At 64.9% G+C, this 55702-nt stretch carries 53 protein-coding genes and 1 tRNA gene (1 of these 54 cut by a window edge); 20 read left to right on the plus strand and 34 right to left on the minus strand.

The genetic code is table 11. The features are described 5' to 3' along the window. Nucleotides 1–37: 37 nt before the first annotated feature. The 4 genes from LG661_RS10280 to cysS all read right to left on the minus strand — a co-directional run bounded on the left by LG661_RS10280 (nucleotide 38) and on the right by cysS (nucleotide 4716). Nucleotides 38–805, minus strand: coding sequence for a hypothetical protein (locus LG661_RS10280; RefSeq protein WP_230531792.1), 768 nt, complete (start codon nucleotides 803–805; stop codon nucleotides 38–40). Nucleotides 806–905: 100 nt separating this feature from the next. Then, a complete protein-coding gene (gene cimA / locus LG661_RS10285) occupies nucleotides 906–2501 on the minus strand; it encodes a citramalate synthase (RefSeq protein WP_230531793.1) in 1596 nt (531 codons plus the stop codon). Next, nucleotides 2498–3007 (minus strand): GNAT family N-acetyltransferase, encoded by a 510-nt coding sequence (locus LG661_RS10290; RefSeq protein WP_230531794.1) that lies wholly within the window; start codon nucleotides 3005–3007, stop codon nucleotides 2498–2500. Before LG661_RS10290 ends, cimA begins: the two co-directional genes overlap by 4 nt. After that, entirely contained in the window at nucleotides 3007–4716 is a 1710-nt protein-coding gene (gene cysS, locus LG661_RS10295; RefSeq protein ID WP_230531795.1) for a cysteine--tRNA ligase, read from the minus strand. Before cysS ends, LG661_RS10290 begins: the two co-directional genes overlap by 1 nt. A 292-nt stretch (nucleotides 4717–5008) precedes the next feature. Between cysS and LG661_RS10300 the strand changes: the two genes are divergently transcribed. Then, entirely contained in the window at nucleotides 5009–5332 is a 324-nt protein-coding gene (locus LG661_RS10300) for a hypothetical protein (RefSeq protein ID WP_230531796.1), read from the plus strand. Nucleotides 5333–5384: 52 nt separating this feature from the next. On the opposite strand, the gene LG661_RS10305 is transcribed toward LG661_RS10300, so the two are convergent. Beyond that, a complete protein-coding gene (locus LG661_RS10305) occupies nucleotides 5385–5891 on the minus strand; it encodes a CreA family protein (RefSeq protein WP_230531797.1) in 507 nt (168 codons plus the stop codon). Nucleotides 5892–5954: 63 nt separating this feature from the next. Then, nucleotides 5955–6338 (minus strand): VOC family protein, encoded by a 384-nt coding sequence (locus LG661_RS10310; RefSeq protein ID WP_230531798.1) that lies wholly within the window; start codon nucleotides 6336–6338, stop codon nucleotides 5955–5957. A gap of 155 nt (nucleotides 6339–6493) precedes the next feature. Here LG661_RS10310 and LG661_RS10315 point away from each other — a divergent pair, with 155 nt between their 5' ends. From LG661_RS10315 to LG661_RS10325, 3 genes are all read left to right on the plus strand, one after another. Further along, nucleotides 6494–7609 (plus strand): DUF2865 domain-containing protein, encoded by a 1116-nt coding sequence (locus tag LG661_RS10315; RefSeq protein WP_230531799.1) that lies wholly within the window; start codon nucleotides 6494–6496, stop codon nucleotides 7607–7609. Nucleotides 7610–7707: 98 nt separating this feature from the next. Next, on the plus strand, nucleotides 7708–8679 hold the full coding sequence (locus tag LG661_RS10320; protein ID WP_230531800.1) for an ABC transporter ATP-binding protein: 972 nt from the start codon (nucleotides 7708–7710) through the stop codon (nucleotides 8677–8679). After that, nucleotides 8676–9437, plus strand: a complete 762-nt coding sequence (locus tag LG661_RS10325) for an ABC transporter permease (protein ID WP_230531801.1) — start codon at nucleotides 8676–8678, stop codon at nucleotides 9435–9437. Before LG661_RS10320 ends, LG661_RS10325 begins: the two co-directional genes overlap by 4 nt. Before the next feature lie 131 nt (nucleotides 9438–9568). On the opposite strand, the gene gltX is transcribed toward LG661_RS10325, so the two are convergent. After that, entirely contained in the window at nucleotides 9569–10909 is a 1341-nt protein-coding gene (gene gltX, locus LG661_RS10330) for a glutamate--tRNA ligase (protein ID WP_230531802.1), read from the minus strand. Nucleotides 10910–11066: 157 nt separating this feature from the next. Beyond that, entirely contained in the window at nucleotides 11067–12800 is a 1734-nt protein-coding gene (locus LG661_RS10335) for an NAD+ synthase (RefSeq protein WP_230531803.1), read from the minus strand. 379 nt (nucleotides 12801–13179) lie between these two features. Between LG661_RS10335 and LG661_RS10340 the strand changes: the two genes are divergently transcribed. Beyond that, nucleotides 13180–13752, plus strand: coding sequence for a DUF1440 domain-containing protein (locus tag LG661_RS10340; RefSeq protein WP_230531804.1), 573 nt, complete (start codon nucleotides 13180–13182; stop codon nucleotides 13750–13752). Between the two features lie 90 nt (nucleotides 13753–13842). On the opposite strand, the gene LG661_RS10345 is transcribed toward LG661_RS10340, so the two are convergent. The 4 genes from LG661_RS10345 to LG661_RS10360 all read right to left on the minus strand — a co-directional run bounded on the left by LG661_RS10345 (nucleotide 13843) and on the right by LG661_RS10360 (nucleotide 19385). Continuing rightward, on the minus strand, nucleotides 13843–15228 hold the full coding sequence (locus LG661_RS10345) for a class II 3-deoxy-7-phosphoheptulonate synthase (RefSeq protein ID WP_230531805.1): 1386 nt from the start codon (nucleotides 15226–15228) through the stop codon (nucleotides 13843–13845). Between the two features lie 134 nt (nucleotides 15229–15362). After that, a complete protein-coding gene (locus LG661_RS10350) occupies nucleotides 15363–16469 on the minus strand; it encodes a GSU2403 family nucleotidyltransferase fold protein (protein ID WP_230531806.1) in 1107 nt (368 codons plus the stop codon). Nucleotides 16470–16749: 280 nt separating this feature from the next. Then, nucleotides 16750–18135: a glutathione-disulfide reductase gene (gene gor / locus LG661_RS10355; RefSeq protein WP_230531807.1), complete on the minus strand. Its 1386-nt coding sequence runs from the start codon at nucleotides 18133–18135 to the stop codon at nucleotides 16750–16752. Continuing rightward, complete coding sequence (locus LG661_RS10360; protein ID WP_230531808.1) at nucleotides 18132–19385, minus strand: O-antigen ligase family protein; 1254 nt, start codon at nucleotides 19383–19385, stop codon at nucleotides 18132–18134. The genes gor and LG661_RS10360 overlap by 4 nt, the downstream gene beginning before the upstream one ends. 128 nt (nucleotides 19386–19513) lie before the next feature. Here LG661_RS10360 and LG661_RS10365 point away from each other — a divergent pair, with 128 nt between their 5' ends. The 3 genes from LG661_RS10365 to LG661_RS10375 all read left to right on the plus strand — a co-directional run bounded on the left by LG661_RS10365 (nucleotide 19514) and on the right by LG661_RS10375 (nucleotide 22538). After that, nucleotides 19514–20485: a Bug family tripartite tricarboxylate transporter substrate binding protein gene (locus tag LG661_RS10365; RefSeq protein WP_230531809.1), complete on the plus strand. Its 972-nt coding sequence runs from the start codon at nucleotides 19514–19516 to the stop codon at nucleotides 20483–20485. Between the two features lie 69 nt (nucleotides 20486–20554). Further along, entirely contained in the window at nucleotides 20555–21031 is a 477-nt protein-coding gene (locus LG661_RS10370; protein ID WP_230531810.1) for a tripartite tricarboxylate transporter TctB family protein, read from the plus strand. Nucleotides 21032–21038: 7 nt separating this feature from the next. Beyond that, nucleotides 21039–22538, plus strand: a complete 1500-nt coding sequence (locus LG661_RS10375; protein WP_230531811.1) for a tripartite tricarboxylate transporter permease — start codon at nucleotides 21039–21041, stop codon at nucleotides 22536–22538. Nucleotides 22539–22632: 94 nt separating this feature from the next. Here LG661_RS10375 and LG661_RS10380 read toward each other — a convergent pair whose 3' ends face one another. From LG661_RS10380 to LG661_RS10390, 3 genes are all read right to left on the minus strand, one after another. After that, nucleotides 22633–23133 (minus strand): DUF2059 domain-containing protein, encoded by a 501-nt coding sequence (locus LG661_RS10380; protein ID WP_230531812.1) that lies wholly within the window; start codon nucleotides 23131–23133, stop codon nucleotides 22633–22635. A gap of 31 nt (nucleotides 23134–23164) precedes the next feature. Continuing rightward, complete coding sequence (rpiA, locus tag LG661_RS10385) at nucleotides 23165–23860, minus strand: ribose-5-phosphate isomerase RpiA (RefSeq protein WP_268995448.1); 696 nt, start codon at nucleotides 23858–23860, stop codon at nucleotides 23165–23167. Between the two features lie 122 nt (nucleotides 23861–23982). Continuing rightward, nucleotides 23983–24438 (minus strand): hypothetical protein, encoded by a 456-nt coding sequence (locus LG661_RS10390; RefSeq protein WP_230531813.1) that lies wholly within the window; start codon nucleotides 24436–24438, stop codon nucleotides 23983–23985. A 91-nt stretch (nucleotides 24439–24529) separates the two neighbouring features. Between LG661_RS10390 and LG661_RS10395 the strand changes: the two genes are divergently transcribed. Then, nucleotides 24530–25231, plus strand: coding sequence for an HAD family hydrolase (locus LG661_RS10395; RefSeq protein WP_230531814.1), 702 nt, complete (start codon nucleotides 24530–24532; stop codon nucleotides 25229–25231). A 60-nt stretch (nucleotides 25232–25291) separates the two neighbouring features. On the opposite strand, the gene LG661_RS10400 is transcribed toward LG661_RS10395, so the two are convergent. Next, nucleotides 25292–25366, minus strand: a tRNA-Val gene (locus LG661_RS10400). 257 nt (nucleotides 25367–25623) lie between these two features. On the opposite strand from LG661_RS10400, the gene LG661_RS10405 reads away from it, so the two are divergent. Beyond that, on the plus strand, nucleotides 25624–26223 hold the full coding sequence (locus LG661_RS10405) for a L,D-transpeptidase (RefSeq protein WP_230531815.1): 600 nt from the start codon (nucleotides 25624–25626) through the stop codon (nucleotides 26221–26223). 36 nt (nucleotides 26224–26259) lie between these two features. On the opposite strand, the gene LG661_RS10410 is transcribed toward LG661_RS10405, so the two are convergent. Further along, complete coding sequence (locus tag LG661_RS10410) at nucleotides 26260–26631, minus strand: gamma-butyrobetaine hydroxylase-like domain-containing protein (protein WP_230531816.1); 372 nt, start codon at nucleotides 26629–26631, stop codon at nucleotides 26260–26262. Between the two features lie 100 nt (nucleotides 26632–26731). Between LG661_RS10410 and moaA the strand changes: the two genes are divergently transcribed. The 4 genes from moaA to LG661_RS10430 all read left to right on the plus strand — a co-directional run bounded on the left by moaA (nucleotide 26732) and on the right by LG661_RS10430 (nucleotide 30266). Then, nucleotides 26732–27769: a GTP 3',8-cyclase MoaA gene (moaA, locus tag LG661_RS10415; protein WP_230531817.1), complete on the plus strand. Its 1038-nt coding sequence runs from the start codon at nucleotides 26732–26734 to the stop codon at nucleotides 27767–27769. Nucleotides 27770–27904: 135 nt separating this feature from the next. After that, complete coding sequence (locus LG661_RS10420; protein WP_230531818.1) at nucleotides 27905–28672, plus strand: transporter substrate-binding domain-containing protein; 768 nt, start codon at nucleotides 27905–27907, stop codon at nucleotides 28670–28672. 28 nt (nucleotides 28673–28700) lie between these two features. Beyond that, nucleotides 28701–29603 (plus strand): NAD(P)-dependent oxidoreductase, encoded by a 903-nt coding sequence (locus LG661_RS10425; protein ID WP_268995449.1) that lies wholly within the window; start codon nucleotides 28701–28703, stop codon nucleotides 29601–29603. 87 nt (nucleotides 29604–29690) lie between these two features. Then, nucleotides 29691–30266: an AAA family ATPase gene (locus LG661_RS10430; protein ID WP_230531820.1), complete on the plus strand. Its 576-nt coding sequence runs from the start codon at nucleotides 29691–29693 to the stop codon at nucleotides 30264–30266. Here the strand turns inward: LG661_RS10430 and LG661_RS10435 are convergent. From LG661_RS10435 to cobT, 5 genes are all read right to left on the minus strand, one after another. Then, nucleotides 30235–30441: a hypothetical protein gene (locus LG661_RS10435; RefSeq protein ID WP_230531821.1), complete on the minus strand. Its 207-nt coding sequence runs from the start codon at nucleotides 30439–30441 to the stop codon at nucleotides 30235–30237. The two genes, LG661_RS10430 and LG661_RS10435, sit on opposite strands and share 32 nt — an antisense overlap. 12 nt (nucleotides 30442–30453) lie before the next feature. Beyond that, nucleotides 30454–31245 (minus strand): enoyl-CoA hydratase-related protein, encoded by a 792-nt coding sequence (locus LG661_RS10440; protein WP_230531822.1) that lies wholly within the window; start codon nucleotides 31243–31245, stop codon nucleotides 30454–30456. Then, a complete protein-coding gene (locus LG661_RS10445) occupies nucleotides 31242–31892 on the minus strand; it encodes a uracil-DNA glycosylase family protein (RefSeq protein ID WP_230531823.1) in 651 nt (216 codons plus the stop codon). Before LG661_RS10445 ends, LG661_RS10440 begins: the two co-directional genes overlap by 4 nt. 82 nt (nucleotides 31893–31974) lie before the next feature. Next, nucleotides 31975–32493: a thermonuclease family protein gene (locus LG661_RS10450; RefSeq protein ID WP_230531824.1), complete on the minus strand. Its 519-nt coding sequence runs from the start codon at nucleotides 32491–32493 to the stop codon at nucleotides 31975–31977. Nucleotides 32494–32495: 2 nt separating this feature from the next. After that, nucleotides 32496–33521 (minus strand): nicotinate-nucleotide--dimethylbenzimidazole phosphoribosyltransferase, encoded by a 1026-nt coding sequence (gene cobT / locus LG661_RS10455; RefSeq protein WP_230531825.1) that lies wholly within the window; start codon nucleotides 33519–33521, stop codon nucleotides 32496–32498. 78 nt (nucleotides 33522–33599) lie between these two features. Between cobT and cobS the strand changes: the two genes are divergently transcribed. From cobS to LG661_RS10470, 3 genes are read left to right on the plus strand one after another with little or no spacing between them, the layout of a single operon-like run. Beyond that, nucleotides 33600–34436 carry an adenosylcobinamide-GDP ribazoletransferase gene (gene cobS / locus LG661_RS10460; RefSeq protein WP_230531826.1) on the plus strand — a complete coding sequence of 279 codons (837 nt, stop codon included), beginning with the start codon at nucleotides 33600–33602 and terminating at the stop codon, nucleotides 34434–34436. A 15-nt stretch (nucleotides 34437–34451) separates the two neighbouring features. Continuing rightward, a complete protein-coding gene (locus tag LG661_RS10465) occupies nucleotides 34452–34649 on the plus strand; it encodes a DUF1289 domain-containing protein (RefSeq protein WP_230531827.1) in 198 nt (65 codons plus the stop codon). Next, on the plus strand, nucleotides 34649–35356 hold the full coding sequence (locus LG661_RS10470) for a TIGR02281 family clan AA aspartic protease (RefSeq protein WP_230531828.1): 708 nt from the start codon (nucleotides 34649–34651) through the stop codon (nucleotides 35354–35356). Before LG661_RS10465 ends, LG661_RS10470 begins: the two co-directional genes overlap by 1 nt. A gap of 3 nt (nucleotides 35357–35359) precedes the next feature. Here the strand turns inward: LG661_RS10470 and dusA are convergent, their stop codons facing one another. After that, the gene (dusA, locus tag LG661_RS10475; protein ID WP_230531829.1) at nucleotides 35360–36352 is read right to left on the minus strand and encodes a tRNA dihydrouridine(20/20a) synthase DusA; all 993 of its coding nucleotides are present in this window, start codon (nucleotides 36350–36352) and stop codon (nucleotides 35360–35362) included. 351 nt (nucleotides 36353–36703) lie between these two features. On the opposite strand from dusA, the gene LG661_RS10480 reads away from it, so the two are divergent. Continuing rightward, entirely contained in the window at nucleotides 36704–37417 is a 714-nt protein-coding gene (locus LG661_RS10480) for a DNA helicase (RefSeq protein WP_230531830.1), read from the plus strand. A gap of 116 nt (nucleotides 37418–37533) precedes the next feature. On the opposite strand, the gene ybaK is transcribed toward LG661_RS10480, so the two are convergent. From ybaK to LG661_RS10515, 7 genes are all read right to left on the minus strand, one after another. Beyond that, complete coding sequence (gene ybaK, locus LG661_RS10485) at nucleotides 37534–38004, minus strand: Cys-tRNA(Pro) deacylase (protein WP_230531831.1); 471 nt, start codon at nucleotides 38002–38004, stop codon at nucleotides 37534–37536. A gap of 34 nt (nucleotides 38005–38038) precedes the next feature. Then, on the minus strand, nucleotides 38039–38653 hold the full coding sequence (locus LG661_RS10490) for an urease accessory protein UreE (RefSeq protein ID WP_230531832.1): 615 nt from the start codon (nucleotides 38651–38653) through the stop codon (nucleotides 38039–38041). A 74-nt stretch (nucleotides 38654–38727) separates the two neighbouring features. Further along, the gene (locus LG661_RS10495) at nucleotides 38728–39213 is read right to left on the minus strand and encodes a nucleoside deaminase (protein ID WP_322098856.1); all 486 of its coding nucleotides are present in this window, start codon (nucleotides 39211–39213) and stop codon (nucleotides 38728–38730) included. Between the two features lie 5 nt (nucleotides 39214–39218). Continuing rightward, complete coding sequence (gene xdhC / locus LG661_RS10500) at nucleotides 39219–40184, minus strand: xanthine dehydrogenase accessory protein XdhC (protein WP_230531833.1); 966 nt, start codon at nucleotides 40182–40184, stop codon at nucleotides 39219–39221. Further along, nucleotides 40181–42508: a xanthine dehydrogenase molybdopterin binding subunit gene (gene xdhB / locus LG661_RS10505; RefSeq protein WP_230531834.1), complete on the minus strand. Its 2328-nt coding sequence runs from the start codon at nucleotides 42506–42508 to the stop codon at nucleotides 40181–40183. The genes xdhC and xdhB overlap by 4 nt, the downstream gene beginning before the upstream one ends. A gap of 4 nt (nucleotides 42509–42512) precedes the next feature. After that, nucleotides 42513–43994, minus strand: a complete 1482-nt coding sequence (xdhA, locus tag LG661_RS10510) for a xanthine dehydrogenase small subunit (protein WP_230531835.1) — start codon at nucleotides 43992–43994, stop codon at nucleotides 42513–42515. 113 nt (nucleotides 43995–44107) lie between these two features. Further along, nucleotides 44108–44548, minus strand: coding sequence for a VOC family protein (locus LG661_RS10515; RefSeq protein WP_230531836.1), 441 nt, complete (start codon nucleotides 44546–44548; stop codon nucleotides 44108–44110). 210 nt (nucleotides 44549–44758) lie between these two features. On the opposite strand from LG661_RS10515, the gene pepN reads away from it, so the two are divergent. Together pepN and LG661_RS10525 are read left to right on the plus strand one after the other, a co-directional pair. Beyond that, nucleotides 44759–47410 carry an aminopeptidase N gene (pepN, locus tag LG661_RS10520; protein ID WP_230531837.1) on the plus strand — a complete coding sequence of 884 codons (2652 nt, stop codon included), beginning with the start codon at nucleotides 44759–44761 and terminating at the stop codon, nucleotides 47408–47410. 247 nt (nucleotides 47411–47657) lie between these two features. Continuing rightward, nucleotides 47658–49931, plus strand: a complete 2274-nt coding sequence (locus LG661_RS10525) for a sensor histidine kinase (RefSeq protein WP_322098857.1) — start codon at nucleotides 47658–47660, stop codon at nucleotides 49929–49931. A gap of 125 nt (nucleotides 49932–50056) precedes the next feature. On the opposite strand, the gene LG661_RS10530 is transcribed toward LG661_RS10525, so the two are convergent. From LG661_RS10530 to LG661_RS10545, 4 genes are all read right to left on the minus strand, one after another. Next, a complete protein-coding gene (locus LG661_RS10530) occupies nucleotides 50057–53008 on the minus strand; it encodes a bifunctional [glutamine synthetase] adenylyltransferase/[glutamine synthetase]-adenylyl-L-tyrosine phosphorylase (RefSeq protein ID WP_230531839.1) in 2952 nt (983 codons plus the stop codon). A 130-nt stretch (nucleotides 53009–53138) separates the two neighbouring features. Beyond that, the gene (locus LG661_RS10535) at nucleotides 53139–54533 is read right to left on the minus strand and encodes a HAMP domain-containing sensor histidine kinase (protein WP_230531840.1); all 1395 of its coding nucleotides are present in this window, start codon (nucleotides 54531–54533) and stop codon (nucleotides 53139–53141) included. Nucleotides 54534–54543: 10 nt separating this feature from the next. Beyond that, complete coding sequence (locus LG661_RS10540) at nucleotides 54544–55242, minus strand: winged helix-turn-helix domain-containing protein (protein WP_230531841.1); 699 nt, start codon at nucleotides 55240–55242, stop codon at nucleotides 54544–54546. 134 nt (nucleotides 55243–55376) lie between these two features. Continuing rightward, nucleotides 55377–55702: the final stretch of a S1C family serine protease gene (locus LG661_RS10545; RefSeq protein WP_230531842.1), read on the minus strand. It continues 904 nt past the right edge of the window; 326 of the gene's 1230 nt are visible here — the last part of the coding sequence; the start codon falls outside the window, past its right edge — the gene reads right to left on this strand; the stop codon is at nucleotides 55377–55379.

Below are 55702 nucleotides of genomic sequence, written 5' to 3' on the forward strand. Positions count from 1 at the left end.
TCACCCTCGGCTCACTGATGAAAGTGCCAAAGTAGTGCTAAGGCCTGTTCTCGATCATCTCGGCGGCCACTTCGGCGCCGGAGACCAGGACAAGGCTGCCGTCCCGAAGCTCGTAGACGACGGTTCCATCGACCGGGCTCCCGTCGCCGCGCGTGCCGGTGTAGTGGACGATCAGCCGGTCGCCATCCACGCGCCACCGCCCTTCGACCTCCCTGCAGGGCAACTCGTCATCGACGACCGCGCCACAATTGCTGTCTCCACCCGGGATGCCGCCATCGGGACCGACGGCCAGCATCTGCCCATCCTGGATCAGGAATGGGACCATGACGCTCGAGCTATAGCCCTGGAAAGTCCCGCCGCCCTCGACCATGAGGCCGTGCTGAGCGCCAAGGCGGAATGGCTCGATTGAGGCGAGATCGCCGAAGGTCCCGATTTGGACGAAGCTATCATGCCGGCTGACGGGCGTGAGCGTGCTTCCGTCCCGCTTGAGAAAGACCGCACTCACGTCGGCGGCACATCCATGGCAGGCCGTGCCGGGCACCTGCGCCAGCGTGATCAAGACAACGGCATCGTCATAGGGGATGGCGCGGTAAGGATAGATGCACGGCTGGTTGAGAGACCGCCGCGTACGCCCCCTGCGCTCTCGGGTCTCCGGATAGGCGGCCCTGACGGCGCTTCGAAGCAGGGGATCGGCCGCAAGGATCTCTGACGCGCCGGGACAGAGCGGCAGCGCCTCTTCTGCAGAAAGCGCAACTTGCGGGGCCGCCAGAGCGATGATTGCTGCGAGTATCAACCTCTTGTGCATCGGGCGCCCCTCCCCGCTGATCTTATCGGATGCCGACAGATGCCCGGTATAACATTATTCCGGCATTTCGGCGGCATCGGCCATGAGGGCGCAAGGCTGCTTACAGGGACGCCCCGCTCTTCAGAAGCTTGTAGATCATGGAATCCGTGAGCGCCTGGAACGAGGCGTCGATGATGTTGGAGGAGACGCCGATGGTGGTCCAGCGCTCGCCCGAACCGTCGGCGAACTCGATCAGAACGCGCGTCACCGCATCCGAGCCGCCCTGGTAGATGCGGACTTTGTAGTCCACCAGCTCCAGATCCTGGATCAAGTGCTGGTACTTGCCGAGGTCCTTGCGCAGCGCAACGTCGAGCGCGTTGACCGGGCCGTTTCCTTCGGCGGCGGAGATGTGCACGTCGTCGCCCACCCGCACCTTCACGATGGCTTCCGAGGCCGTCACGAGTTCGCCGACCGCATTGAAGCGGCGCTCCACGTTGACCGAAAAGCGCTCCACGTCGAAGAAGGCGGGAACCTCGCCGAGCATGCGCTTGATCAGCACATAGAAGGAGGCGTCGGCTCCTTCGAAGGCGAATCCCTCCGCCTCCTTGCGCTTCACCTCGTCGAGCACGCGGGCGATGCGCGGATCGCCCTTTTCCAGCTCGAAGCCGCAGCGCTTCAGCTCCGCCCAGATGTTCGATTGCCCGCCCTGGTCGGACACCAGAACCTTGCGCGCATTGCCGACGACTTCCGGCTCCACATGCTCATACGTGCGCGGATCCTTGAGCACGGCGGAGGCGTGAATGCCGGCCTTCGTGGCGAAGGCGCTCGAGCCCACGAAGGGCGCGTGGCGGTTCGGCTGGCGGTTGAGGATCTCGTCCACCTGCCGCGAGACGTGGGTGAGCTGGGAAAGCGTTTCGTCCGTCACGCCCAGATCGAAGCGGGAGGCATAGCCGTCCTTCAGCTTCAGTGCACCGATGAGGGTGACGAGATTGGCGTTGCCGCAGCGCTCACCGAGACCGTTCAGCGTACCCTGGATGTGGCGTGCGCCCGCCTCGACGGCGGCGAGCGAATTGGCGACCGCGCAGCCGCAATCGTCATGGGCGTGGATGCCGAGATGGGCTCCCGGCACCACCGTCGTGACGGTCGTCACGATTTCGGTCACCTCGTGGGGGAGCGTGCCGCCATTGGTGTCGCAGAGCACCACACAGCGCGCACCGGATTCGTAAGCCGCCTTCGCGCAGGCGAGCGCATACTCGGGATTGGCTTTGTAGCCGTCGAAGAAGTGCTCGCAATCGATGATGACCTCGCGGCCCTTTGCGCGCGCCGCCTCGACGCTGTCGCGGATCCCGGCGAGGTTTTCCTCCGGCGTCGTCTCCAGGGCCACACGGACATGGTAGTCCCAGGACTTGGCGACGAAACAGATGGCATCGGCCTGCGCCTCCAGCAGCGCCGCGACGCCGGGATCGTTCGAGACGGAGCGGCCTGCCCGTTTCGTCATGCCGAAGGCGGTGAACTTGGCGTTCTTCGTCCGCTTCTCGGCAAAGAAGGTCGTGTCGAGCGGGTTCGCGCCCGGATAGCCGCCCTCGACATAGTCGATGCCGAGCTTGTCGAGGAGCGCCGCGATGGCGCGCTTGTCCTCGAGCGAGAAATCCACACCCGTAGTCTGCGCGCCGTCGCGCAGGGTCGTATCGAAGAGATAGATGCGCTCGCGGGTCATGACGACATCGTCCTGTCTGCGGGCGGGGGCAGGCGCTTTTCCATCGTGGTGGTGCCGAGCCACTCATCGCCGAGCGGCATGGTGTTGCGGCGCTGCGGCTGGAAACCGTGCCTCTGGAAGAAGGGCTGGGCGTTATCGCTCACCTCGGCGACAAGGCGCTTGGCGCCGCGCGCGCGCGCAAGCTTCTCGATGGCGTCGTAGAGCATCGTGCCGATCCCCTGCCCTGCCGCTGCGGGATGAACGTAGAAGAGCTCGATCAGCTCGTTGTCCTTCAGCGCGATGAAGCCGACGGGGGAGCCCTCGACGGTTGCGATCAGCGTGAGGCCCTCCGTCAGCTTTCCGGCGAAGGACTCGTCCTCGGCCATGGCGATCCAGGCCTCCTGCTGGCTCTCGCTGTAGTCCTCGCCGGTCAGCTCCGCGATGCTCTCCTCGAAGATGTCGACGAGCAGCGGCAAGTCGGAGGGCAGGAAGGGCCGAAGCCCCGGTTTGGGCATTGCCTGTTCCATCAGCGTGCAACCTCCCAGGTGGTGGTGCCGTCCTTGTTGTCCTTCACCACAACGCTCATCGCCGCAAGCTCGTCGCGGATCCGGTCGGACTCGGCCCAGTTCTTGGCGGCACGGGCCTCCTTGCGACTCTTGTCTAGGCGCAACAGATCGGAGGGGAGTTTGCCCTGCTTCGCAAGCTTTTGAGCAACTTCCTTTAGGTCTCGAACGGTTGTACCGGCCGAGAATTTTTTGAGGAATACGACTGTATCCTTTGCGAGATCGGGCTCTCGTGTCTCGAGATGCTCAGCAATTTGATTGAGTTCAAAGTCGCCGCTCAACCCGAGTACGTTGGGAACCATGCTATCTGGTGACAGACCTTCAGGGCTGATCATGTATGAAAGCTGGATGCGCACCCCAAACGCATTCTGGAAGAATCCCATCATTCTTAATGAGGCGGTTAGAGCTCGCCCACTTTCTTGGTCTCCCTTTACAGCAGCGTCACGTAGTTCAAACAAACGTGCAAAAGCGGCAGGTGTATTGAGATCATCAGCAAGAGCAGCCAAGAAGGCATCATCCGGTGTCGTCGCATTCATGTGCTCACGAACGACATTGCCGAACGAAATCCAAGCTTTGAAGCTCTCCTGAAGGCCTTGGACCGTCCAGTCGATCGGTTGTCTGTAGTGAGTACGCAGCATTGCTATTCGCAGGACTTCGCCCGACCAAGAGCGGCCGCCAAACGTATCTGTTTCCAGCAGCTCATGAATCGTGAAGAAGTTGCCCAGCGACTTGGACATCTTCTCACCTTCCACCTGCAGGAAGCCGTTGTGCATCCAGACATTCGCCATGCGGGGCAAGCCGAAAGCGCAGCAGCTCTGGGCGATCTCGTTCTCGTGGTGCGGGAAGACGAGGTCGATGCCGCCGCCGTGGATGTCGAAGATCTCCCGGGCCGTCGGGTCGGTGCAGGTCAGCCTTGTCTCGAAGGCCTGGACCAGATGCTTCCAGGACATGGCGGAGCATTCGATGTGCCAGCCGGGACGGCCCGGAGTCTCGATGCCGGCAGGCGACGGCCAGGCCGGGTCCTGCGGACCGGACGGCTTCCAGAGCACGAAATCCATCGGGTCGCGTTTGTAGGGTGCGACATCCACCCGTGCCCCGGAGAGCAACTCGTCGAGGGAGCGCTTCGAGAAGGCGCCGTATTGCGGCACCCCGCTGAGCTTCTGCATGGCCGCGACGGAAAAGAGCACATGCTCTTCGGCCACATAGGCCGCACCGCGCTCGATCAGCCGCTCGATGATCATGCGCATCTCGTCGATATGCTCGGTCGCCCGGGGCTCGACGAAGCACGGGTGTTGGCCTTCCTTGTTCACGTCCTCCGGCATGAGGACGCCGAGAGCCCGGATATCGGCGTGGAACTGTTCTTCCGTCTTCTGCGTGACGAGGCGGATCGCCTCGTTGTGCGGCAGATCGGGGAAGTCCCGGACGGCGCGGGCATTAATCTTGTCGTCCACATCCGTGATATTGCGCACATACGTCACGGCTTCCTCACCATAAACATGCCTGAGCAGACGGAAGAGAAGGTCGAAGACGATGATCGGGCGGGCGTTGCCGATATGGGCGTAGTCGTAGACGGTGGGTCCGCAGACGTAGAGGCGCACGTTCTTAGGGTCGATCGGGACGAAAACGTCCTTCGACCGGGTCAACGTGTTGTGGAGCCGAATCTGGACCGCCATGAAACCAAATCCCTGTCAGGCCGCAGGCCGGAGGGTGGTTTCGATCTTGGAATGAGAACGAGACGGCTCCAGCCAGCGAAGTGCGCTAGCCGCAAATAATCCCGGAAACTAGGATTGCTGCCGTGTTCATGACAAAATCAATGCCTCTTCGGCCAGAGCGCGTCAAGTTCCTTCCTTAGGAACTACCTCCAATTTGCAATTGTGCATGAAACGCCAATTAAGCCACAGCGTTAGAGCTTTGTTCACGCCCCAGCGTGACAATGAGGCAAGAGTTCAAACTGTGAGGTCTTCCATGCACCGCGCATTCACCATGCTCGGGTTGGGCACTGCTATCTTCGTCGCGGCCGCATCCCTGGCGCTGCTACCCAACGGCACCCAGGCCTCACCCACCCAGGCGACCTTCCTCGTTCCTGCCGCGGACGGCTATGGCGTCGCGGAATGCCTTATCTCAAACCAGGCATGTGGCCAAGTTGTGGCGGATACCTGGTGCGGGGCTCAAGGCTATGCGCGGGCGATCTCCTTCCGGCAGACCACGCCCGACGAGGTGACCGGTTCGATCCAGAAGGCCTCCTTGGGCCCGAAAGAACCGCCCGTCGCGATCACCTGCGTCAACTGAGGCGGCAACGACTTCTCTGCCCGACAGGGAGGAGAGCCGAAGCGTCCTGAACCTATTCCTTCAGCCACTCCCCGCATTTCGGCGGCGCCTCCGTGCCCCAGGGCATGAGGGGGACCGTGGAGGTCGAGTTCTTGGGCGAGCCCTCGATCGGGCGGTCGGAATAGACCATATAGACCAGGGTATTGCGCTTGGCGTCACAGCCGCGGACGATCTGCATCTTCTTGAAGATGAGCGACCGGCGCTCACTGAACACCACGTCGCCCTGGCCGAACTTCTGCTTGAACCGCACCGGCCCGACCTGACGGCAGGCGAGCGAGATGTCCGAAACCTCCTCGGCCACTCCAAAGGTGCCGGAGAGGCCTCCCCGCTCCGGCGTCGTGTAGTGGCAGGCCACCCCCTCCACGAGCGGATCGTCGATCCCATAGATCGCGAGCTTGTCGTCCGGCGTCAGGGCGCGCCAGACTGTCGACTTCTTGAAGATCAGGTCCGGCTCCTGGGCCGCAACGCCGGAGGCGGCGGCCAGGGTAACTGTCAGGGCCAAGGCGATTCTTGAAAGCATCTTTGGGCTCGTCTCACACTGTTACGCTGTCATGTGGGGATGGTTTCTGCCTTTGACGAGGGTCTACTCAGGCTCGTGGCAGACGATGCAGATTTTGTTGCCGTCGAGATCCCGGAAATAAGCGCCGTAGAAGTTTGGATGATAATGCGGGCGGAGGCCCGGCCCGCCCTCATCCGCCCCGCCCTGCTCCAGCGCTGCCGCATGGCAGGCATCGACGATGCTCCGCCTCGAAGCGAGCAGCGCCACCATGGACCCGTTGCCGGCGCTTGGCGCCTCCCCGTTGACGGGTCGCACCACAAAAAACCGGGGTGGTTGACCGGGTGCTCCCCAGCCGAGATAGGTCTCGTCCGAGTACCTCACCTCGAGCCCGAGCGGCGCGAAAACCGCCTGATAGAAGCCTCGGGCCCGGGCGAGATCATTGGCTCCAAGGGTCGTATGAGAGTACATGCAGGACCTCTCCGCCGGACTTGCTGTGACAAAGAAGCTAGACAGCTTCCCCTGGAGCGGGCAAGGCGCTAATCACATTAGGGACAAATTCGGGCGTCACATGACGGGCCAGCTTGGCACACGGCGCCCAACGAACCGGTTCTGCGATCAGCTTTATGACAAAGACATTCTTCCTCCGCTCCCTCCTGGCCATGACGGCCTTTCTGGCCGCAGGCCAGGCGGCTCTGGCCCAGTCGCCCGAGTGCCAGCGCTTCCGCGCCGAGCTGGCCTCCCTCGACAGGAGCGGCGGCGGAGCGCCGACGGCGGCGATGCAGGCCCAGCGCGCCGAGATCAACCGCCTGATCGGCTATTACCGCTCCATCGGCTGCGAGCGCGGCCCTCTCGGCTTCCTGGCCGGCCCTCCTCCGGCCGAATGTCCCACCATCGCCCGGCAGATCCGTCAGCTTGAGGCGGGCTACGGGCGCCTGGCCGCACAGGGCATCGATCCCGCCCAGGTCGAGTTCCGCCGCCGGCAGCTCATTGCCGCCGTCCAGCAGACCTGCGCGGCCGAGCAGCCGCGCGGCTTCTTCGAATCGCTCTTCGGACCTCCGCGCGGCCAGCCGCAGGAGATCATGCCCGAGGGCCAGCCGATCATTGACGAGCAGCAGGCTCTCGGCGGCGGCCGCCTGATCTGCGTGAGGACCTGCGACGGGTCTTTCTTCCCGCTGAGCAACGCACCCGGCGGGCGTCAGGGCGCTGACGAGATGTGCCAGTCCCTCTGCCCGGGTACGGAGACCCGAGCCTTCGCCTATCCGGGCGGAGACGACGGCCTCAGCCGGGCGATTTCGGTCTCCAGCAACCAGCCCTACACGTCGCTCCAGAACGCCTTCAAGTTCCGCAAGACCTTCGACGAGAGCTGCGCCTGCAAGAAGCCGAACGAAAGCTGGGCCGTGGTGCTGCGCCGGGCCGAGAGCATGCTCGACCAGCGCAAGGGCGATATCCTCGTAACCGCCGAGAAGGCCGAGGAGCTGTCGCGCCCCAAGGCCCAGCAGGCGCGCAAGGCCGTCGACAAGAAGGCCGAGGAAGAGGCCAAGGAAGCCGCCGAGGCCGGAGCCTCCGCGCCCACGGCAAGCCAGGAATCGGCTGGCATCGGCCCGCAATCCATCGAGAACGGGGCGGTCGTGACCCTGGACGAAGGACCGAAGCAGGAGGTCGTGACCGGCGACGGCCAGAAACGAGCCGTCCGCGTGATCGCGCCCAACCTGATTCCGGTGCCGGTTCCACAGAACTGAGCGTTCGACACGCTACCGGTGTCGCGGGCCCTCAGGGGCCCGCAGCCACTTTGAAGGGGTGATTTCAGCCCGCGCCCCGTCGTGCTATCACCCCCGGCATGAAGCTGCTCGATTCTCTAGAGACGCCCCGCCGCTCAAGCGCTTCGGACCCGATCATTTCGGTCTCGGGCCTGTCCAAGACCTATGCCTCGGGCTTCCAGGCCCTTGGGAATGTGGACCTCGACATCCGCCGCGGCGAGATCTTCGCCCTCCTGGGTCCCAACGGGGCCGGTAAGACGAGCCTGATCAGCATCATCTGCGGGATCGTCAACCCCAGCACGGGGCGTGTCCTCGCCGACGGCCACGACATCGTCCGGGACTACCGCGCCGCCCGCACCATCATCGGCCTCGTCCCGCAGGAGCTGACGACGGACGCCTTCGAGACCGTATGGGCTACCGTGAACTTCAGCCGCGGTCTCTTCGGCAAGCCGCGCAATCCGGCCTATATCGAAAAAATCCTGAAGGACCTCTCCCTCTGGGAGAAGAAGGACAGCAAGATCATGACCCTGTCGGGGGGCATGAAGCGCCGGGTGATGATCGCCAAGGCCCTGTCTCACGAGCCCAAGATCCTGTTCCTCGACGAGCCCACAGCTGGCGTCGACGTGGAGCTCAGGCGGGACATGTGGGAGATGGTCCGCCGCTTGCGAGAAAGCGGTGTCACGATCATCCTGACGACCCATTACATCGAGGAGGCCGAGGAGATGGCCGACCGGATCGGGGTGATCAGCAAGGGTGAGATCATTCTGGTCGAAGACAAGGATGTGCTGATGCAGAAGCTCGGCAAGAAACAATTGACCCTGCATCTGCAAAGCCCGCTCCGGGCGCTGCCGCCGGACCTTCGATCCGACAACCTCCTCCTTTCGGAAGACGGCTCGGAGTTGGTCTACACCTTCGACACGCAGAGCGACGAGACCGGCATTGCTGGCCTCCTGCGCGCCTTGAGCAAGCACGGCATCGACTTCAAGGACCTCCAGACCAAGGAGAGTTCGCTCGAGGAGATCTTCGTCAGTCTCGTCCGGGGGCGGCCATGAACGTCTACGCCATCAAGGCCATCTACCTTTTCGAGATGGCGCGCACCTGGCGTACGCTGATGCAGAGCATCGCCTCGCCCGTGCTCTCGACCTCGCTCTATTTCATTGTCTTTGGCGCCGCTATCGGTTCGCGCATGGCGAGCATCGAAGGGGTGAGCTACGGCGCCTTCATCGTGCCGGGCCTGATCATGCTCTCGATCCTGACGGAGAGCATTTCCAATGCCTCCTTCGGCATCTACATGCCGAAATTCACCGGCACCATCTACGAACTCCTCTCCGCTCCGATCTCCGCGCTGGAGACCGTGATCGGCTATGTGGGGGCGGCCGCCACCAAGTCGATCATCATCGGCACGATCATCCTGATCACGGCGCGGCTCTTCGTCGATTTCTCCATCGAGCATCCGTTCTGGATGATCACCTTCCTGATCCTGACCTCGATCACCTTCAGCCTTTTCGGCTTCATCATCGGCATATGGGCGGACAGCTTCCAGAAGCTGCAGGTCGTACCGCTGATGATCGTGACCCCGCTGGCCTTCCTCGGCGGGAGCTTCTACTCGATCAGCATGCTCCCGCCCTTCTGGCAGAAGGTCGCCCTGTTCAACCCGGTGGTCTATCTCGTCAGCGGCTTCCGCTGGAGCTTCTATGGGGTCGCCGATGTGGATGTGGGCGTCAGCCTCGGCATGACCTTCCTGTTCCTGCTGGCGTGCCTCGCAGGCGTCTGGTGGATCTTCCGGACGGGCTACAGGATCAAGGCGTAAGCAACCTGCTCGCCTATCCTGAGGGGGCCGCGAAAGCGGCGTCTCGAAGGATGCTCCCGTGCGCTCTGGAAGCGCCCTCGTCCTTCGAGACGGACCTGATGGCTCTCCGCAGGATGAGGGCTTACGTTTTTCTACGCCGCCTGTCCCGACAGTCTCGCCCGCGCCCGCTCCGGCCCGATCAGCGGCAGGAGCGCGCCGAGTTCCGGCCCGTGGCCAAGACCGGTAAGCGCGAGGCGCAGCGGCATGAAGAGGGCCTTGCCCTTCACGCCCGTCGCGCCTTTCACGGCTTCGGTCCAGGCTTTCCAGGTGGTCGCGTCCCAGGGTGCCGGCGGCAGAAGACCCGCGGCCGTCTCGACGAAGTCCTTGTCCTCGATGACCGGCGTCACCGGCCCGCGCACGACCTTGGCCCATTCCGCCCCGTCGCGCACCTTGGTGAGGTTGCCCCGAATGGCGTTCCAGAAGGCCTCGCCCGCATCGGCATCGAGTTCGGCGAGCCGCTCGCGAACGGCCTCATAGGGCATCTCGTGGATGAGCCGGGCGTTGAGGTGCTCCAGTTCGCTCTCGTCGAACTTCGCGGGCGCGCGGGAGATATGCGAGAACTCGATGAGCTTCGCGAGTTCGTTCAGATCGGCGATGGGCCGCACGGCCTCCGCCGAGCCCACGAGAACGGCGAGCGAGGCTACCGCCTGCGGTTCGAGCCCCGCTTCCCGCAGGCCCCTGACCGAGAGATGCCCGAGGCGCTTGGAGAGGCCCTCGCCGCTCGCCGTGATCAGCAGGCTGTGATGGGCGAAGGTCGGGGCGTGAGCGCCGAGCGCCTCGAAGATCTGGATCTGCACCGCCGTGTTGGTGACATGGTCCTCGCCCCGGATCACATGGGTGATCCTGAGGTCGATGTCGTCCACCACTGACGGCAGTGTGTAGAGATAGGTCCCGTCCTCGCGCACCAGCACCGGATCGGACAGCGAGCCGCAATCCACATGGCACTCGCCACGCACGAGGTCGTTCCATGCGACGTTCGTGTGGTCGAGGCGGAAGCGCCAATGGGGCCTGCGCCCCTCGGATTCGAGCTTCTGCCTCTCCTCGTCGGAAAGCTTCAGCGCCGCCCGGTCATAGGTCGGCGGCAGGCCGCGAGCGAGCTGCCGCTTGCGGCGAAACTCCAGCTCCTCAGGCGTTTCGTAGCAGGGATAGAGCCTGCCCAGGGCCTTCAGCCGCTCGGCGGCTTCGTCGTACAGATCGAAACGCTCCGACTGGCGAACGATGACATCGGGCGGAATGCCGAGCCAGCGCAGGTCCGCCTCGATGGACTCCGCGTATTCCCGCTTGGACCGCGCCAGATCCGTATCGTCGAGGCGAAGGACGAAGGTGCCCCCCTCCCGCCGCGCAAAAAGCGCGTTCAGCAGGGCGACGCGGGTATTGCCGATGTGGATGTGCCCGGTCGGGGACGGGGCGAAGCGGACGATGGGCTTGGACATGGGCCAACCCTATGACGAAGGGAGCGAAGGCGCGCAAGGGGTGATGGGTCTTGCGGTGTCATTCCCGGCCGGAGCGAAGCAGAGGGGAAGGGAATCTGCGGTGCGTGTGAATGGATCCCCTTCCCGGTCCTACGGACCGCCGGGGATGACAGGTTGCTCAAACATCCATTGACCCGACCCGCGGCTTGCCGGTGGCGCGCTCCAGAGCCTCGTCCTTCTGGTGCGCCACAAGCCCCTGGTCGCGGAAGCGGTTGATGATGGGATAGCGGCGGTCGCGGCCGAAATTCTTGCGCGTGACCTTTACCCCCGGAGCCGACTGGCGGCGCTTGTATTCGGCAATATAGAGCAGGCGCTCCACCTTTTTGACCGTCTCGAGATCGTAGCCCTTGGCGACGATCTCGGAAACACGCAGCTCCTCCTCCACGAGACCCCGCAGGATCTCATCCAGATCCTCGTAAGGCGGCAGCGAATCCTGATCCCTCTGGTTTTCCCGCAACTCGGCGGTGGGGGCCTTGGTCAGGATGTTTTCCGGGATCACGACGCCGTCCGGGCCGCGTGCGCCTTTCGGCTTCCAGCGATTGCGCAACGCCGAGAGGCGGTAGACCTCCATTTTGTAGAGGTCCTTGATGGGGTTGAAGCCTCCGTTCATGTCGCCGTAGATCGTGGCATAGCCCACCGACATCTCCGACTTGTTGCCGGTCGTCACCACCATGGCCCCGAACTTGTTCGAGATCGCCATGAGGATGGTGCCGCGGGCGCGGCTCTGGAGGTTCTCCTCCGTAATGTCGCGTTTCGTGCCGGCGAAAATGTGCTCCAGAGCCGCCTCGAATCCCTCCACCGGCTCCGCGATGGGCAGGATATCGTAGCGCATGCCGAGCGCTCTGGCGCAATCCTCCGCATCCCTCAAGGACTCGCCCGAGGTGTAGCGGTAGGGCAGCATCACGCAATGCACCCTCTGCGCCCCCAGCGCATCCACCGCCATGGCGGCACAGATGGCGGAGTCGATGCCGCCCGAGAGGCCGAGCACCACGCCAGGGAAGCGGTTCTTCTCCACATAGTCGCGAAGGCCCAGAACGCAGGCGGCGTAGTCGGCCTCCTCCCCCTCCTCCACCGTCGCCATGGGAGCCCCGCGGCAGACCCAACCCTCCTCCCCCTTCTCCCAGGTGGTGAGGGCAACAGCCTCCTCGTAGGCGGGCAGCTGGCAGGCGAGCGAGCAATCGGCATTGAGCGCGAAGGAAGCGCCATCGAAGACCAGTTCGTCCTGGCCGCCGACCTGGTTGAGATAGACCAGCGGCAGACCCGTCTCGGTCACGCGGGCGGCGGCGATGTTGAAGCGCTCCTCCGTCTTGCCGCGCCAATAGGGCGAGCCGTTCGGGACGAGCAGCATCTCGGCCCCGGTCTCCGCGAGGCATTCGACCACGTCGCCGGTCCAGATATCCTCGCAGATCGGAATGCCGAGCCGGATGCCGCGGAAATTGACCGGGCCCGGCAGGGGGCCGGGCTCGAAATTCCGCTTCTCGTCGAAGACGCCGTAATTGGGCAGATCCACCTTGTAGCGCACGGAGATCGTGCCGCCATCGAGCAGCGCATAGGCGTTGTAGAGCTCGTTCTCCTCGCGCCAGGGCAGGCCGATCAGCACGCCCGGCCCGCCATCCGCCGTCTCGCGGGCGAGCCGCTCGAGCGCTGCGCGGCAGACATCCTGAAAGGCCGGCTTCAGCACGAGGTCCTCGGCAGGGTATCCTGCGAGGAACTGTTCGGGGAACATCACGAGATCAGCCCCGAGCCTCGCGGCCTCCGCGCGGGCGGTCCGCGCCTTCTCTTCGTTGCCGGCCACATCGCCGACGACGGGGTTGAGCTGCGCGAGGGCGATCTTGAGCGTGTTCTGAGCCATAGCAAGCCGGATTTAGCGCGCCCCCGAGGGCGCAGCAATGCAGAGTACCAGCTTTCCTCCGGCACTTAACGTCAAAAGAGCCAGGAGGATCAGCTCGCGGTTAACGGGTCCGAGCGAGGAACCCGAAACAGCTCAGCTCGTTGTTCCCGCACTTTGAAACGGGAGACGATCATGTTGAAGGGTGGCCTGCTCTGGCTCATTGGCATTCCCCTGCCGATCATCCTCATTCTGTTCTTCCTCGGCTAGCTGAGCTGAGGAAAGCCCGCCCGAGCGGGAGGCTTTGACGAGCCATCACCGTACAGGCTTTCTGGCGCGGCTCGCCGGAACCGACGGAGCGCTGCTTTCTTGATAAGGCAGGCAATGGCTCCGGAGGCTCCTTATGCAGGCTACCGCCACTCTTACATCGGACCTGGCGAAGGGCGCGCTGGCAGGCGCGGCCAGTACCTGGGTTCTGGACCGGGTCGACTGGATGATGGTCGATTATGAGGATCCGAAGGCCTGGCGCAGGACGAGGGACGTCCGCCCGAACCACAAGGATCCTGCGCACAACCTGGTCGATAAAGCGGCGGAGGCGGTCGGCAGCGAGCCCATCCCCCAGCCCAATCCTGCCGGCATCGCCGTCCACTATGCCTTGGGAATAGGCCCTGCCGCCTTCTACGCCACCGTGCGGGACCACATCCCCGGCGGGCCGCTCGGCCGCGGCATCCTGCTGGGACTCGGCATGACCCTGATCGAGGACGAGACCCTCAACCCCGCCATGGGCCTTGCCGCGAAGCCCCAGCGCTATCCCTGGCAGGCCCACGCCCGCAGCGTCGTCGCCCACCTCGTCTATGGGCTTGCGACGGAGGCCATCCTGAGCGTGCTGGATTATCCGCGCGGCCGGGGCAGGAGACGGAGTCACTCTGAGCAGGAAGCCGGCGGACGCGTATCACGGGACCCGAGACGCACGTAGTCTCCACCCGTGTGCGGCAGGCATTTACGCTATGGCTGGAGCTTCGCCGGAAAAGGAAGGGGCGCCCGAAGCGCCCCTTTTTCTCGAACCTTATTCTGCCGCCTCGGCCGTGGGCTGTTCCCGTGACTGGCGCTCGCGCTTGATGAGCTCCGAGGTCAGGAAGGCCATTTCCAGGGCCTGCTCTGCATTGAGGCGCGGGTCGCAATAGGTGTGATAGCGGTCGGAGAGGTCGGCATCCGTGAGCGCCCGGGCGCCGCCGGTGCATTCGGTCACGTTCTTGCCCGTCATCTCCAGGTGGATGCCGCCCGCATGGGTGCCTTCCGCCTGGTGGATGGCGAAGAAGTCCCGGACCTCGCCCATCACCCGCTCGAAGGGCCGGGTCTTGTAGCCCGAGCCCGCCTTGATGGTGTTGCCGTGCATGGGATCGCAGGACCACACCACCGTGCGCCCCTCCTTCTCCACCGCCCGGATCAGGCCCGGCAGATGGTCTCCCACCTTCTCAGCGCCGAAGCGGCAGATCAGGGTGAGGCGGCCCGGCTCGTTTTCCGGGTTGAGCGCATCGATGAGCCGGAGCAGGCCGTCGGGAGCCAGCGACGGGCCGCACTTGAGGCCGATCGGGTTCTTGATGCCGCGCATGTACTCGATATGGGCATGGTCGGGCTGGCGGGTGCGGTCGCCTATCCAGAGCATGTGGCCGGAGGTGGCGTACCAGTCGCCGGTCGTGGAATCGACGCGGGTCATGGCCTCCTCGAAGCCGAGAAGCAGGGCCTCGTGGCTGGTGTAGAAGTCCGTCGTGCGCATCTCGGGATGCGTCTCGGGATCGATCCCGATGGCCCGCAGGAAGTTCAGGCTTTCCGTGATGCGCTCGGCGAGCTCGCTGTAGCGGGAGGATTGCGGGGAATCCTTCACGAAGCCGAGCATCCAGCGGTGGGCGTTCTCGAGATTCGCATAGCCGCCGGTGGCGAAGGCGCGGATCAGGTTCAGCGTCGCGGCCGACTGGCGGTAGGCCATGAGCTGGCGGCGCGGATCGGGAATGCGCGACTCCGGCGTGAAGGCGATATCGTTGATGATGTCGCCGCGGTAGCTCGGCAACTCCACGCCGTCAATGATCTCCGTGCCCGACGAGCGGGGCTTGGCGAACTGCCCGGCCACGCGGCCGACCTTTACCACAGGCGAGCCGCCCGCATAGGTGAGCACCACGGCCATCTGCAGGAAGAGGCGGAAGAAATCGCGGATGTTGTCTGCCGAATGCTCGGCGAAGCTCTCAGCGCAGTCGCCACCCTGGAGCAGGAAAGCCTCGCCCTTGGCGACCTTGGCAAGCGCACGCTTCAGCTTGCGGGCCTCGCCTGCAAAAACCAGCGGGGGAAAGCCGGCGAGCTGCTGCTCGACGCCCTCAAGCGCCTCCAAGTCCGGATAGGCCGGCACCTGCTGGATCGGCTTATTCCGCCAGCTGTCCGGCGTCCACCGCTCGGTCATGACACTGTCCCCCGTGTCTCAAGAAACCTCATCGTGCACCGCAACAAGCGGCACGAAAAGGCACCTATACACGACATATTCAAAAAGGCGAGTGCGGAGAAGGTCGCGACCCGAAAGCGCCTGTCTTCAGAGAATTACGCGTTCTCACCCTCATCCCCATCGAACAACGGCTTTGCCACTTCAAAGACGTCTCGCGGAAGCATGCGCATATCGCTGCTGTCGAACGGCAGATATTGCAGGTAACGGGAAACAATCTTAGCCACAGCGCTCGCCTGAGCAGTATCGCGGCGCCTTTTCGTGGGATCCCGGTCGCTCTGCCGGGACATCCAAAGTTTATGCGCTGCGAACACTCGCGGGTCGCTGGTCACGATCCGAACAGGCGCTCCCTTTTCATCAATCGCAATTGCCTCGAAGGGCGGAGCGTTTTCAAGCCACACCAACCCGTTGATCGGCACGGCAGCAAGCTCGTCCTCTGCGTCTCCAATCTGCACCCGCTCGTTCTGCCAAGGGGGATTGCGCTGCGGCTTGATCAGGTCGACGAGATATCCTTCGCTATTGACCGCACGGAACGTTTGACTTGCTCGTTCAAAGGTTTTGTCGACTTTTCGCAACAGTTCGATCAAGGCCCGCTCAGGGACGTCTTCGCTTGCCACCATCCTAAGCGATACCCTCGCATCGAGCAGCAGATCGATGTCGAGCGTCGTCGTGATGTCCGGATCGACCATGACGCCGGCGACTGCTTCATAAGCATAGATCGCATTCGTGCCGACGATACGGATGCCATTTCCGAGCAGACCGGCCTCATCGAGGCTCCGGATTATCCTTGCTCCGACAAGCGGCACACGTCCCAGCTTGACGGCTCGATTGATAGCCGCTTGCCGAATCATGACCTCACGCATGGATTTGAAGCGATCCTTGGCTTCTACGCGGGCTCTCTCCCAATCGGCCTTTTTCCTTTCCATCTCAGGACTGCGTCGGCCTTCGGACTTTTGGCGGCGGTTTCCCGAGGCATCATAGTGGCTACGAACGAGATACTGCTCGCCCTTAACCTCCTGCCACACGAGCGAGCCTCGGTAGCTCTCAGCCCGCGCCTTGGCGTCACGCCAAGCGGCGAACCGTTGGTCCGAGTTTACCTTCTCCCGCCTTTGATCGTTGTTAAGCTCTTGAAACATGGGCGTTTCAACAATTTTATCGGAATTTAACTTTTCTGTTGAAACAACCGGTAAGCCATGAAAGGCCAAGTTTCAACAAATTTCACATAATACGCAAAAAGTGTTGAAACCGAATTTTCAAACTAGGCGTATTCAGGTCAGCCAACCGCCGCCGGCTTCTTGACGGACGGGCATTCGGGCAGCTCCTTACACCCGCCCTTCGTCCGTCTCGTCCCGGATAGACCTGCTCCTGACCAGATCGCGCAGGCTCAGCTTTCCAGGCAAGATCGATCAGAAAAGTCGAGACGACAAGCGGAATCCACCAGAGCGCGGTCAGAACTTCCCAGGTGAATATGACAACGTCAGCCACTTACCCCACCGCCTGCGGCTGCTTCACCACCACGGGCGTGCGCATGGTCACCAGCTCCTCGGCGGCGGTCGGGTGGACGGCGACAGTGCGGTCGAAATCGGCCTTGGTGGCGCCCATGGTGACGGCGACGCCGGCGAGCTGGATCATCTCTCCCGCATCGTGCCCGACGACGTGGACGCCCACCACCTTGTCGGTGGCCTTGTCGACGATGAGCTTCATGAGGACCCGGTCCTTGCCCCCAGAGAGCGTCGCCTTCATGGGGTGGAAGGCGGTCCGGTAGACGTCGATCTCCCCGAAACGGGCCTTCCCTGCCGTCTCGCTGCAGCCGATCACGCCGATTTCCGGAGTCGAGAAGACCGCCGTCGGGATCAGGTCGTGATCCACGATGGTGGGCTTGTCTCCGAAGACAGTATCCGCAAAGGCATGCCCCTCGCGGATGGCGATGGGGGTGAGATTGGCCCGGTTGGTCACGTCGCCCACGGCATAGATCGAGGGCATGATCGTCTGGGAATAGGCGTCCACCGGGATCGCGCCGACCTCGTCCAACACGATGCCCGCCTTTTCCAGGCCGAGCCCAGCCGTATTGGGCCGTCGCCCGGTGGCGACGAGAACCTGGTCGACCGTGATAACCGACCCGTCGGACAAGGTCGCCGCGATACCGTCATCGGTCCGGTCGAGGCGCGTGAGCGTCTTCTTCAGCGCGAGATTGATTCCGCGCTGGGCATAGGCCTCACCGAGCGCATCCCGCACATCCTCGTCGAAGCCGCGCAGGAGCTTGTCGCCCCGGTGGAGGAGCGTGACCTCGCTGCCGAGGCCGGCGAAGACGCCGGCGAACTCCACCGCGATATAGCCGCCGCCGACGATCATGATACGCTTAGGGAATCTTTCGAGGTGGAAGACCTCGTTAGAGGTGATGCCGAGCTCGCCGCCGGGAATGGCGGGCTCCATGGTCGGGTGGGCGCCGACCGCCACCAGGATATAGCGGGCGCGGATCCGGGCTCCGGTCTCGAGGATGTGGACCGTGTGGGTGTCCTCGATCACGGCGCGGCTGTCGACGATCTCGACGCCGGCCTTTTCGAGGTTGCTCCGGTAGATACCCTCCAGCCGGTCGATCTCCTTGTCCTTGTTGCGGATGAGGGTCGCCCAGTCGAAGCTAGGCTCTCCCACGTTCCAGCCGAAGCCTGCGGCATCGTGGAAATCGTCCGCGAAACGGCTGGCATAGACCATCAGCTTCTTGGGAACGCAGCCACGGATGACACAGGTCCCACCGACCCGGTACTCCTCCGCCACCATGACCCTCGCGCCGTGATTGGCGGCGATACGGGCGGCGCGGACGCCCCCCGATCCTCCACCGATGACGAAGAGGTCTACATCGAACTGGCTCATGATCGGGTCTCCGGTCGGTTTCCTGCGGCTATCATCCATATAGTGGCGCTTCCGAGCGCTGCCGCCCACCAGCCCTGCCAGGCTCCGTGCCCGACGAAGGCGACAGCCGCTGCCCCAGCGATCAGGGCAAGCGCCGCGCTTCTGACCGGCTCGGGCAGCCGGACGACATTGCGCAGCACCAGAAGCAGGACGGCCAGGGCGAGGACGACGCCCACCGCTCCGAGCTCGGCCCAGATCTGGAGCGCCGCATTGTGGGGATGGCCGATGGCCAGCATCGTCTGACGGTCGCTGGGCACCTGCCTGGCAATGGCCGTCCGGTGCATCCGAGGGCTGATCCCGAAGCCGCCTCCCAGAAGCGGCTGCTCCTGAACGACCGCGCCGAAGCTGTTCCAGAGCTCCACCCGCTCCCGCGAGTGCCCCTCCGCCATCCGCTCATGGAAGGAGGCCGGCAGGTAGCTGGTGAGCGGACCGACCAGCGGGGCTCCGGCGGCGGAGAGAACCAGCCCGGCCGCCACGAGAAGGGCGGCAAGCCGCGGCGCGGCCCAGGCGAGGCAGAAGACGAGCAGCGCGACCGCAAGGCCCAGAAGAGCGGCATTGCTGTCGGAAGAGAGCGCTACGCCAGTCAGGAGCAGCACCAGCCCGAGGCTGCAGATCCACCCATGCCGGACATGGCAGATCAGCCAGGCAACGAGCGGTGGCGTCAGCACCACCAAGGCCAGCACCGGGCGGTTGAAAATGAAGCTGTAGGCATTCACCCCCAGGGCCTGCCTCCAGGCCAACCCGGTCCTCAGCTCGAACGTGATCGACAGGCAGGCCGCGACCAAGGCCCCGGCCAGGAGCCAGAAGGCGGCGCGGGTGACGCGCCGCGCCAGGGTCAGGGCAAGAACGAAGGCAGCAGCAAGGGGGAGCACGAACTCGCCAAAGGCGTCGAGAGAGGTGGCCTTGAACTCGCTCCAGCCGATCGAGACGAGGCACCATGCCAGGAAGGCCAGCGCCGCAAGCCCTAAGGGACTCGCCAGGGCGGAGGCGGCCGTGCGCGCAAGCGGGCGCAGCTTGCCTTCCGCTGCAACGGCCCCGAGTGAGAACAGGGCGCCCGCGACGATGAAGACCGGGCTCGACCGGCTGGCGATGGCCATACCGACCGGCATCAGGGCCAGGGCGCCCATGGCCGCGCGCCGCAGGCCGTCGGCCAGACGCAGCCGTGAGGCGGGTAAGGAAGGGCCGGATGTCGCCGCATCGCAAGTACGCATGGCGAGGCTCTTACGCGAAGCTTCAACAACGATAAAGAAGCAAGCGCTTGCTCCCTCCCATTTCCGCCTTTACCGTTCGCCGCAGGATACGCTGACCCAGCGTCAACCACTAACCTGGAGGAAACAATATGAGCCGTAATCGCAAAGGCTTGTGGCGCAGCGCTCTCGCCGTGGCCGCCATCGCGGGGTTCGTCACCTCGGCCGCGGCCCAGATGGAGCTCAAGATCATGGCTCCGGCAGGTCCGGGCGGCGGCTGGGACCAGACGGCCCGCTCAATGCAGCAGGCCCTGACGCAGGCCGGCATCGCCAAGGGCGTGCAGGTCACCAACGTTCCGGGCGCCGGCGGCAGCATCGGCCTCGCCCAGCTCGTCAACAATTCAAAGGGCGACGCCAACCAGCTCATGGTCATGGGCTACGTGATGGTGGGCTCGCTCCTCACCAACAAGTCGCCCGTCTCCCTCGATCAGGTGACGCCTATCGCCCGTCTCACGGCGGAATACGAGGCCATCGTGGTTCCGGCGGATTCCCCGATCAAGAACGCGCAGGACCTCGCGGCGGCGATCAAGGCCGACCCGGCCAAGGTCACCTGGGCCGGCGGTTCGGCGGGCGGCGTCGACCATATCGCGGCCGCCCTGTTCACCCAGGCGGCGGGCGCCGACCCGACCAAGCTCAACTACATCCCCTTCTCCGGCGGCGGCGAGGCCCTCGCGGCCATCCTCGGCGGCAAGGTGACGGCAGGCATTTCCGGCTACGGCGAGTTCGAAAGCCAGATCAAGGCCGGCAAGCTGCGCCTCATCGGCCTGACCTCGCCGAGCCGGGTGCCGAACATCGATGCGCCGACCATCAAGGAGCAGGGCGTCGACCTCGACATCGCCAACTGGCGCGGCGTCGTGGCTCCTCCCGGCATCTCCGACGAGCAGCGCAAGCAGCTCGTGGACGCCATGGACAAGATGTCCAAGTCCAAGGAGTGGCAGGCAATCCTGAATCAGAAGGGCTGGATGGACTCCTACATGTCGGGTGACGCCTTCGCGAAGTTCCTGCAGAATGAGCAGGCGCGCACGAAGGAAGTGCTGGCTTCCGTCGGCCTCGTGAAGTCTTAAACTACGAACGGCATAGAGCCTTTCCGAAGCGCCGCGCCTGTCGCGGCGCTTCTTTTTAGGAAGATTGCCATGGATCGTTCATCCACCCACCGGCGCCCGGACGCGGCGGGCCTCCTGATCGCCCTGATCCTCTTCGTGATCACGGGCCTGATCTGGTGGGATATGACCACCCTGCAGATTTCATCCGTCTATGGACCCGGTCCGAAAGCCATGCCCATCGTGGTCGCGAGCGGTCTCCTGCTGCTCGCCATCGCCAATGCGATCATCGCCTTCCGCGGCGGCCTGCCGGAGCGCGAGTCCCTCGACTGGAAGCCGATTCTCCTGATCCTCGGCGGGCTTGCAGCCCTGGTCGCCCTCATCGCCCATGGCGGCGGCTTCATTCTCGGAACCACGATCCTCTTCGCCGCAACGGCGGCCGCCTTCGGCAGACGCGCATTCCTGACGGACCTCGTGATCGGCTTCGTCCTCGCCATTCTGATCTTCGTCGTTTTCGCGAAGCTTCTCGCCCTATCCCTGCCGATGGGACCCATCGAAAACCTGTTCTGAGGCCGCCATGGACGCCTTCATTGCCCTCGCCAACGGCCTGACCGTCGCGCTTCAGCCGATCAACCTCCTCTTCGCCCTTATCGGCGTTCTGCTCGGCACGGCGGTCGGCGTTTTGCCGGGAATCGGCCCGGCGCTCACCGTGGCGTTGCTCCTGCCAATCACCTTCAGGCTCGATCCGGGCGGCTCGCTCATCATGTTCGCCGGCATCTATTACGGCGGCATGTACGGCGGCTCGACCACCTCGATCCTCATCAACACGCCCGGCGAGAGCGCCTCGATGGTGACGGCGCTCGAAGGGAACAAGATGGCCAAGGCCGGCCGCGGCGGCCCGGCGCTTGCCACCTCCGCCATCGGCTCCTTCGTGGCCGGCACCATCGCCACCATCGGGCTGGCCTTCCTTGCCCCCTATCTCGTCGACATCGCCATCCAGTTCGGGCCGGAGGATTACTTCGCGCTCATGTGCGTGGCCTTCGTCACGGTCTCGGCGACCTTTGGCGACTCCCCCGTGCGCGGACTCACGAGCCTTTTCATCGGCCTGGTGCTTGGCCTCGTCGGCATCGACCTGCTCACCGGTCAGGCGCGCCTGACCTTCGGCGTTCCGGAACTCCTGGACGGCGTTGAGGTGACGACCCTCGCGGTCGGCCTCTTCGCCATCGGCGAGGCCCTCTACGTATCGTCCCGACGCCACCTCCACGAGGAGAAGCTCGAACCGGTGCGCGGCTCGCTCTGGATGACGAAGGCGGACTGGAAGCGCTCCTGGAAGCCCTGGCTCCGGGGCGCGGCCTTCGGCTTCCCCATCGGCGCGCTTCCGGCCGGCGGAGCCGAGATCCCGACCTTCCTGTCCTATTCGACAGAGAAGAAGCTGACGAAGCATCCGGAGGAATTCGGCCACGGCGCCATCGAGGGCGTCGCAGGCCCGGAATCCGCGAACAACGCGGCCGCCGCAGGCACCCTCGTCCCTCTCCTGACCCTGGGTCTGCCAACCTCCGCCACGGCGGCCATGCTGCTGGCGGGCTTTCAGCAATACGGCCTCAACCCCGGCCCCCTGCTCTTCGCCGAGCGCCCGGAACTGGTGTGGGGCCTGATCGCAAGCCTGTTCATCGCCAATGCGATGCTGCTGGTGCTGAACCTGCCCCTCGTGGGGCTCTGGGTCCGGCTCCTCGCCATTCCGCAGCCGTGGCTTTATGCGGGCATCCTGGTCTTCGCCACCATGGGAACCATCGCCGCCAACCCCTCCCCGGTCGAGATCGTCATGCTGAGCGTCTTCGGTGTCCTCGGCTTCCTGATGCGGCGGTTCGACTACCCCATCGCACCGGTGGTCGTCGGCCTGATCCTGGGCCCCATCGCCGAAAGCCAGCTGAGGCGCGCCCTATCGATCAGCCTGGGCGACCCGATGGTCCTGCTCGAGAGCCCGATTTCGGCGACCCTGCTCACCATCGCCCTCATCGCCCTGATCCTGCCCTTCGTGCTCAAGGGAATGGGACGCTTCAAGGCTGTCGAGGACTGAAACCGTCCTAGAAGCACAGAGGCACCTGCGCCCCAAAATAGAAAGGCCCGGAGAACCAGGCCTTTTCATGAGGTTGGAGCGCTTTGCTGCTGAATTACTGCAGCTGGTGGCCGCGCTTACCCATTTCCTCGCGGGCGCGAGTGATGATGAATTCCGACGTGCTCTGGGTCCAGACCGCCAGGTCGCGAACGATATCATCGAGAACGGCCGGCTGGATCTGCACGTATTTCACGCCCGCCGGAGATTTGTAGAAGGCGGCGACCGCCTTCAGCTCCGCCTCGTTCATACGGCTGGCGAAGGCGCGGGCGGCGTTGTCCACCATCTCCTGCTTCTTCTTCTCCACCTCGGGGCGAATGAGGGCCACGACCTCTGCAAGATCCTTCTGGATCTCGGGACGGGTCACGTTCATCTGCTGCAGCTGGGCCAGAAGCGGCTCGGTGATGGCATCGAAGGAGCGGGTCATGCCGGAGTTGAGGGCAACCTCGCGGGCCACCTCCATGTGGCCGGCGCTCGGCTGGCCCTGTGCAAGGACGGGGCTGGCGAGGAGAAGGAGCGCGACCGAGGTCGCAGCCAGACGTGAGGCGTTACGGATCATGAGAAGAAACTCCAGTCGTAGGGGCTTATGGTCAGATCTGACCGAGTTCGACAAGCCCCTCCCCGGTCGCGATGATCGCTCCGGTGGCGAGGCCGATAAAAAGACCATGCTCGACGACGCCGGGGACGTTGTTGAGCGTCGAGGCCAGGACGTTCGGCTTTTCGATGCGCCCGAGATGGGCATCGAGAATGAAATGTCCGCCATCCGTGACGTAGGGCGCTCCGTCGGCGGCGCGCCGGAGATGGAGCTCGCCCTGTGCCCCCAGGCTTTCCAGAAGCTTGGAAATGGCGTGCTCGATAGCCGTGAGGCCGAAAGGCACCACCTCGATGGGCAGGGGAAACTTTCCGAGCTTCGCCACGCGCTTGGAGCTGTCGGCTACGACGATCATCCGGCGGCTAGATGCGGCGACGATCTTCTCACGCAGGAGCGCGCCCCCGCCGCCCTTGATGAGGCGCAGGTCGTCGTCGATCTCGTCGGCCCCGTCCACTGTCAGGTCGAGTTCGGGCGTCTCGTCGAGGGTCGTGAGGGGAATGCCCTCGCGCTGCGCCTGCTCGCGGGTCGCCTCGGAGGTCGGAATGCCGACGACCTGGAGCCCGCCACGCACGCGCTCGCCGATGGCGGCGACGAAGTGCTTCGCCGTCGAGCCGGTGCCGAGCCCCAGCCTCATGCCGTCGGAGACGAGCTCCGCTGCCCGTTCGGCGGCCGCCCGCTTGAGATTGTCGCTCACGAAGAACCTCTCGTTAGTTCGCCCTGCCGGAAGGGGTGCGTTGCCCGCCTCTAGCATGTGAGGGCCTTGGGAAGAAAGAAGGTTTCACACCTGACCGAGACCGCAAAACCCGGCAAGTGGACTTAGGGACGCTGCGGCGAAGCTCCCGTTCCGGACCCGACGCTCGGGGTCGCCGCAGGCTGGGCCGCCCTCGAGGCCGCCGGCGACGGGCTCGCCTGCGGAGTGCACACCACACGCTCCTCGAAGACGTAGCAGATGCTCATCTCACCGGTCCGGAAATTCACCCGGAACACGCCCCCTTCCCGCTCGTGGCGGGAGGCAACGAGGCCGTACTCCCCCGGCTGCTGGGCTCCCGCCCCCTCGCCGGAACTGAAGCAGAGGGTCACGCCGACGGTCCCTTCCTGGAGGCCATATTGGCACGAGCTCACCTCGCCGGTGATCCGGTCGATCCTATAGATCCGGTTCAGGTCTGTCTGGGGCGCGGGCACGAAATCGTAGGACGCGCCCAGGGCCGGACCGGTCAGGATACCGAGCGCCAGGACGCTGGACAGGCCCGCCGCAGAACCAAAGAACCGCATTCATCACTCCATTCGGTAAGAACGAATCAACCATAAGCACCATATCATCCCTGTGATTGATTCCTTCGCCGTCAGCAGGTAACCGACCTTCATGGCCAATCAGAAACCGTCCATCGCCCCGCCCATCGCCGTCTTCGACCTCGATGGAACCCTGGCGGATACGGCCGGCGACCTCGTCGGAACTCTCAACGTGATCCTTGAGCGGGAGGGGCTTGCGCCCCTGCCGGTGCACCAGGCGCGCGACATGATCGGCGCGGGAGCGAGGGCATTGATCGAGCGCGGTTTCGAGGCCGCGGGACGGGAGTTGACCCCCGATCATCTTGATACGCTCTTCCAACAGTTCATGGTCCATTACGGAGAGAATATCTGCGTCCGGACGGAGCTGTATCCCGGCGTGACCGAGGCCCTCGACCGGCTCGAGCGGGCGGGATTCATCCTCGCGGTCTGCACCAACAAGGTGGAGGAGCATTCGCTCAGGCTCCTGGACGAGCTGAAGATCGGGCATCGCTTCGCCGCCAATTGCGGCCGCAATACCTTCCCCTACTTCAAGCCCGACCCCCGGCACCTGACGCTTACCATCGAGCGGGCGGGCGGCGATCCGGCCCGGGCGATCATGGTGGGAGATTCGCGGACGGATATCGTGACCGCCAAGATCGCCGGCATCCCGGTCATCGCCGTTCCCTTCGGCTATACCGACGTTCCGGTGCGGGAACTGGGGCCGGATCTGGTCATCGACCACTTCGACCAGCTTTTCGCCGCCGTTGAGAACATCATGAAGCCGATGGCGGCCTGACGCGCAAAAAAACCTCGCCGCCCGAAGATGCGACCATCGAACCTGATTGTCAGAGGAAAATGGTGGGCGCGACAGGGATTGAACCTGTGACCCTTCGCGTGTGAAGCGAATGCTCTCCCGCTGAGCTACGCGCCCTGACCAGCGCCTTCTAAGGTCGTCCGGCCCCCGGCGTCAAGCAAAGAAGCGGAGAGACGGCGAACATTTCGCCCGGCGGCCTTGGAATGCCCGCCTTTAACCGCTTGCTTACGACGTGCGGAAAAGCCGGGAGCAGGGCTGCAACGTTGCTCTAGGATTCAATGCCCGATCTCTGATAAGCATCGTTTCGAAGCGTGGCCGTTGTGTCGAGCAATCGTTAAGAGCCCGCATCTCACCTTCTTGATTTCGAGGCACATATGGGACGCTCCCGAGCCGCCCTGTCCGGATTAGTCTGCGCCTTCGTCGCCCTCGCGACGCCCGCCGCGGCACTGAATGCGATCGACCCCCTCACCCGCCAGCCGCTCTACAGCCCGCAAGAGGCGCTCGAGCAAGAGGCCAGGAAGGCTCAGGCCGCGCCCCCTCCGCGCGAGATCGTTCCCTTTGAGGGACGCTATGCGCCGGGAACGATCGTCGTCTCTACAAGCGAGCGCCGTCTCTGGTTCGTTCTGGGCAATGGCCAAGCCGTTCAGTACGGCGTGGGCGTCGGCCGCCCCGGCTTCACCTGGGCCGGCGCCCATTCCGTCACCATGAAGCGGGAATGGCCGGATTGGCGTCCCCCGGCGGAGATGCTCAAGCGCCGCCCCGACCTGCCGCGCTACATGGAGGGCGGCCCCGAGAACCCGCTCGGCGCGCGCGCCCTGTATATCGGCAGCACGATCTATCGCATCCATGGCTCCAACGAGCCGGAGACCATCGGCGAGGCGGTCTCCTCGGGCTGCATCCGCATGACCAACGAGGACGTGATCGACCTCTATAACCGCGCCAAGGTCGGCGCCCGGGTCGTGGTGCTGCGCTAAAGGATATGGAAGGGCCGGCCCATCGCTGGCCTTTTTTCATCGCCGGACCGGATCGCGCGACAGCCCCTTGGCCGCCAGTTCGTCGAGATAGGACTGCCACTTCTGCGGCTGCTCCGCTCCGAGGCGGTAGAGATAATCCCAGCCGTAGATGCCCGTGTCGTGCATGTCGTCGAAGACGAGCTTCACGGCGTAGTTGCCCACGGGCTCGACGCCGATGATCGCCACGTCGCGCTTGCCGGGCACCGTCTTGCGCTCGGCCGGGCTGTGCCCCTGGACCTCCGCCGAGGGGCTTGTGACGCGCAGATACTCGGCGGGCAGGTCGAAGGCACTTCCGTCGTCGAAAGCGACGCGCAGGCTGCGCCTGTCCTTGGCGAGCCGCAGCTCCGTCGGCCAGCGTTCGGGTGTCATCGGGCAAAACCTCTTCGTGGGTTCGTGATTTGACGCTAGCTGCGCTAACACTAAGTTTAGAGCAAGCTTTCGCACAAGAACGATAAGGATGGCCTCATCGATGTGGGGACCCCCGCCCCAGCGGCACGATAACGAATCCGCCCGGCCTCTTCTGGACCCCTTCGGCCGCGCCATCACCTATCTGCGGGTCTCGGTGACGGATCGCTGCGACTTCCGCTGCGTCTATTGCATGTCCGAGGACATGGCGTTCCTGCCCAAGCGCGACCTCCTGACCCTGGAGGAGCTCGACCGCATCTGCTCCGTGTTTGTGGCGCAAGGGGTGCGCAAGCTGCGCATCACCGGGGGCGAGCCCCTGGTGCGGCGGGATATCATGACCCTGTTCCGCTCCCTCTCCCGGCACTTGGCATCGGGCGCTCTCGACGAGCTGACCGTCACGACCAACGGTTCTCAGCTTGCCCGCCACGCGGCGGAGCTTGCCGCCTGCGGCGTCAAGCGGATCAATCTCTCCCTCGACACGCTGGACGAGGACAAGTTCCGGAAGATTACACGCTGGGGCGACCTGGCGAAGGTCATGCATGGCCTCGACGCCGCTCAGAAGGCGGGCCTCCAGATCAAGGTCAACACCGTTGCGCTCAAGGGCGTGAACGAGGACGAGATCGAGGCGCTCCTGGAATGGGCCCACGGCCGCGGCATGGAGCTCACCCTCATCGAGGTGATGCCTCTGGGGGAAATTGACGGGGACCGCATCGACCAGTTCCTGTCCCTCTCCGACGTGCAGACCCGCCTTGCCCAGCGCTATACCCTGGATGAGACCGACGAGCGCACCGGAGGTCCCGCCCGCTACGTTCGCGTCAGGGAAACGGGCGGAAAGCTCGGCTTCATCACGCCGCTGACCCACAATTTCTGCGAAAGCTGCAATCGGGTCCGCCTCACCTGCACGGGCCAGCTCTTCATGTGCCTGGGCCAGGAAGACGCCGCCGATCTGCGGACGCCGGCGCGCGCCTCCGGGGATGACGCAATGCTGCGACAGGCCATCGCCGACGCCATCGCCCGCAAGCCGAAAGGCCACGACTTCGTCATCGACCGGCGCCATGCCCGCCCTGCCTTGAGCCGCCACATGAGCGTGACGGGAGGCTGAGCGCCTCTCTGTGTCTGTAATCCCGTAGTCGTGAGACAGTCTGGCATTTGACTCGACAAGGGATTCAAGAAATATCGCCCGGACTATTCGGGCTGGGTGGCCGTGATTGCATTGTATTCGGGGCGAAGACTAGAATTGCTGGCGGGCCTGCTCATCGGGCTGTGCCTTGCGCTTCCATCTGCGGGAGCCGTCACGCCCGTCAGGAAGCCCGAGATCCGTATTGCGATCGAAGGAGCCTATCCGCCCTTCAACTTCATCGGCGATAACAACGAGCTCCAAGGGTTCGAGGTCGATCTTGCGAAGAACCTCTGCGAGGTCATGCAGACCGGATGCGTACTCGTGCCCAGGGAGTGGGACGGCATCGTGCGCGGTCTCCTGGACAAGGAATACGATGCGATCATGTCCTCGCTCGAGATCACCGAGCGGCGCCGAAAGAAGATTGCGTTTTCAGATTCCTACTACCGCATTCCGGCGATCTTCATCGGTCCGAAGGATGTGGCCCCGGGTGAAGTCTCCCCGTCTGCCATGGCTGGGAAGACGATCGGCACCACAGGCCGCAGTGACCATGAGGCCTATCTCAAGGAATTCTACAAGGATTCCGAAATCGCGCTCTATTCAAAGCCGGACGAGGCCAGTCTCGACTTGCTCGTAGGCCGGCTCGACTCCGTCTTTGGCGACAAGCGCCTGCTCACGCGGTTTCTGGAGAGCCGGGAGGGCACTTGCTGCCATATCCTCGGTGACGCTCCCAAGGAGCCGGCGTACCGGCATCAATCCTACGGCATCGGCCTGCGCAAGGAGGACGAAGAACTCCGGGTCCGGCTCAACCGCGCCCTCGCCCAGATCAAGGCCGACGGCACCTACGACCGCATCCGGGCGAAGTATTTTCCGTTCGATATCAAATAGAGCCGTTTGACCCTCGCGCCCCATCTCCATAGAACCATGGAGGACGAAACGGGAGCGAACGATGGCGAAGGTTGCTTTTCTGGGTCTGGGCGTAATGGGCTATCCCATGGCGCGGCATCTCAAGGCCAAGGGCCACGAGGTGACGGTTTACAACCGCACGTCCTCGAAGGCCGATAAATGGGCGTTCGAGAACGGCGGACGCGCCGCGAAGACCCCCCGTGAAGCGACCGAAGGACAGGAGATCGTCTTCGCCTGCGTCGGCAATGACGACGACCTGCGCCAGGTCACCATCGGCGAGGACGGCGCCTTCCATGCCCTGAAATCCGGCATGATCTTCGTGGATCACACCACGGCCTCCGCGGAAGTTGCGCGCGAGCTCTATGCGGCCGCGAAGGAAAAGGGTGCGGCCTTCATCGATGCGCCCGTCTCGGGCGGTCAGGCCGGGGCGGAGAATGGCGTGCTCACCGTCATGTGCGGCGGCGATGCCGAGCCCTATGCCAAGGCGGAGCCCGTCATCATGAGCTTCGCGCGGGCCTGCCGCCTCATGGGCGCCCCGGGCGCAGGCCAGCTCACCAAGATGGTCAACCAGATCTGCATCGCAGGCCTTCTCCAGGGCCTGTCCGAGGGCATCCATTTCGGCAAGCGCGCCGGCCTCGACATTGAGGCCGTGCTCGACGTGATCTCGAAGGGCGCCGCCGGCTCCTGGCAGATGGAGAACCGCGGCAAGACCATGAACCAGGGCAAGTTCGACTTCGGCTTTGCCGTGGACTGGATGCGCAAGGACCTGTCGATCGTGCTGGGCGAAGCCCGCAACAACGGCGCACTTCTCCCCGTCACCGCCCTTATCGACCAGTTCTACGCCGAGGTGCAGGGCATGGGCGGCAATCGCTGGGATACGTCGAGCCTGATCGCACGGCTCGAAAAGAAATAGGCCGGTCGGGGATCCCAAGTCGATCCGCCCTTCAGCGGCACGTTTTGCGCGCTCCCTCCCGAGGGAGGCGCTTTTGGGGCAGGATCGGTGAGCGACAAGACAGAACAGCTGTTCGTGCTGACGGGCGGGCCCGGATCGGGGAAAAGCACCCTGATCGAGGCCTTGGGGCGGGCCGGCCATGCAACCTCGCCGGAAGCCGGGCGGAGCATCATTCAGGACCAGGTGCGGATCGGAGGCTATGCGCTGCCATGGCGCGATCCGGCGGCCTATGCCGAGCTCATGCTCGGCTGGGAAATGCGTTGCCATCACTGGGCTCAGGATGCTTCAGGTCTCGTTTTCTTCGACCGCGGCATCCCTGACATCATCGGCTATCTGCGGCTGATCGGCCTGCCTGTTCCGATGCATTTGCAACGGGCAGCAGACCTCTACCGCTACAACCGCCTCGTCTTCATCGCACCGCCATGGCCGGAGATCTTCACCCAGGACGGCGAGCGCAAGCAGACATTCGGTGAGGCCGTGCGGACCTACGAGTCGATGGTCACGACCTATACCGATTGCGGCTATGAGCTGGTCGAGATCCCGCGCATGCCCGTCGAGGAGCGCGCCCGCTTCGTGATCGGGCGCGCTTCCATTACCGCCGCGTCATCGTCATATAGACGATGAACCCGCCAATGCCGAGGGCGAGGAACGTCAGGACCAGCTGGCGCGTCTCGCCGGTGAAAGCGACCTCTCGGTACATCTGCGACATGCGCGCGGCATGTTCCGGGTCGCGCGACATGAAGATGCCGAGCACGATGCTCAGGGTCAGGAGACCGAGGATCAGGTAGGTGGGGCGCATGATCCGGCCTCCCTACCGGCCTTCGAACCGGGGAGCCCGCTTTTCGCGGAACGCCGTGACCCCTTCCATGAAGTCGTTGCTGTAGCCGGCCTCCCGCTGCAGCTTCGCCTCCGTTTCCAGCTGTGTCTCGAGATCGCTGGAGAGGCTTTGCGCCACGGCCTGCTTGATCAGCCGGTAGGTGAGCGCGGGCCCCTGCGCGATTTTTCCCGCAAAACCCGCCACGTCCTGAGCGAAGGAGGCATCTTCGAAGACCTTGTAGACGAGGCCGAGGCGCTGCGCCTCTTCCGCCGGAACGGGATCGGCGGTGAGCATGAGGGCGAGCGCCTGTTTCGGGCCGACGAGGCGGGGCAGGATCCAGGTGCCACCCGCATCCGGGATCAGGGCGATCTTGGCGAAAGCCTCCTGCAGGTAAGCGGAGCGGACCGCCACCACGAGATCGCAGGCGAGTGCGATGTTCATGGAGGCTCCTACCGCCGGCCCGTTGAGCGCTGCGATGGTGACCTTGGGATAATTGGCGAGCTTGAGGATGAGGGGGTTGTAGTCGCGGGTGAGCGCCGGCCCCAGATTGATCCGGCCATTCTCGTCACGCGGCAGGTTCTCGGTCAGGTCCTGGCCGGAGGAGAAGGCACGCCCCTCCCCTGTCAGCACTACGACGCGAACCGTCTCGTCCTGCTCGCAGCGGTCAAGCGTCTCCCGCAGTTCCGCATGCATGGTGGCGTTGAGAGCGTTCAGCTTGTCGGGCCGGGCGAGCGCGATAGTCGCAACCGGGCCGTCGATGGTGCAGCGCAGGGTCGTCAGGCTCATGCTTCAAGCTCCTCCGTTTCGAGCTTGAACATAGAGCGGAGTTCCGCCCGAAGCACGGGTAAAAGCTCTTCCTCGAACCAGGGATTGGTCCTGATCCACCCGTTATTGCGCCAGGACGGATGGGGAAGCGGCAGAATCCGGGGCTTTCGGGGATCGGAGAGGATCCTCCGCCATTGTCTTACGGTTTCGGTGAGCCCGTCGCGGCATTCCTCGCCCAGATACCGGGCCTGGGCGTACTGGCCAATCAGGAGAACGAGTTCCAGGCTGGGGAGAGCGGCGAAGATGCGCTCGTGCCAGATCTCCGAGCACTCCCTGCGCGGGGCCAAGTCGCCGCCGCGGGCGTTCTGACCAGGAAAACACGCCCCCATCGGGACGAGGGCAATGCGGGATGCGTCGTAGAAGGTCGTCTCGTCCAGGCCGAGCCAGTTGCGCAGCCGTGAGCCGGAGCGGTCCGGGAAGGGAATGCCGATGGCATGGGACTTGGTGCCGGGCGCCTGGCTGACGATGCACAGCCGGGCTGTTGCGCTGCCCTGGATTACCGGATGCGGCTCATGGGGCAGCGCCTCGCCGTAAAGCGGCGCATCACGGCAGATCCGGCAGGCCTTCAGTTGACGGACGATGTCCTGGAAATCGGGGGTAGGATCCATTCCTCTTAGGTGGGAATCGGAGCAAGGATTCGGGAGGATCGGTCCGGCGCCTGCGCCCGGACACGTCGTCGCTCCCTTCCGTTCAGCTGCCTGCCGAACCCCGCCGACGCCAGTCCTGCGGACGCTCGAACTCGCCGGCCCAAAGGCCTACGGCGCGCTCCCGAGCCCTGGTCTCCTCCAGGTCGTAGTCGCGCCCGTAGGAAAGCGCCCAGCCCTGTTCCACCATCCGCGCTCCGACATCGCTGCCGTTCACGGTGCATCGCGCCAGGATCCGCCGGTAGCGGTCGCGGCCTGCGGCGCGGCACCGGACCGTCTCCCCGGACACCATCGCGATCAGCGCCTTGCGGGAGGTCTCGCCGCATTCATAAGCATGCCCGGAACGCGAGCAGATCTGCTCCATCTCCGGCGCGTCGATGCCCTTCAGTCGGATCTTCGCATCCCCGAGGCGGATCGTGTCGCCGTCGACCACATGCGCCCTGCCCTCCAGCGTGCGCCCTTTCGGCTTGAGGACGAGCGCCGCGCCGCCGGCGAGCGTCAGCGCGAAGACGAGCGAGGATATCACGCGGGGCCGGGGGCGGCGAAAGGGCTTTCGGCGTCCCATCGTCAGTTGAGACGCTCGGAGACTCCCGCCTGACCGAAGGTCGCCATGTCGCAATGGACGGCGGCAGCCGCCTTCACGAGACCAGCCGCCAGCGCTGCGCCCGATCCTTCGCCAAGCCGCATGCCAAGGGCGAGCAGCGGAATCTTGCCCAGGCGCGCGAGCACATCCTGGTGTGCGCCCTCGGCGCTGAGGTGCCCGGCGACGCAATGATCGATGGTCGAGGGATGGATGGCATGGAGGACAGCCGCAGCAGCGGTCGCCACATAGCCATCGAGGATGACCGGAATCTTCTGGAGCCGCGCCGCCAGGATCGCGCCGGCCATGGCGGCGATCTCCCGTCCGCCGAGGCGGCGCAGCACCTCCAGCGGGTCCTTCAGATGATCGCCATGATGGGCGATGGCGGCCTCGACAGCGGCGACCTTGCGCCTCAGGCCCTCGTCATCGACCCCCGTGCCGCGCCCCACCCAATGTTCGGCGGGCCCGCCATAGAGCGCCGTATAGATCGCCGCTGCGACGGTGGTGTTGCCGATGCCCATCTCGCCGATGGCCAGGAGGTCGGCGCCGCCGGCAATGGCTTCCATGCCGAAGGCCATGGTGGCGACGCAGGCCTTCTCGTCCATGGCCTCGGCCTCGGTGATGTCGCCGGTGGGCATATCGAGGGCGAGATCGAAGACCTTGAAGCCGAGGCCATAGGCCGCGCAGATCTGGTTGATCGCCGCCCCGCCTGCCGCGAAGTTCTCCAGCATCTGACGGTTCACCTCGGACGGGAAGGCCGACACGCCCTTCGCGGTCACCCCGTGGCTTCCGGCGAAGACGCAGACCAGCGGGCGATCCACCGTCGGATTGGGCTTGCCCTGCCAGGCCGCGAGCCACTCGGCGAGCCATTCCAGGCGGCCGAGGCTGCCGGCGGGCTTCGTCAATTGCCGGTCCCGGAGCCGCACCGCCTCGATGGCCGCCTCGTCGGGGCCCGGTATCGTGGTGATCAGGCGGCGGATATCGTCGAAAGGCGAGGATACGGGATCGGTCATTGGAGGGCTCCGGCCCATCGGGCATTGCAGAACGCGAGGAGGCGTGACCTATAACGGTGGTTCCTCGCGGGGTGAAGCATGTCCGAGCAAATCGAAAAGACGCAGACCGGCCCAAAGGCCATCTGGCAGGAATTGTCGGTCGATCTCGTCTCTTGCCTGCGCTTCTATTCCCGGCTTCCAGTGCCTGCCCTGCCCTGGGAGCAGAGCCCCCATGCGCTGCCGGATTTTCCCCGCCTCGCCCGTGTCCTTCCGCTGGCCGGCGTCGTTCTCGGGCTTCTGCCGGCCCTTGTGCTGGGAATCGCCCTCCTCCTCGACCTCGGCCCCTGGCTCGCCGCAATCCTCTCCGTCGCGACCATGACCTTCACTACCGGAGCCTTCCACGAGGACGGCCTTGCCGATACGGCCGACAGCTTCGGCGGCGCGACGAAGCAGCGTCGGCTCGAGATCATGCGGGACAGCCGCATCGGCTCCTTCGGAGCCGCCGCTCTCATGCTCACGCTGGCCCTGCGGATCGCGGCGCTTGCGACGCTGGCCTCCCGCATCGAGTGGTCGGGCGTCCTCGCCGCCCTCCTGATCGCCGCCTCGCTCTCCCGCACGGCGGGTCTCATGCTGCTGGTCTTCCTGCCGCCAGCCCGGACCGATGGCGCGTCCTATGCGGTGGGGCGGCCGACGCCGGAGACATTCTGGTTCGCCAGCGTCCTTGCAGGGGGCATCGCCGTCATTCTCGGCCTTCTCGGGCAGTTTCCTCCAACCGGGATCTTCCTGATGCTGGCGCTGTCCGGCCTGACGGGACTCGCCTTCATGCGACTCGCGCAGCGGCATATCGGGGGGCAGACGGGCGATATGGCGGGCGCGGCGCAGCAGGTCGCAGAGATTGCCGCGCTGGTCGGCCTCTTGACCATGCTCGAAGCGTGACGACATGAAGATGATATGAGTCGCGCATCCAGCCCCTGCATCCGAGTCTGCACCCTCGATCCTGAAACCGGCCTCTGCGAGGGCTGCGGCCGCACGCGGGAGGAGATCGGGAGCTGGTACCGGATGACGGAGGAGGAGCGCCTGCGGATCATGGACGAGCTGCCTGAGCGGATGCGTGAGGCCTTCGCCATCGAGCGCGGCAAGGCCGAGTGATGCCGGGCATCCGCGGGGCAGGCAGCCTTCTCATCGCAGCTGCGATCCTGGTCATCCTGTTCGCGCAGGACAGCATCGGAGGCCTTACGCCGTCGGAGACGGCCATGCTTCTGGGCCTCGGCGGCGTCGCCCTCATTCTGGCCGCGGGCATCGTCGAGGGTTTCCGCCGCCATTGGACTTTCGGAGTCCAGGCCATCGCCGTCAGCTGCGGTGTCCTCGCCTCTTTCCTCGTCCTCTACGTCTTCCGGGGCGAACTCCTGAACTCCCTCGATCGCGCCATCGGCGACATCTCCATGGGCCGCACGGTCGCCGTATCGGACACCGAAGCGGTGGCGGCGCGCAGGACCGATGGGAGCTTCGTGGTCAGGGGCCAGGTGAACGGACGCGGGACGCGCTTCATCTTCGACACGGGCGCGAGCACCGTTGTCCTGCGCGCAGAGAACGCCGCCTCCCTCGGCTTCCACCCGGAGGCGCTGGACTATTCCATTCCCGTCTCGACGGCCAACGGCGCTGCGCTGGCCGCTCCCGTCACCATCGAGACCATGTCCATCGGCCCGATCACGGAGCGCGACGTCCAGGCCCTCGTCGTCCGACCCGGCGTCCTGCACGCCAACCTTTTGGGCATGACGTTTCTGGAGCGCCTCGGCTCCTACGAGGTGCGGGGCAACAGGCTGATCCTGCGGGGCAAGGAAGAGGCTGCGGAGTAGGGCCTACTCGGCCGCCTTCAGGGATGCCTCGCCCCGGGACACATGCGCCACCGCATCCCGCAGGATCTGCAGGTTCGCGCCCGGCTTGACCGCCTCCGTCGCCAGGTGCCGGCGGTAGGCCCGCGCGCCGGGGCGTCCGGTGAAGAGGCCGAGCATATGGCGGGTCATGTTGTGCAGGCGCTCGCCTTCCGCCAGACGGGCCGCGACATAGGGCTCGTAAGCCTCGACGGCCTCGAAGGCATCCGCCACGGGCGGGGTCTCCCCGTAGAGCTCGGAATCGACGGCCAGAAGGATCTCCGGCTCCTGATAGGCGATGCGGCCCAGCATCACGCCGTCCACATGCTGCAGGTGCGCGTGGATCTCGGCCCAGGTCTTGATGCCGCCATTGATGGCGATGGGCAGGTCGGGACGCGCCGCCTTCAACCGGTAGACCCGGTCGTAGTCGAGGGGCGGAATGTCCCGGTTCTCCTTCGGCGACAGGCCCTTCAGCCAGGCCTTGCGGGCATGGACCGTCAGCTCGTCGCAGCCCGCCGCCACGACGCATTCGGTGAGCCGGTTCAGGGCTTCTTCCGTATCCTGCTCGTCCACGCCGATGCGGCACTTCAGCGTTACGGGAAGCGAGGCAACGGCCTTCATGGCGGCGACGCAATCGCCCACCAGCACCGGCTCCTGCATCAGGCAGGCCCCGAAACGGCCGTTCTGCACCCGGTCGGAGGGGCAGCCCACATTGAGGTTGATCTCGTCATAGCCGAAATCGGCGCAGATCCGGGCAGCCTCCGCCAGCTCCTTCGGGTCCGACCCGCCGAGCTGCACCGCCACCGGATGCTCGGCCTTGGAGAAGCCCAGAAGCCGCTCCCGCGGCCCATGGATCACCGCCCCGGTCGTGACCATCTCGGTATAAAGCCGCGCCCGGCGCGACATGACGCGGTGGAACGAACGGCAGTGCCGGTCGGTCCATTCCATCATGGGGGCAACGGTGAAGAATTTCTGGGTCATCTCTCGGAGTTGCTATGGGCTTGGGGCGCCTGGAGCAGGCCTTTTCCAATATGGGGACGAGGATCTCAAGGAAAATAAGTGTGAGCGGCGTCGCGGGAGAGCCTGGTGCGAACACTGGGCATTGGATGCACCGGACGTGGCAACGCGATGAACAGGATTTCGCCCTTGTATCTCACTGCGCGTTTTCGACCGGCAACACATGAGCTATAGTCCGATTCCGGCGCGGTCCACGCCTCCCCCCTCCACAGGGAAAGTACAAGTCATACAGGGCTATCCGATCATCGAACCGACTGTTCGAGCACCAAGCATAAGGAGGGATTGCAAGTATTGCTCGCAATAGGAGGTTTATCGATGAAGCTGTCCGCTCCAATCTATCGCTTGAAGCGCAAAGCGAAGCTCCTGTCCCGACAGGAAAGTATTCCGCTACACCAGGCGCTTGACCAAGTTGCCTTTCACGAAGGGTTTGGCAGTTGGAGCCTGCTCGCTGCCGGATACCCTTCGCTTACGCCCGCCAGCAAGCCGTTCGCGCAATTAGCGCCTGGAGATCTCGTGTTGGTGGGTGCGCGACCGGGACAAGGCAAAACCTTGATGAGCCTTGAGCTTGCGGTCGAAGCGATGAAGGCGGGAGAACGCAGCGCCTTTTATACTCTGGAATATACAGAGAAAGATGTCCTGGATCGTTTTCGCGTTATCGGGGTGGAACCGGCGCAATTCAATGACCTGTTCAAGCTCGATTGCTCTGATGTCATCAATGCCGACTACATCATGAGGACACTGGCGGCAGCGCCTCGCGGCACATTGGTGGTTATCGACTACCTGCAATTGCTCGATCAGGGGCGTGAGAACCCGGCATTGGGGGTTCAGGTTGAAGCGCTAAAATCATTTGCGCAGGATCGCGGTATGATCTTGGTCTTTATCGCTCAAATCCACCGCTCGTACGACCCTTCGAAGAAACCGTGCCCTGATGCTCGAGATGTCCGGCTGCCGAACCCGCTGGACCTGAAGCTCTTCAATGAGCTGTGCTTTTTGAACGGTGGTGAGGTCCAGTTTCAGGCGGTGAATTAGAGATTTCATCGGAATCTCGGACCGCGGACCGGATCAAACGTCCGCGGTTTGGCCTTCGGCAGTTATGGACTCCCAAGTTCGCCGCACGGCTTTGGAAGGACGACGGCCCTGCCCTTTCAAACCACCCCCGCCACCTTTGCGTCCAGCACCTTGGCCGCATCCTGCGGGCTCAGCTTCACCTGAAGCCCGCGCTGTCCTCCGTTGATGAAGACTTGCGCGTGCTCGAAGGCCGATTGCTCGATCAGGGTCGGCACGCGTTTCTTCTGGCCGAAGGGGCTGATGCCGCCGACATGGTAGCCGGTGATGCGCTCGGCATCGACGGGCTTCATCATCTGCGCCGCCTTGCCGCCGAGGCCTGAGGCCAGCTTCTTCAGGTTCACCTCCCGGTCGGAGGGCACGACCACGCAGGCGGGCTTGTTGTCGACCAGGACCATGAGGGTCTTGAGGACGCTGTTGGGGTCGGCCCCCATGGCCTCCGCCGCCTGCAGGCCGATGCGCTCCGCATTCGGGTCGTAGTCGTAAGAATGGACCGTGAAGGAAACGCCCGCCTGCTGGAGAGCGAGCGTGGCGCGGGTCGTCCTGGACATGGCTTTTCAGAAGGCAGGAAAGGCTTTCAGCCGATCAGTGATCGTGCTTGTGCCCGTGGTGGTGGTGATGACCGCACCCGCAGCCGGGGCCATGCTCGTGATGATGGTCATGGTGGTGCTCGTGCTTATGGTCGTGCGCGTGGCCATGGCCGTGAGCGTGCCCATGATCATGGCCATGGCCATGATGGTGGTGATGGTCGTGCCCGTGGTCATGATCGCAGACATGGGCGCTGCGCTCCGGCTTGAAGGGGCGCTCCACCGGGGTTGCGGTGCAGCCCTGCCCACGGGCGAGTTCGGCAAGAGCCGGGCTGTCCTCGATATAGATTGCGTCCGCGGTGATCTCGGCCTGGCCGTGCTGGCTCCCGAGATGCCAGGCGAGCCGCATGAGGCGCAGGGGATTCTCGGCCCGGATCTCAAGGAGCTTCTCGGAGGCCGCCTTCACCTGCACGAGGTTTCCGTCCTCCAGCCGCAGCGCGTCGCCGTCGTTGATGGTGGTCTCCATGTCGAGGTCGAGCACGATCTCGGTGCCGCCCTCTCCCTTCAGCGCCGCCTGACGGCGGTTTCTGGCTGCGTAGTCCAGGGTCACCGTATCGACGACACGGTCGGCCCTCACGGCGGGCTTGCGGACGATGGTGGCGACGCGGGGCATGGCTTGATCTCGGTGAATTCGGATGAGGACTTAAGTAAGCAGGCTGCCGGCTCAACCCAAGCCGGCTTGGAGGATTAATAGCGGATCTTGTCCGGCTTGTCCGCCCAGGCGTCGAAGACGGCCTTGGCCTCCAGGCTCGGCAAATGGTCCATGGGGATCAGGCGCTCGGAGGCGGGCTTGGGGATCTCGTTGTAGATCAGGCTGTCGTCGAAGCCGATCTCCGCCGCATCCTGGCGGGTATTGGCATAGACGATGCGCGAGACCCTGGCCCAGTAGGCGGAGGCGAGACACATGGGGCACGGCTCGCAGCTCGTATAGAGGGTGGCGCCTTCGAGCGCGAAGTCGCCCACGGCCTCGCAGGCCCGGCGGATCGCCGTGACCTCCGCGTGCGCGGTCGGGTCTTTGGTGGAGGTCACCTGATTCCAGCCCTCGGCCAGGACCTGGCCGTCGCGCACGATCACGGCGCCGAAGGGGCCGCCGGCGCCCTCGTCCATGTGCTCGCGCGAGAGGTCGATGGCGCGCTTGAGATAGCGCTGATCGTCGGTCTTCATGTCGCTCATGCAGGTTATGTATCGTTTGAGGCGGCGGGAGGCGAGAGGTTTTGCGCCAGGGGACCGTGCTCCCGGACCTGGAGAAGCTGAGCCGTCACCGAAGCCGCGATCACCGCCGGGTCCTTGTCCGCGATGCCGGGCAGCCCGATGGGGCAGACGAGGGAGCGGACTTTGTCCGCCGCCAAGCCCAGCTCCTGGAAACGCTTCTCGAACCGCGCCCGCTTCGTGGCGCTGCCGATCAGGCCGACATAGGGAAAATCACGCCTGAGCGCCGCCGCCGTGATCGCCATGTCGAGGGGGTGGTCGTGGGTCATGACCAGGATCAGCGCATTGGGCGGCGCCTGCTCGATCTCTGCCTCCGGGTCCTTCATGCGGACAGCCGTGGCGTTCGCCGGGATATGGGAGGGAAAGGCGTCCTCCCGGTCGTCGAGCCAGCAGACGGCGAACGGCAGGGGCGCAAGCGCCAGGACAAGGGCCCGCCCTACATGGCCCGCCCCGAAGACGAGGACGGGCGTGCGGGCCTCGCCATGGGTCTCGCGCCACCCGGTCCAGGCGTCATCGCCCACCGCCGAGGAGAGATCCCGGACCACACGACCATCCTCCAGGCGGCATTCGACCTCGAAGACGTCGCCTCCGCCCTCCGCCTCGACAAGAGGCGCAAGGTTGTCCAGGTCGCGCCTGTCGAAAGTCTCGACCAGGATCTTCACGCGCCCGCCGCAGCACTGGCCGAGATCCGGTCCCAGCGCCTGATCGACCATGCGGGCGGGCCCTCGCCCTTGCGCCAGCATTTCGCGGGCAATGTCGAGGATGCGGAATTCGAGCTGGCCGCCGCCGATCGTGCCATGGAAGGCTCCGTCCGGACGCACGACCATGCGCGCGCCGACCTCCCGGGGCGCGGAGCCCTTCACATCGTGCACGGTAATGAGGGCCGCCGCATCATGCCGGGCGACGAGATCGGCGAGCTGCCGCCACACTCTCACCCCATCGGCCTCCCCCGAAGGGCCTCGCAGGCGCTTAAGACAGCCTCAGGCGTTACAGGCGCATTCAGCGGCACGGGCTGCGAGGGGTCGAGCGCATGGATCGCATCGGCCATGGCGCAGAAGACGCTGTTCGCCAGCATGACCGGCGGCTCGCCCACGGCCTTGGAGCGGTAGATCGTCTCCTCCCGGTTGGCATTGGGATAGAGCGACACGCGGAAATCGGCGGGAACGTCGGAGGCGACGGGAATCTTGTAGGTGGAAGGCGCGTGGGTCAGGAGCCGCCCTTCCCTGCTGAAGACCAGCTCCTCCGTGGTGAGCCAGCCCATGCCCTGCACGAAACCGCCTTCGATCTGGCCGATATCGATGGCTGGGTTCAGGGACTGGCCGACATCGTGCAGGATGTCCGCGCGCAGCAGCCTGTTCTCGCCTGTAAGCGTGTCGACGACAACCTCGGAACAAGCCGCCCCATAGGCGAAATAGAAGAAGGGCCGGCCCGTGGCCTTCTCGCGATCCCAGGTGATCTTCGGCGTCTTGTAGTGACCCGCCTCCGAGAGGTTGATGCGGGCGATGACGCATTTCCTCACCAGTTCCTCGAAGGGCATGCTCTCGTTGCCGACGAAAACCCTGTCGTCGCGGAATTCGATCTGCTCTTCAGGCACGCCGTGGACCTCAGCCGCATGATCGATCATGCGCCGCTTGATGGCGCCTGCCGCGATGCGGGCCGCCATGCCGTTGAGGTCGGAACCCGAGGACGCCGCCGTCGGCGAGGTGTTGGGCACCTTCGCGGTCGTGGTCGCCGTGATGCGCACGCGCTCCATGGCGATGCCGAACTCCTCGGCTACCACCTGCGCCACCTTGATGTAGAGCCCCTGCCCCATCTCGGTGCCGCCGTGGTTCAGGTGCACGGAGCCGTCCTGATAGACATGCACCAGGGCACCCGCCTGGTTGAGCTGGGTCAGCGTGAAGCTGATGCCGAATTTCACAGGGGTGAGCGCAATGCCGCGCTTCATAATCGGCGAGGAAGCGTTGAAGGCCGCGATCTCCTCACGTCGCGCCCGGTAATCCGACGAACGCTCCAGCGTCTGCACGAGGCCGAGCAGCGTATCGGTCTCCTCCACCTCCATCCCGTAGGGCGTGAGGTTCTCGCCTGGCCGGTAGAAATTGGCGTAGCGCACGTCGAGCGGATCGCGGCCCGTCGCCCAGGCGATCTGGTCGATCACATGCTCGATGGCGAGCAGTCCCTGCGGCCCGCCGAAGCCACGAAACGCCGTGTTGGAGACCGTGTTCGTCCTCAGCCGCTTCGAGGCGATGCGCGCCGAAGGCAGCCAATAGGCATTGTCCGCATGGAACATGGCGCGGTCCACCACGCCGCCGGAGAGATCCGCCGAATAGCCGCAGCGTGCGAGAAGGTCGACCGCATAGCCCTGGATGCGGCCCTCATCGTCGAAGCCCGCCTTCCAGTCGCAGCGGAAATCGTGCCGCTTGCCGGTGAGGATGAAGTCGTCGTCCCGGTCGAGGCGCAGCTTGCAGGGCCGTCCGGTCACACGGGCCGCGAGCGCAGCGGTGACGGCCCATTGCGTCGCCTGGCTTTCCTTGCCGCCGAAGCCGCCGCCCATGCGGCGCGTCTCGCAGGTCACGTAGGCGTCGGGAAGATCGAGGACGCGGGCGACCACATGCTGCACCTCCGTGGGGTGCTGCGTCGAGGAATAGACGTGCATGTCGCCATCCTCGCCCGGCACCGCCAGCGCGACCTGGCCTTCGAGATAGAAATGCTCCTGTCCGCCGACTCGGAACTGCCCATTGAGCTGTCTGGGCGACGCGGCGATGGCGGCTTCCGCATCCCCGCGGCCGAAGGCATAGTCCGGCAGCACGGTTTCCCCGCGCTCCAGCGCATCCTCGACCGTGACGCTGGGCGTCTCAACCTCGATTTCCATCACCGCTTTCTTGACGGCATGGCGCGCGATCTCGCGGCTGGTTGCGACGACGGCAAACACGGCCTGACCGTGAAAGCCGATCTCGTTCTCCACGAACAGCGGATCGTCCCCGAAAACGGGCGAGACGTCGTTCTTGCCCGGAATATCGGCAGCCGTGAGGACCGCGACGACGCCGGGGATGCTGCGCACGGTGGACACGTCGAGGGAGATCAGCCTTCCCCGCGCCTTCGGCGCCTGGCCGATCGCCACATGCAGCGTGCCCTCGGGCTCGCGGATATCGTCGATATACTGCGCGGTGCCCTGCACATGCTTGGGAGCGGAATCGTGCGGCAGCGGCTTTCGGACGTGGCGAAGGGTTTCCATGTCGCCGGGTTTCATCGGTGCATTCATGACCCTACTCCGCCGCTTCGAGCGCCTCGCGCTGGCCGACGATGCGGGTTGCGCGGGTCTGGCCGGAGGCCGTTTCGCTCAAGGCCTTGAACAGGAGGTTGCGGGCGACGGTGCTGCGATAGGCGGCCGAGGCCCGGTGATCGTCAAGTGGCTGGTAATCGCGCCCCATGGCAGCTAGCGCCTCGCCCCAGGACGACGGCTCATCGAGCGAGATGCCCACGAGCGCCCGTTCCGCCTCCGCAGCCCGCTTCGGGATGCCCGCCATCCCGCCGAAGGCGATGCGGACCTGCCGGATCGTGCGGCCCTCGAGGGTAAACCTGAAGGCTCCCATGACGGCGGAAATGTCCTCGTCGAAGCGCTTCGAGACCTTGTAGGCGCGGAAAATCTCGTCCGCCTTCAGCTTCGGCACGGTCACGCGGCGTACGTATTCACCGAGCTGCCGGTCCTGCCTGCGATAGGCGAGGAAGAAGTCCTCGAGGGGAAGCGTACGGACCCGATCGCCCTGCCGCAGCTCCAGCTCCGCACCGAGCGCGATCAGCGCCGGGGGCAGATCGCCGATGGGCGAGCCGTTGGCGATATTGCCGCCGACCGTGCCCGAAGCGCGGACCTGGGCCGATCCGAAGCGGCGCACAAGCTCGCCGAGATCGGGATCGAGATGGGCGAGCGAGGAAGAGGCCTCTGCATGGGTCGCCGTCGCGCCGATGACAATCGCCTCCGCGCTGTCGTCGATGACATCGAGCCCGGCGACGCGCCCAAGCCAGATGATCTTTTCCAGCTCGGCCATGCCCTTGGTGATCCAGAGGCCCACATCGGTGCATCCGGCGACGAGCGTCGCGTCGGGATGCGCGGCATAAAGAGCAGCAAGCGAATCCTCGCTGGCGGGAGCGGCGAAGAAGCTCGCCTCATCGCCGATGAAAACGTCACGGCCGTCGGCGAGGCTCGCCAGCTCCCGCGCCGTCTGCTCATTGGCTTTCGAGAATGGGTCGCCAGGCTCTTGTCCGCAGGCGTCGAGAGCCGCATCCACGATGGGCCGGTAGCCCGTGCAGCGGCAGAGATTGCCGGCCAGCGCATCGTTGACGTGCTCGCGGCTCACGGGCCTCTCGCCATGCTGGTAGAGGGTGAACAGGCTCATCACGATGCCGGGCGTGCAGAACCCGCATTGAGAGCCATGATGGGCGACCATCGCTGCCTGGACTGGGTGTAGTTCGCCGGAGGCCGCAAGATCCTCGACCGTCACGAGCTCCGCGCCATCGACCTGACCGAGAAGCAGGATGCAGGCATTGACGGGCTCATAATGGACACGCCCGCCCCTCACGCGCCCGAGGGCCACGGTGCAGGCACCGCAATCGCCCTCCGCGCAGCCCTCCTTCGTGCCGACCCGGCGCTCCTGGAGCCTCAAGTAGTCCAGAAGCGTGGTGCGCGGATGGAAGCCTGAAACCTCGACGGCCTGCCCCTGCCGCCAGAACCGAATTCTGTCTCGTACCACGTTCGTCCTCCGCCGGTTGACCCGGCGCCGTTATGGTGGGCCGGGTCGAAGGGCGGAGCAAGGTTTTTTCGCCGGGGACCAGCTCGATCGGGCAGGCTCCTGGCGCTCGCAGCTTACCAGTTGCCCGTATTGGGCATGGAGGCCCAGGGCTCCTGCGGGGCCTTGGGCTCGCCGCGCTGGAGCAGCTCGATGGAGATGTTGTCGGGCGTCTTGATAAAGGCCATGTAGCCGTCCCGAGGCGGGCGGTTGATGGTGATGCCCGCATCCATCAGCTTCTGGCAGGTCTCGTAGATGTCATCGACCCGATAGGCGAGATGGCCGAAATTCCGGCCGCCGGCATATTCGTGCTCGTCCCAATTGTAGGTGAGCTCAAGCAGCGGCGCCTTCGTGTCCTTCGCCTTCTCGACATCATCGGGCGCAGCAAGAAACACGAGCGTAAAGCGCCCCTTTTCGTTCTCGATCCGACGGACCTCGACGAGCCCGAACTTGTTACAGAGGAAGTCGAGGGATTGTTCGAGATTCGAGACTCGAACCATCGTGTGAAGGTATTCCATGAACGCCTCTCCTTTGAACGCCTCTCCTTTGGTCGGGGTAGGTGATGGCGCATTTGGCCCAGAGATCAAGAGCAACCGATTTGCCAAGCGGAAAAACCCTTGGAAACGCTCAAGAGGAAGTGACTTTCAAAGGCCGCTGCTTCAGACAGACTCGCTCACTACTGCCAGAATCTCAGTCCACGCGGAAACTTAGTTTCAAGAAAGCCGCAGATGCGTACAGATACAGCCCAGATCGTCCGTCTTGAGGATTACCGGCCCAGCGACTTCCTGATCGACAAGGTCGAGCTCGATGTGAGGCTTGATGCGACCGCGACGCGGGTGACGGCGACGCTGAGCCTCAGGCCGAATCCCGAAGGGCGCTCCGACGCCCCGCTGAGCCTGGACGGCGACGAGCTGAACCTGAAGAGCGTGACACTGGATGGACGCAGCCTTCCCGCGGAGGAGTTCGAGGCCTCCCCCCAGTCCCTGGTCATCGCCCAACCGCCTCAGCACCCCTTCACGCTGACCGTCGAGACCGAGATCAACCCGACAGCCAATACCAAGCTCATGGGTGTCTACCGCTCCGGCGGGAATTACTGCACCCAGTGCGAGGCCGAGGGATTCAGGCGCATCACCTACTTCCTCGACCGGCCGGATGTGCTGGCGGTCTACACCACCCGCATCGAAGCCGATCTCGACGAGGCCCCCGTTCTCCTCGGCAACGGCAACCGGGTCGAGAGCGGATCGGTCGAGGGGACGAATCGGCATTACGCCGTCTGGCACGACCCGCACCCCAAGCCTTCCTATCTCTTCGCCCTTGTGGGCGGAAAGCTGGGCCGTGTGGGCAAGAGCTTCACCACCATGAGCGGGCGCAACGTGGAGATTGCGGTCTATGTGGAGCCCGGAAAGGAGAACCGCGCGGACTACGCCCTCGATGCCCTGGAGCGCTCCATGCGCTGGGACGAGCAAGTGTTCGGCCGCGAGTACGACCTCGACGTGTTCAACATCGTCGCCGTGTCCGACTTCAACATGGGCGCGATGGAGAACAAAGGGCTCAACATCTTCAACGACAAATACGTGCTGGCATCGCCCGAGACGGCCACCGATATGGATTACGCCCATATCGAGGCGATCATCGCCCACGAATATTTCCACAACTGGTCCGGGAACCGGGTCACCTGCCGCGACTGGTTCCAGCTCTGCCTGAAGGAGGGCCTGACGGTCTTCCGCGACCAGGAGTTCTCGTCCGACGAGCGTTCGCGCCCCGTGGACCGCATCGCCGAGGTGAAGACCCTCCGGGCCCGCCAGTTCCTGGAGGATTCAGGCCCCCTCGCCCATCCGGTACGGCCGAGCCAATACCGCGAGATCAACAATTTTTATACGGCGACCGTCTATGAGAAGGGCGCCGAGATCGTGCGCATGCTGAAGACGATCATCGGCGCCGAGGATTTCCGGCGCGGAATGGATCTCTATTTCGAGCGCTGCGACGGCACGGCCGCGACGGTGGAGGATTTCCTCAAGGCCTTCGCCGATGTCACGGGACGGGATCTCTCCCATTTCTCCCGCTGGTACGAACAGGCGGGCACGCCACGGGTGACGGTGAAGGGGCACTATGACCAGTCGGCCCGGATCTATCGCCTCGACTTCACCCAGAGCACGCAGCCCACGCCCGGACAGGCCACGAAGGAGCCGATGGTGATCCCGATTGCGCTTGGCCTCGTGGCCCGGGACGGCAGCACCATCGAGGCCACCTGCGAGCGCATCGATGCCCGAGGCGTCTTCATTCTCGACAAGGCTTCCGACAGCCTGATCTTTACCGGAGTCGCATCGCCCCCCGTTCCGTCCCTCCTCCGTGGCTTCTCGGCGCCCGTGAAGGCGTCCCTCGACCTGTCGAACGGGGATCTGCTCGCTCTTCTCCAATACGACAGCGATGCGTTCAATCGCTGGCAGGCCGCCCAGACGGTCGCCATGCGCCTGCTGGTCGGCGCCTCGACGGGTGCGGCACCCTCGGAGGAGGAGATCGACGCCCTCTCATCCGCCCTGCACGCCTTCATGGAGCAGAGCGCCCTGCAGGATCCCGCCTTCGCAGCCCTCGTGCTGTCTCTTCCCAGCGAAGCGGACGTGGCACAGGAGATCGGGGCGAACGTCGACCCCGATGCGATCCATCGCGCCCGCAAGGAGCTGCGCCGTCGCATCGGTGAGGTCTGCTCGGATCTGCTGCAGCACTTCCATCGCTCGCTTGCAGAAACCGGGAGCTACAGCCCCGATGCGGCCAGCGCCGGCCGCCGCGCCCTGCGCAACGCCTCTCTCGATCTTCTGGCTGCCGCCAACAGGGACCTCGGAGAGCGGCTCGCCCGCGAGCAGTTCGACAGCGCCAGCAACATGACGGATCGCTTGGCGTCCCTGAATGTTCTGATGACGCTGTCGGGCGAGGCGCGGGAAACCGCCATTGCGCGGTTCGAAGATCTTTACCGCCATGAGCCGCTCGTTCTCGACAAGTGGTTCACGCTGCAGGCCACGATCCCGGAGGACGGCGCCCTCGACCGGGTACGGCGCCTGATGGAGCATCCCGCCTTCTCCATGGGCAATCCCAACCGCGTCCGCTCGCTCGTCGGCAGCTTCGCGATGCTGAACCAGGTTCAGTTCAACCGGGCCGATGGAGCCGGATACGACTTCCTGGCATCCATCGTGCTCGCAGTGGACGCGATCAATCCGCAGCTTGCGGCGCGGCTCCTCACGGCGTTCAGCACATGGCGGATGATGAACGAGACGCGCCGCTCCCACGCGAAGAAGGCGCTGCTTTCCGTTGCCGAGAAACCGAATCTCTCGCGGGATGTGAGTGACATCGTGAGCCGCGCGCTCGAAGAAAACAAAGCATCGTAACAGCCTGAAGGAGTGGATTTTTCCTTGTTATTCAAGCGATCCACAAGGCTGAGAAACCAGGTAGAAATTTTTTGTTAACCTAAACGTTCACATAGCTAGACAAATCACCTGCCCGTGATTCTATTGTTAGTGATTCGGAGAGATGCGGCACGTCCTCCGAAACAGGACGACAACGGTTCCGAAGGAGCATCGCATGGCGGGGGCGGCGACCGCGTGCGCACCTATGCGCACGGGTACGATTCTAGGGGTGACGCGATCGGACGCGAACCCGACCTATCGTCGGCTCGAGCAATACGAGCCCCTTCTGAGACTGGCGGTTCCCGCTCTCCTCTTTCTCTTCCTTGTGACGCTGGCAGCGAGCGCCTGGATTCAGGTGCGTGAAGGCCGCCGGGACACGGTTCTCGATGCCATCAACGACATCGACATCATCGCCTCCCTGTCGGCTGCGAAACTCGGCCCGGAGGCAGCTCCTGCCGACCGCGCCCACGCCGCCGCACAGCTCAACGCCCTGGCGAGGGATATGCCTGGCAGCGCCCTAGCGCAGAACCGCACGCTTCTTCTCGTCGATTCCGCCGGCGCCGTTCTGGCCGCCTATCCGCCATCCGAAACCGCGCCGACTGCGCTCAGCGATGTCCTTGGCGACGCGCAGCCGTTGGCCCTGTTCGCGGATCGCGCCGGAGTGATGACGATCAAGCTTCCCGACGGCAACGACGGCCTTGCTACGGTGCGCGCACTCCCCGCCTCCGCGGGACAGATCGCCGTCGTGCAGCCCCTGCCGCGCGTTCTCTCCGGCTGGTGGGCGCGCACCATCGGGCACGTCTCCATGCTCGGCGCCACCATCATGGTGCTCCTCGGAATCGGCATCGCCTATGTCATGCAGGCGAACCGCGCCCGCGCCGCGGACGAGGTCTGCGAGAAGGTGCGAGACCGGATCGACTCCGCCCTCAATCGCGGGCGCTGCGGCCTGTGGGACTGGGACATCGGACGCGGACGCATCTACTGGTCCGATTCCATGTACGAGCTTCTCGGCTACGAGCGGCAGGACGAGTTCCTGTCCTTCGGCGAAGTGAACGCGATGATCCACCCCGAGGATCAGGATCTCTACACTCTCGCCGAACAGCTCGCCTCCGCATCGACCTCCCTCGTCGATTACGAGTTCCGCATCCGCGCCTCTAGCGGCGATTGGGTGTGGCTGCGCGCCCGCGCGGAGCTGATGAACGATCCCGACGACGCGGCAAGCCATCTCGTCGGCATCGCCGTGGACGTTACCGAGCAGCGCGGCCTTGAGGAGAAGACCGCCAAGGCCGACGCCCGCCTGCACGACGCCATCGAGGCGATCTCGGAGGCCTTCGTGCTGTGGGATGCGAGCAACCGCCTCGTGCTCTGCAATTCGAAGTTCCAGAAGCTGCACGAGCTGCCGCCGGACGCCCAGCTCCAGGGCATGGCCTATTCGGAAGTCATGGCGCTCGGCCGCCCGCCGGAAGTGCAGCACCAGTTCCTGCGGCACGAGCGCCAGGATGTGGGCGCACGCACCTTCGAGGCGCGCCTCCAGGACGGCCGCTGGCTGCAGATCAACGAGCGCCGCACCAAGGACGGCGGCTACGTCTCCGTCGGCACGGACATTACCGCGCTCAAGCGCCACGAACATCGCCTGGTGGAATCCGAGAAGGAGCTAATCGCGACCGTTCTCGACCTCAAGCAGTCGCGCCAGAAGCTTGAGGCCCAGGCGCAGCAGCTCGCGGACCTTGCCGAGCGCTATCTCGACCAGAAGGCCCAGGCCGAGAGCGCCAACCGCGCGAAATCCGAATTCCTGGCCAATATGAGCCATGAACTGCGCACGCCGCTCAACGCCATCATCGGCTTCGCGGAAGTGATGCAGAGCGGCATCTTCGGCGCGCTGGGTTCAGAAAAGTACGAGGAATACTGCACCGACATTCGCTCAAGCGGCGAGTATCTCCTCTCGGTCATCAACGACATTCTCGACATGTCGCGCATCGAGGCGGGCCGCACGACGCTCACCAAGCAGCAGGTCGAGGTCCACGCCTCGATCCAGCGGGCGCTGAAGCTCGTGGGCGAGCAGACCAAGGCCAAGAACCTCTCCGTCACCGTGGACGTCAGCCCCGAGGACATCGAGGTTCATGCGGACGAGCGCGCCCTGCACCAGATCCTCGTGAACCTCCTGCAGAACGCCACCAAATTCACGAGCGAGGGCGGCTGCATCACCGTGCGCACCCGTCAGGCCGGCAACGCCGTCAACATCTATGTCGAGGACAACGGCATCGGCATCCCCGCACATGCCCTGCAGAAGCTCGGCCAGCCCTTCGAGCAGGTCGAGACCGAGTTCTCGAAGAGCTACAAGGGTTCGGGGCTTGGCCTCGCCATCGCACGTTCACTCACCGAACTCCACGGCGGCAACCTGCGCATCAGGAGCCAGGAAGGCGTCGGCACCATCGTGCTGGTCCACCTGCCGCTCGCAGAAAACACCAGCGCCGAGATTGCACTGGCGGACAAGGCGGCGTAGTCAGAACGAGCATCAGCCACGAATGAGAAAGGCCGGCCACGGTACTGATCATGCAAAGATCGAGTCTCCGTCCGCCATCTCAGGATGCAGATCCTGAGACGTGACTTCTTCTCCGCTGAATTGCCTCAAGCAAGCACTACGGCAACTGCAGTCCTTACCCTTCCCCGCACCTCCCCCAGATGCTCCTGCAGCACCTTCGCGCTCGGCAGGCCTGCCACCGTCGCGAGGCGTTTGAGGATCACGGGCGGGACCTTCTCCGGGTCGAACTTGCCTTCGATGGTCAGGCGCTGCCACTGGAAGACGTCGTTGAAGAGACGGTGCGCTTCGGTGAGGGTCCTTGCGTCATCGGCTGACAGCAGGCCCGCGGACTGAGCCTCGGCGAAGGTGGCCTCGGTCGAGAGACCGGCGAGCGACGGGTGCATGTGCGCATGGCCGAGCACCAGCCCCTGCGCGATGAAGTCGAGATCGGTGAGACCGCCGCGGGCGAGCTTCATGTCCCAGGGGTCGTCGTCGCCCTTCTCCTGCGCGATCAGCTCGCGCATGGCGCGCACGTCCTTGAAGACGTGCTTTGGGTCGCGTTCCGTGACAAGGATGTTCCTGACGGCTTGCGAAACTTCCGCACCGAAAGCGTCGTCGCCCGCCAGCACACGGGCGCGGGTGAGGGCCATGTGCTCCCAGAGATCGGCCTCCGTTTTCTGATAGTTCACGAAGCCCTTGAACTGCGAGGCGACGGGGCCCTTGCCGCCCTGCGGGCGCAGGCGAAGATCGACTTCGTAGAGCAGACCGCGCCGCGTCGGCACGGTGAGCGCCGAGACGAGACGTTGCGTCAGGCGCGTATGATAGACGACGGCATCGAGGCTGCGCGGACCGGTGCTCTCCCGGTTCTCCTCATCGAAGTCGTAGATGACCACGAGGTCGAGATCCGAGCCTGCCGTCAATTCGCGACTGCCCAGGCGTCCGAGCCCAAGGATCGCGACGCGGGCGCCCGGCACCGTGCCGTGCTCGGCCTCGAAGGCGCGGCGCACCTCCTCGAAGGAGGCGCGGATGACGGCGCGCGCGATGGCGGCATAGGCCTCCCCTGCCTGCGTTGGCGAGAGGACGCCGGAGAGGAGCCGCGCGCCGGTGACGAAACGCATCTGCCGGGCTGCATCGCGGATGCGATCCAGGAAATCCTCGAAATCGCGCGGCGGACCGATGAATTGCCGCACCTGGCTTTCGATCGTCTCGTCGTCGGTCGTCGGCGTCCCGAAGGCAGGATCGATGAGGGCGTCGAGCACATGGGGCGATTGCGCCACCGTGTCGGCGAGGCGCGGCGCGGTGCCGAGGAGATCGGCGAAGAGGAGCCGCAGACGGTCGTGGGATTGCAGGATCGTGAGGAGCTCGACGGCCGCCGGCATCCGGCCGAAGGCGCGATCCAGCGCAGCGAGCGCCCCGTCGGGATCGGCCGTTCTGCCGAGCGCGGTGAGCAAGGCCGGCGTCAACTCGGTCAGCACCTCGCGGGCGCGGGCGCTCTGGATTGCGGGACGGCGGCCGAAATGCCAGCCGCGCACAGTCTCCGCCGTCCGCTCGGGCTCGCGGAAACCGATGCGCTGCAGGGTGGCGAGCGTCTCGGGATCGTCTTCCGTGCCGGTGAAGACGAGGCTTCCCACATCGGAAGCGAGTTCCGGCCCCTCCTCGAAGAGGAGCGCATAGTGCCCCTGCACGATCTTCGCCTGATCGGTGAGAGCCTTCGAGAAGGCTTTCAGGTTGGGATAGCCGCAGAACCTGGCGAAGCGCTTGAGCTGCTCCTCGTCTGCGGGCAGGCGTTGCGTCTGCTCGTCCGCCACCATCTGCAGCCGATGCTCGATGGTGCGCAGGAACCGGTAGGCTTCCGAGAGCTCGTCGCGCGCCTTGTCGGTGATCCAGCCCTCGCCGTGGAGAGTCTTCAGCATGTCCAACGTGCGCCGGCCTCTGAGGGCAGCGCGTCGCCCGCCGAAGACGAGCTGCTGCGTCTGAACGAAGAACTCGATCTCGCGGATGCCGCCGCGCCCGAGCTTGATGTCATGCCCGGCCACCGCGATCTCGTCGTGGCCCCGCACGGCATGGATCTGCCGCTTCATGGCGTGAACGTCGGCGATGGAGGCGAAGTCGAAATATTTGCGCCAGATGAACGGGCGAAGATCGGCGAGGAAGCTCTCGCCCAGAGCGATGTCGCCCGCCACGGGCCGCGCCTTGATGAGCGCCGCGCGCTCCCAGTTCTGCCCGACGGTCTCGTAATAGACGTAGGCCGAGGAGAGCGACACGGCGGTGGGCGTCGAGCCCGGATCGGGACGCAGGCGGTAGTCGACGCGATGCACGTAGCCGTCGGCCGTGCGCTCCTGCAGGAGCTTGGCGAGCTGCTGCGCAATGCGGGTATAGATCGTCGCAGCCTCCAGGCTGTCCCGCAGCGCCTTGGTCTCGGGATCGAAGAAGATCACGAGGTCGATGTCGCTCGAGTAATTGAGCTCCCCTGCCCCGTGCTTGCCCAGGGCCAGCACCGTGAAGCCGGAGCCCTCGCCCGGATCGTCGGGATTCGCGAGGATGATCCGACCGAGATCCGCCGTCTCCGTCAGAACGAGGTTCACCCCGCCACGAACGGAGGAATCGGCGAAGTCGGACAGGGCCTGCGTCACCTCCTCCACGCTCCAGATGCCGCCGATATCGGCTAGAGCCACCAGGAGAGCATGGGCACTGCGGTTGCGGCGGAAGGCGCGAGCCGCATCGTCACGGGTCATCGCGCTGGAGCGCAGCTCACGGAAGAGGTTGGACTGGCTTTCAACGATGGCGCGGTGGCTTTCCTCGGGCGATGTGAGGACGAGCCCCGCCATGCGGGCGGGATCATTGGCGACGAGCTGCCAGAGGAAGGGAGAGTGATCGGCGAGCGCAAGCAGGAGATCGCGGAAGAGGCCCTCGTCGAGATGAGGGGCAAGCGCGGCAGCTTCCGGCTCCTCGCCCACGCGCTCGACGAAATCCGCCAGCTGCGCCTTGGCGCGCTTGGCATCGGCGACGGGAGGAGCCTGGGTCAGGCGGCTGAGAAGAGAGCTGTTGTTGTCCGACACGGCCGATCCGCTGAATGCATGCGACGGGCCGAAGTGTCCATGTCGGCGGGCCGGAGGCAATCGAAAACTGCCCTAGGCCTCTCCTCTTTTAGGCTCACGCCGCCGTTTGGAGGGAGGGCTGCGGGGCAGCCTACGCCTTCAGGGGCAGAGCCAGCACGACGCGCAGTCCGGGCCTGTTGTCCTCCAGCCGGAGGGCTCCCCCGTGAAGCCGCGCCACCGCGGCTACGAGGCTGAGGCCCAAGCCGAAGCCGGGGCGGGAGCGCGCCGTCTCGAGCCGCACGAAACGCTCCAGCACGCGATTCCGCTCGGCCTCCGGAATGCCGGGGCCGCGATCGGCCACCACGACGAGCACCTCTCCGTCGCGCCGCCGGGCCTCGACCGAGATCGCCTGGGCCGGGCCGCCGGGAGCGGCGCCGTACTTCAATGCATTGTCGAGCAGGTTCGCCATGGCCTGGCCCAGAAGCTCGCGGCTGCCGTGAACCGGCAGGTCGCCTTCGACCGCGACCTCCAGCGCCACGCCCGCCTCCTCGGCCAGCGCCTCGTAGAGCTCTGCCACATCCCGCACGGCCTCGGCGGCGTCGAAATCAGCAAGCCCTTCGCGGGCGTTCCCGGCCTCCAGCCGCGCGATCATGAGAAGCGCGTTGAAGATGCGGATGAGGTTGTCGCTCTCCTCGATGGTGGCCTCCAGGGCGGCCTTCAGCTCGTCGGGGGATTTGGCCGTCCGCAGGGCCTCGTCCGCCTTGTTGCGCAGGCGCGTCAGGGGCGTCTTGAGATCGTGGGCGATGTTGTCGGAGACCTCGCGCATGCCGTGCATCAGCTCGCCGATGCGTTCGAGCATGTCGTTGAGGTTCTGCGCAAGACGGTCGAGTTCGTCACCAGTTCCGGCGATCTTCAGCCGCCCTCCGAGATCGCCCGCCATGATGTGGCGCGTGGTCTCGGTCATGTCCTCGACACGCTTGAGGACGCGCCGCGCGATGAACCAGGCGCCGACGCAGCCGAGAACGCCGATGAAGAGAAGCGAATAGCCGAAGGCGCGATGAATGATGTCGCGCAGGCGCTTGCGCTCCTCGATATCGCGCCCGACCATGAGGCGGAAACCGCCGGGAAGAAGATAGACGCGCACAATGGCGTGGCTGGGCTCGACATCGTTCTCGCCGCTTTCCTCTGTGCGGCTGTAGAAGGTTTCGAACTGGCCCGGCCGGTCGATGACGCCGGGGGGCAGCGCCACGACGTTGCCCGCGATCCGCTCGCCATTGCTGGTGGTCACGAGATAGAGCGAGGCTCCGGGCCTGCGGGAGCGCCGCTCGACGCTGTTGACGAGGCGGCGCAGCCCGCCGATCCGGTACTGCTCGGCCAGGCCCCCGATCTCCGCCTGGATGGTGGAGACGAACTGGTCCGTGAGAAGCTTCTGCGCGCTCCAGGCCACATAGCCGAGCGTGACGAAGGCGAAGACGGTGAAGATGATGAGATAGGCGAAGGACAGCTTGAACGCCGTCGTCCGGACGAGCTTGCCGAGGGCGTTCATAAAAGCACGCTCATTCCTCGGCGCCTTCCGCGCCGACGCGAACCATGTAGCCGGCCCCGCGGATGGTGTGGATGAGCGGCTTGTCAAAACCCTTGTCGATCTTGGCGCGCAGGCGCGAGACGTGAACGTCGATCACGTTCGTCTGCGGGTCGAAATGGTAATCCCACACATGCTCCAGGAGCATGGTGCGGGTGACGACTTGATTGGCGTTCCGCATCAGGTATTCGAGCAGCCTGAACTCACGCGGCTGCAGAAGGATCTCCTGGCCGGAGCGCGTGACCCGGTGGGACAGGCGGTCGAGCTCGAGATCCGCGATACGATAGACCGTCGACTCGGCCGCCGGCATCGCGGCGCGGCGGCGGGAGAGCACCTCGACCCGGGCGAGGAGTTCGGAGAAGGCATAGGGCTTGGGAAGGTAATCGTCGCCGCCGGCGCGCAGGCCCTTCACCCGGTCGTCCACCTGGCCGAGGGCCGAGAGGATCAGGACCGGTGTCTCGATCTTCTGCTCGCGCAGGGAACGGATGAGGGAGAGGCCATCGAGCTTCGGCAGCATGCGGTCGACCACGAGCACGTCGTAGTCCCCGGCCTCCGCCATGGCGTAGCCGTCCAGGCCGTCGGCGGCGTGATCCGCCACGTAGCCCGCTTCGCGAAAGGCCTTGACGAGGTAGGAGGCCGCCTCTCGGTCGTCCTCGATGATGAGTATCCGCATCGAAAGGTTCAACGTGGTTAAAAGCCCAGCGGCAGGCCGGTCTGGAGGGGAAGACCGGCCTGCCGCGGGCAGAAGACACCAGGTTCTAGGGTCGATCAACTGTTACCTGGCATCCCAGACGAATCCGAAGGGGATCAGACGCCCTTCGGCTGGGCCGCGACCTCGAGGGTCACGTTCCGCTCCTTGCCGTCACGGTAGAGGGTGAGCGACAGGGACTTGCCGGGGGCGATCTGGGCCACCTTGCGGGAAAGGTCCTTGGCCTCCTTCACCGTCTCGCCATCGACTGCGACGACGGCATCGCCCGTCTTGACGCCGGCCTTGGCGGCAGGACCATCCTTCACGGCTTCGGCCACGAGAACGCCCTTCGGCTCCTTGAGGCCGATGGCTTCGGCGATCTCCTTGGTCACCGGCTGCATCTGCACGCCGATGTAACCGCGGGTCACCGAGCCGTTCTCCTTCA

The sequence above is a fragment of the Microvirga roseola genome (assembly GCF_020866965.1).
Taxonomy (GTDB): Bacteria; Pseudomonadota; Alphaproteobacteria; order Rhizobiales; family Beijerinckiaceae; genus Microvirga; species Microvirga roseola.

What these genes read in the sequence shown, in the direction of transcription:
- LG661_RS10480 (WP_230531830.1), top strand. Translation starts at nt 36,704, where the DNA reads ATGAAGCTGTCCGCTCCAATCTATCGCTTGAAGCGCAAAGCGAAGCTC.
- LG661_RS10450 (WP_230531824.1), bottom strand. Translation starts at nt 32,493, where the DNA reads ATGGGACGCCGAAAGCCCTTTCGCCGCCCCCGGCCCCGCGTGATATCC.
- LG661_RS10325 (WP_230531801.1), top strand. Translation starts at nt 8,676, where the DNA reads ATGAACGTCTACGCCATCAAGGCCATCTACCTTTTCGAGATGGCGCGC.
- LG661_RS10365 (WP_230531809.1), top strand. Translation starts at nt 19,514, where the DNA reads ATGAGCCGTAATCGCAAAGGCTTGTGGCGCAGCGCTCTCGCCGTGGCC.
- LG661_RS10495 (WP_322098856.1), bottom strand. Translation starts at nt 39,213, where the DNA reads ATGAGCGACATGAAGACCGACGATCAGCGCTATCTCAAGCGCGCCATC.
- LG661_RS10435 (WP_230531821.1), bottom strand. Translation starts at nt 30,441, where the DNA reads ATGCGCCCCACCTACCTGATCCTCGGTCTCCTGACCCTGAGCATCGTG.
- LG661_RS10360 (WP_230531808.1), bottom strand. Translation starts at nt 19,385, where the DNA reads ATGCGTACTTGCGATGCGGCGACATCCGGCCCTTCCTTACCCGCCTCA.
- xdhB (WP_230531834.1), bottom strand. Translation starts at nt 42,508, where the DNA reads ATGAATGCACCGATGAAACCCGGCGACATGGAAACCCTTCGCCACGTC.
- LG661_RS10470 (WP_230531828.1), top strand. Translation starts at nt 34,649, where the DNA reads ATGCCGGGCATCCGCGGGGCAGGCAGCCTTCTCATCGCAGCTGCGATC.
- LG661_RS10370 (WP_230531810.1), top strand. Translation starts at nt 20,555, where the DNA reads ATGGATCGTTCATCCACCCACCGGCGCCCGGACGCGGCGGGCCTCCTG.
- LG661_RS10280 (WP_230531792.1), bottom strand. Translation starts at nt 805, where the DNA reads ATGCACAAGAGGTTGATACTCGCAGCAATCATCGCTCTGGCGGCCCCG.
- gltX (WP_230531802.1), bottom strand. Translation starts at nt 10,909, where the DNA reads ATGTCCAAGCCCATCGTCCGCTTCGCCCCGTCCCCGACCGGGCACATC.
- LG661_RS10445 (WP_230531823.1), bottom strand. Translation starts at nt 31,892, where the DNA reads ATGGATCCTACCCCCGATTTCCAGGACATCGTCCGTCAACTGAAGGCC.
- LG661_RS10515 (WP_230531836.1), bottom strand. Translation starts at nt 44,548, where the DNA reads ATGGAATACCTTCACACGATGGTTCGAGTCTCGAATCTCGAACAATCC.
- LG661_RS10300 (WP_230531796.1), top strand. Translation starts at nt 5,009, where the DNA reads ATGCACCGCGCATTCACCATGCTCGGGTTGGGCACTGCTATCTTCGTC.
- LG661_RS10375 (WP_230531811.1), top strand. Translation starts at nt 21,039, where the DNA reads ATGGACGCCTTCATTGCCCTCGCCAACGGCCTGACCGTCGCGCTTCAG.
- LG661_RS10540 (WP_230531841.1), bottom strand. Translation starts at nt 55,242, where the DNA reads ATGCGGATACTCATCATCGAGGACGACCGAGAGGCGGCCTCCTACCTC.
- ybaK (WP_230531831.1), bottom strand. Translation starts at nt 38,004, where the DNA reads ATGTCCAGGACGACCCGCGCCACGCTCGCTCTCCAGCAGGCGGGCGTT.
- moaA (WP_230531817.1), top strand. Translation starts at nt 26,732, where the DNA reads ATGTGGGGACCCCCGCCCCAGCGGCACGATAACGAATCCGCCCGGCCT.
- LG661_RS10315 (WP_230531799.1), top strand. Translation starts at nt 6,494, where the DNA reads ATGACAAAGACATTCTTCCTCCGCTCCCTCCTGGCCATGACGGCCTTT.
- LG661_RS10440 (WP_230531822.1), bottom strand. Translation starts at nt 31,245, where the DNA reads ATGAGCCTGACGACCCTGCGCTGCACCATCGACGGCCCGGTTGCGACT.
- LG661_RS10345 (WP_230531805.1), bottom strand. Translation starts at nt 15,228, where the DNA reads ATGACCGAGCGGTGGACGCCGGACAGCTGGCGGAATAAGCCGATCCAG.
- LG661_RS10340 (WP_230531804.1), top strand. Translation starts at nt 13,180, where the DNA reads ATGCAGGCTACCGCCACTCTTACATCGGACCTGGCGAAGGGCGCGCTG.
- LG661_RS10410 (WP_230531816.1), bottom strand. Translation starts at nt 26,631, where the DNA reads ATGACACCCGAACGCTGGCCGACGGAGCTGCGGCTCGCCAAGGACAGG.
- cimA (WP_230531793.1), bottom strand. Translation starts at nt 2,501, where the DNA reads ATGACCCGCGAGCGCATCTATCTCTTCGATACGACCCTGCGCGACGGC.
- pepN (WP_230531837.1), top strand. Translation starts at nt 44,759, where the DNA reads ATGCGTACAGATACAGCCCAGATCGTCCGTCTTGAGGATTACCGGCCC.
- LG661_RS10395 (WP_230531814.1), top strand. Translation starts at nt 24,530, where the DNA reads ATGGCCAATCAGAAACCGTCCATCGCCCCGCCCATCGCCGTCTTCGAC.
- LG661_RS10305 (WP_230531797.1), bottom strand. Translation starts at nt 5,891, where the DNA reads ATGCTTTCAAGAATCGCCTTGGCCCTGACAGTTACCCTGGCCGCCGCC.
- LG661_RS10380 (WP_230531812.1), bottom strand. Translation starts at nt 23,133, where the DNA reads ATGATCCGTAACGCCTCACGTCTGGCTGCGACCTCGGTCGCGCTCCTT.
- LG661_RS10390 (WP_230531813.1), bottom strand. Translation starts at nt 24,438, where the DNA reads ATGCGGTTCTTTGGTTCTGCGGCGGGCCTGTCCAGCGTCCTGGCGCTC.
- LG661_RS10320 (WP_230531800.1), top strand. Translation starts at nt 7,708, where the DNA reads ATGAAGCTGCTCGATTCTCTAGAGACGCCCCGCCGCTCAAGCGCTTCG.
- LG661_RS10335 (WP_230531803.1), bottom strand. Translation starts at nt 12,800, where the DNA reads ATGGCTCAGAACACGCTCAAGATCGCCCTCGCGCAGCTCAACCCCGTC.
- gor (WP_230531807.1), bottom strand. Translation starts at nt 18,135, where the DNA reads ATGAGCCAGTTCGATGTAGACCTCTTCGTCATCGGTGGAGGATCGGGG.
- LG661_RS10535 (WP_230531840.1), bottom strand. Translation starts at nt 54,533, where the DNA reads ATGAACGCCCTCGGCAAGCTCGTCCGGACGACGGCGTTCAAGCTGTCC.
- LG661_RS10290 (WP_230531794.1), bottom strand. Translation starts at nt 3,007, where the DNA reads ATGGAACAGGCAATGCCCAAACCGGGGCTTCGGCCCTTCCTGCCCTCC.
- cobT (WP_230531825.1), bottom strand. Translation starts at nt 33,521, where the DNA reads ATGACCGATCCCGTATCCTCGCCTTTCGACGATATCCGCCGCCTGATC.
- LG661_RS10405 (WP_230531815.1), top strand. Translation starts at nt 25,624, where the DNA reads ATGGGACGCTCCCGAGCCGCCCTGTCCGGATTAGTCTGCGCCTTCGTC.
- LG661_RS10310 (WP_230531798.1), bottom strand. Translation starts at nt 6,338, where the DNA reads ATGTACTCTCATACGACCCTTGGAGCCAATGATCTCGCCCGGGCCCGA.
- cysS (WP_230531795.1), bottom strand. Translation starts at nt 4,716, where the DNA reads ATGGCGGTCCAGATTCGGCTCCACAACACGTTGACCCGGTCGAAGGAC.
- LG661_RS10465 (WP_230531827.1), top strand. Translation starts at nt 34,452, where the DNA reads ATGAGTCGCGCATCCAGCCCCTGCATCCGAGTCTGCACCCTCGATCCT.
- LG661_RS10490 (WP_230531832.1), bottom strand. Translation starts at nt 38,653, where the DNA reads ATGCCCCGCGTCGCCACCATCGTCCGCAAGCCCGCCGTGAGGGCCGAC.
- dusA (WP_230531829.1), bottom strand. Translation starts at nt 36,352, where the DNA reads ATGACCCAGAAATTCTTCACCGTTGCCCCCATGATGGAATGGACCGAC.
- cobS (WP_230531826.1), top strand. Translation starts at nt 33,600, where the DNA reads ATGTCCGAGCAAATCGAAAAGACGCAGACCGGCCCAAAGGCCATCTGG.